General features: G+C 31.6%; 49 protein-coding genes and 2 riboswitches (1 of these 51 only partly in view). Of the genes, 4 read left to right on the plus strand and 45 right to left on the minus strand.

Translation table 11 applies throughout. The features are described 5' to 3' along the window. The 32 genes from cobJ to B3N22_RS21965 form a co-directional block, all read right to left on the minus strand. A protein-coding gene (gene cobJ, locus B3N22_RS21810) for a precorrin-3B C(17)-methyltransferase (RefSeq protein ID WP_286910532.1) crosses the window boundary here: on the minus strand, nucleotides 1–541 show its 5' portion. Its footprint begins 191 nt before the window's first position; the window shows 541 of its 732 coding nt (coding positions 1–541); it begins with the start codon at nucleotides 539–541; its stop codon lies off the left edge, out of view. Nucleotides 542–544: 3 nt separating this feature from the next. Beyond that, nucleotides 545–1,516 carry a cobalt-precorrin 5A hydrolase gene (cbiG, locus tag B3N22_RS21815; RefSeq protein WP_286910534.1) on the minus strand — a complete coding sequence of 324 codons (972 nt, stop codon included), beginning with the start codon at nucleotides 1,514–1,516 and terminating at the stop codon, nucleotides 545–547. After that, nucleotides 1,517–2,272: a precorrin-4 C(11)-methyltransferase gene (gene cobM / locus B3N22_RS21820; protein WP_286910536.1), complete on the minus strand. Its 756-nt coding sequence runs from the start codon at nucleotides 2,270–2,272 to the stop codon at nucleotides 1,517–1,519. An 11-nt stretch (nucleotides 2,273–2,283) separates the two neighbouring features. Further along, nucleotides 2,284–2,946: a cobalt-factor II C(20)-methyltransferase gene (locus B3N22_RS21825; protein ID WP_286910538.1), complete on the minus strand. Its 663-nt coding sequence runs from the start codon at nucleotides 2,944–2,946 to the stop codon at nucleotides 2,284–2,286. Beyond that, nucleotides 2,939–3,511 (minus strand): precorrin-6Y C5,15-methyltransferase (decarboxylating) subunit CbiT, encoded by a 573-nt coding sequence (cbiT, locus tag B3N22_RS21830; RefSeq protein ID WP_286910540.1) that lies wholly within the window; start codon nucleotides 3,509–3,511, stop codon nucleotides 2,939–2,941. Before cbiT ends, B3N22_RS21825 begins: the two co-directional genes overlap by 8 nt. Beyond that, nucleotides 3,508–4,110 carry a precorrin-6y C5,15-methyltransferase (decarboxylating) subunit CbiE gene (gene cbiE, locus B3N22_RS21835; RefSeq protein ID WP_286910542.1) on the minus strand — a complete coding sequence of 201 codons (603 nt, stop codon included), beginning with the start codon at nucleotides 4,108–4,110 and terminating at the stop codon, nucleotides 3,508–3,510. Before cbiE ends, cbiT begins: the two co-directional genes overlap by 4 nt. Then, the gene (gene cbiD, locus B3N22_RS21840; protein ID WP_238905386.1) at nucleotides 4,107–5,198 is read right to left on the minus strand and encodes a cobalt-precorrin-5B (C(1))-methyltransferase CbiD; all 1,092 of its coding nucleotides are present in this window, start codon (nucleotides 5,196–5,198) and stop codon (nucleotides 4,107–4,109) included. The genes cbiE and cbiD overlap by 4 nt, the downstream gene beginning before the upstream one ends. Continuing rightward, the gene (locus tag B3N22_RS21845) at nucleotides 5,198–5,803 is read right to left on the minus strand and encodes a precorrin-8X methylmutase (RefSeq protein WP_238905488.1); all 606 of its coding nucleotides are present in this window, start codon (nucleotides 5,801–5,803) and stop codon (nucleotides 5,198–5,200) included. The genes cbiD and B3N22_RS21845 overlap by 1 nt, the downstream gene beginning before the upstream one ends. Before the next feature lie 7 nt (nucleotides 5,804–5,810). Continuing rightward, nucleotides 5,811–7,142: a cobyrinic acid a,c-diamide synthase CobB gene (locus B3N22_RS21850; protein WP_286910544.1), complete on the minus strand. Its 1,332-nt coding sequence runs from the start codon at nucleotides 7,140–7,142 to the stop codon at nucleotides 5,811–5,813. A gap of 15 nt (nucleotides 7,143–7,157) precedes the next feature. Then, nucleotides 7,158–7,988: a sirohydrochlorin cobaltochelatase gene (locus B3N22_RS21855; RefSeq protein WP_286910546.1), complete on the minus strand. Its 831-nt coding sequence runs from the start codon at nucleotides 7,986–7,988 to the stop codon at nucleotides 7,158–7,160. Between the two features lie 117 nt (nucleotides 7,989–8,105). Then, nucleotides 8,106–8,290, minus strand: a riboswitch (cobalamin riboswitch). Between the two features lie 48 nt (nucleotides 8,291–8,338). Then, nucleotides 8,339–9,889, minus strand: coding sequence for a nitrite/sulfite reductase (locus B3N22_RS21860; protein WP_286910548.1), 1,551 nt, complete (start codon nucleotides 9,887–9,889; stop codon nucleotides 8,339–8,341). A 98-nt stretch (nucleotides 9,890–9,987) separates the two neighbouring features. Continuing rightward, entirely contained in the window at nucleotides 9,988–10,902 is a 915-nt protein-coding gene (locus B3N22_RS21865) for a Gfo/Idh/MocA family protein (RefSeq protein WP_286910550.1), read from the minus strand. 13 nt (nucleotides 10,903–10,915) lie between these two features. Next, on the minus strand, nucleotides 10,916–12,334 hold the full coding sequence (locus B3N22_RS21870; protein ID WP_286910551.1) for a glycosyltransferase family 39 protein: 1,419 nt from the start codon (nucleotides 12,332–12,334) through the stop codon (nucleotides 10,916–10,918). Between the two features lie 13 nt (nucleotides 12,335–12,347). Then, nucleotides 12,348–13,097: an alpha/beta hydrolase gene (locus B3N22_RS21875; RefSeq protein WP_286910553.1), complete on the minus strand. Its 750-nt coding sequence runs from the start codon at nucleotides 13,095–13,097 to the stop codon at nucleotides 12,348–12,350. A 133-nt stretch (nucleotides 13,098–13,230) separates the two neighbouring features. Then, the gene (locus B3N22_RS21880) at nucleotides 13,231–14,331 is read right to left on the minus strand and encodes a GerMN domain-containing protein (RefSeq protein ID WP_286910556.1); all 1,101 of its coding nucleotides are present in this window, start codon (nucleotides 14,329–14,331) and stop codon (nucleotides 13,231–13,233) included. 119 nt (nucleotides 14,332–14,450) lie between these two features. Further along, nucleotides 14,451–15,098: an HAD family hydrolase gene (locus tag B3N22_RS21885; protein ID WP_349676658.1), complete on the minus strand. Its 648-nt coding sequence runs from the start codon at nucleotides 15,096–15,098 to the stop codon at nucleotides 14,451–14,453. Between the two features lie 137 nt (nucleotides 15,099–15,235). Further along, complete coding sequence (locus B3N22_RS21890) at nucleotides 15,236–15,937, minus strand: response regulator (protein ID WP_286910558.1); 702 nt, start codon at nucleotides 15,935–15,937, stop codon at nucleotides 15,236–15,238. Nucleotides 15,938–15,946: 9 nt separating this feature from the next. After that, nucleotides 15,947–18,631, minus strand: coding sequence for a sensor histidine kinase (locus tag B3N22_RS21895; protein WP_286910559.1), 2,685 nt, complete (start codon nucleotides 18,629–18,631; stop codon nucleotides 15,947–15,949). Nucleotides 18,632–18,659: 28 nt separating this feature from the next. Then, a complete protein-coding gene (kdpC, locus tag B3N22_RS21900; RefSeq protein WP_414632254.1) occupies nucleotides 18,660–19,208 on the minus strand; it encodes a K(+)-transporting ATPase subunit C in 549 nt (182 codons plus the stop codon). Between the two features lie 22 nt (nucleotides 19,209–19,230). Further along, a complete protein-coding gene (gene kdpB / locus B3N22_RS21905; protein WP_286910561.1) occupies nucleotides 19,231–21,288 on the minus strand; it encodes a potassium-transporting ATPase subunit KdpB in 2,058 nt (685 codons plus the stop codon). Nucleotides 21,289–21,299: 11 nt separating this feature from the next. Continuing rightward, nucleotides 21,300–22,988: a potassium-transporting ATPase subunit KdpA gene (gene kdpA, locus B3N22_RS21910; protein WP_286910562.1), complete on the minus strand. Its 1,689-nt coding sequence runs from the start codon at nucleotides 22,986–22,988 to the stop codon at nucleotides 21,300–21,302. Next, entirely contained in the window at nucleotides 22,985–23,074 is a 90-nt protein-coding gene (kdpF, locus tag B3N22_RS21915) for a K(+)-transporting ATPase subunit F (RefSeq protein ID WP_286910564.1), read from the minus strand. Before kdpF ends, kdpA begins: the two co-directional genes overlap by 4 nt. A 190-nt stretch (nucleotides 23,075–23,264) precedes the next feature. Continuing rightward, a complete protein-coding gene (locus B3N22_RS21920) occupies nucleotides 23,265–25,709 on the minus strand; it encodes an ABC transporter permease (RefSeq protein ID WP_286910567.1) in 2,445 nt (814 codons plus the stop codon). Beyond that, the gene (locus tag B3N22_RS21925; protein WP_286910568.1) at nucleotides 25,703–26,407 is read right to left on the minus strand and encodes an ABC transporter ATP-binding protein; all 705 of its coding nucleotides are present in this window, start codon (nucleotides 26,405–26,407) and stop codon (nucleotides 25,703–25,705) included. The genes B3N22_RS21920 and B3N22_RS21925 overlap by 7 nt, the downstream gene beginning before the upstream one ends. A gap of 189 nt (nucleotides 26,408–26,596) precedes the next feature. Then, a complete protein-coding gene (ribH, locus tag B3N22_RS21930; protein WP_286910570.1) occupies nucleotides 26,597–27,061 on the minus strand; it encodes a 6,7-dimethyl-8-ribityllumazine synthase in 465 nt (154 codons plus the stop codon). Nucleotides 27,062–27,080: 19 nt separating this feature from the next. Further along, entirely contained in the window at nucleotides 27,081–28,280 is a 1,200-nt protein-coding gene (locus B3N22_RS21935; protein ID WP_286910572.1) for a bifunctional 3,4-dihydroxy-2-butanone-4-phosphate synthase/GTP cyclohydrolase II, read from the minus strand. Nucleotides 28,281–28,293: 13 nt separating this feature from the next. Next, entirely contained in the window at nucleotides 28,294–28,941 is a 648-nt protein-coding gene (ribE, locus tag B3N22_RS21940) for a riboflavin synthase (RefSeq protein ID WP_286910574.1), read from the minus strand. A gap of 4 nt (nucleotides 28,942–28,945) precedes the next feature. Next, nucleotides 28,946–30,034 carry a bifunctional diaminohydroxyphosphoribosylaminopyrimidine deaminase/5-amino-6-(5-phosphoribosylamino)uracil reductase RibD gene (gene ribD / locus B3N22_RS21945; RefSeq protein WP_286910576.1) on the minus strand — a complete coding sequence of 363 codons (1,089 nt, stop codon included), beginning with the start codon at nucleotides 30,032–30,034 and terminating at the stop codon, nucleotides 28,946–28,948. Nucleotides 30,035–30,227: 193 nt separating this feature from the next. Further along, nucleotides 30,228–30,345: riboswitch (FMN riboswitch) on the minus strand. A gap of 48 nt (nucleotides 30,346–30,393) precedes the next feature. Further along, nucleotides 30,394–31,149: a DUF438 domain-containing protein gene (locus tag B3N22_RS21950; protein ID WP_073020131.1), complete on the minus strand. Its 756-nt coding sequence runs from the start codon at nucleotides 31,147–31,149 to the stop codon at nucleotides 30,394–30,396. 16 nt (nucleotides 31,150–31,165) lie between these two features. Then, a complete protein-coding gene (gene ric / locus B3N22_RS21955; protein WP_181601814.1) occupies nucleotides 31,166–31,864 on the minus strand; it encodes an iron-sulfur cluster repair di-iron protein in 699 nt (232 codons plus the stop codon). Between the two features lie 359 nt (nucleotides 31,865–32,223). Next, nucleotides 32,224–32,640 carry a hypothetical protein gene (locus B3N22_RS21960; protein WP_286910580.1) on the minus strand — a complete coding sequence of 139 codons (417 nt, stop codon included), beginning with the start codon at nucleotides 32,638–32,640 and terminating at the stop codon, nucleotides 32,224–32,226. Nucleotides 32,641–32,658: 18 nt separating this feature from the next. Continuing rightward, nucleotides 32,659–33,369, minus strand: coding sequence for a Crp/Fnr family transcriptional regulator (locus B3N22_RS21965; RefSeq protein ID WP_286910582.1), 711 nt, complete (start codon nucleotides 33,367–33,369; stop codon nucleotides 32,659–32,661). 64 nt (nucleotides 33,370–33,433) lie between these two features. On the opposite strand from B3N22_RS21965, the gene B3N22_RS21970 reads away from it, so the two are divergent. Together B3N22_RS21970 and B3N22_RS21975 are read left to right on the plus strand one after the other, a co-directional pair. Then, nucleotides 33,434–34,495, plus strand: coding sequence for a lactonase family protein (locus B3N22_RS21970; RefSeq protein WP_286910584.1), 1,062 nt, complete (start codon nucleotides 33,434–33,436; stop codon nucleotides 34,493–34,495). Between the two features lie 12 nt (nucleotides 34,496–34,507). Further along, nucleotides 34,508–35,494: an oxidoreductase gene (locus tag B3N22_RS21975; RefSeq protein ID WP_286910586.1), complete on the plus strand. Its 987-nt coding sequence runs from the start codon at nucleotides 34,508–34,510 to the stop codon at nucleotides 35,492–35,494. Between the two features lie 102 nt (nucleotides 35,495–35,596). Here the strand turns inward: B3N22_RS21975 and B3N22_RS21980 are convergent, their stop codons facing one another. From B3N22_RS21980 to B3N22_RS21995, 4 genes are all read right to left on the minus strand, one after another. After that, nucleotides 35,597–36,178 (minus strand): hypothetical protein, encoded by a 582-nt coding sequence (locus tag B3N22_RS21980; protein ID WP_286910588.1) that lies wholly within the window; start codon nucleotides 36,176–36,178, stop codon nucleotides 35,597–35,599. After that, nucleotides 36,175–36,486: a PadR family transcriptional regulator gene (locus B3N22_RS21985; protein WP_238905335.1), complete on the minus strand. Its 312-nt coding sequence runs from the start codon at nucleotides 36,484–36,486 to the stop codon at nucleotides 36,175–36,177. The genes B3N22_RS21980 and B3N22_RS21985 overlap by 4 nt, the downstream gene beginning before the upstream one ends. Before the next feature lie 82 nt (nucleotides 36,487–36,568). Next, the gene (locus B3N22_RS21990) at nucleotides 36,569–38,005 is read right to left on the minus strand and encodes a PH domain-containing protein (RefSeq protein ID WP_286910590.1); all 1,437 of its coding nucleotides are present in this window, start codon (nucleotides 38,003–38,005) and stop codon (nucleotides 36,569–36,571) included. Beyond that, nucleotides 37,998–38,594 carry a PH domain-containing protein gene (locus B3N22_RS21995; RefSeq protein ID WP_286910592.1) on the minus strand — a complete coding sequence of 199 codons (597 nt, stop codon included), beginning with the start codon at nucleotides 38,592–38,594 and terminating at the stop codon, nucleotides 37,998–38,000. The genes B3N22_RS21990 and B3N22_RS21995 overlap by 8 nt, the downstream gene beginning before the upstream one ends. 157 nt (nucleotides 38,595–38,751) lie before the next feature. On the opposite strand from B3N22_RS21995, the gene B3N22_RS22000 reads away from it, so the two are divergent. Continuing rightward, entirely contained in the window at nucleotides 38,752–39,942 is a 1,191-nt protein-coding gene (locus tag B3N22_RS22000) for an L-lactate MFS transporter (RefSeq protein ID WP_286910594.1), read from the plus strand. A gap of 64 nt (nucleotides 39,943–40,006) precedes the next feature. Here the strand turns inward: B3N22_RS22000 and B3N22_RS22005 are convergent, their stop codons facing one another. Both B3N22_RS22005 and B3N22_RS22010 read right to left on the minus strand, forming a co-directional pair. Beyond that, complete coding sequence (locus B3N22_RS22005) at nucleotides 40,007–41,116, minus strand: amidase domain-containing protein (protein WP_286910596.1); 1,110 nt, start codon at nucleotides 41,114–41,116, stop codon at nucleotides 40,007–40,009. 25 nt (nucleotides 41,117–41,141) lie between these two features. Further along, nucleotides 41,142–42,050 (minus strand): M15 family metallopeptidase, encoded by a 909-nt coding sequence (locus B3N22_RS22010; protein WP_286910598.1) that lies wholly within the window; start codon nucleotides 42,048–42,050, stop codon nucleotides 41,142–41,144. A 143-nt stretch (nucleotides 42,051–42,193) separates the two neighbouring features. Between B3N22_RS22010 and B3N22_RS22015 the strand changes: the two genes are divergently transcribed. Continuing rightward, nucleotides 42,194–43,375, plus strand: a complete 1,182-nt coding sequence (locus B3N22_RS22015; RefSeq protein WP_286910600.1) for a M20 metallopeptidase family protein — start codon at nucleotides 42,194–42,196, stop codon at nucleotides 43,373–43,375. A 29-nt stretch (nucleotides 43,376–43,404) separates the two neighbouring features. Here B3N22_RS22015 and B3N22_RS22020 read toward each other — a convergent pair whose 3' ends face one another. From B3N22_RS22020 to hemA, 7 genes are read right to left on the minus strand one after another with little or no spacing between them, the layout of a single operon-like run. Continuing rightward, a complete protein-coding gene (locus B3N22_RS22020) occupies nucleotides 43,405–44,145 on the minus strand; it encodes a sirohydrochlorin cobaltochelatase (RefSeq protein WP_286910602.1) in 741 nt (246 codons plus the stop codon). 4 nt (nucleotides 44,146–44,149) lie between these two features. Beyond that, on the minus strand, nucleotides 44,150–45,424 hold the full coding sequence (gene hemL / locus B3N22_RS22025) for a glutamate-1-semialdehyde 2,1-aminomutase (RefSeq protein WP_286910604.1): 1,275 nt from the start codon (nucleotides 45,422–45,424) through the stop codon (nucleotides 44,150–44,152). A 24-nt stretch (nucleotides 45,425–45,448) separates the two neighbouring features. After that, on the minus strand, nucleotides 45,449–46,417 hold the full coding sequence (gene hemB / locus B3N22_RS22030; RefSeq protein WP_286910606.1) for a porphobilinogen synthase: 969 nt from the start codon (nucleotides 46,415–46,417) through the stop codon (nucleotides 45,449–45,451). Continuing rightward, entirely contained in the window at nucleotides 46,414–47,886 is a 1,473-nt protein-coding gene (gene cobA / locus B3N22_RS22035; RefSeq protein WP_286910608.1) for a uroporphyrinogen-III C-methyltransferase, read from the minus strand. Before cobA ends, hemB begins: the two co-directional genes overlap by 4 nt. 10 nt (nucleotides 47,887–47,896) lie before the next feature. Further along, nucleotides 47,897–48,769: a hydroxymethylbilane synthase gene (gene hemC / locus B3N22_RS22040; protein WP_286910609.1), complete on the minus strand. Its 873-nt coding sequence runs from the start codon at nucleotides 48,767–48,769 to the stop codon at nucleotides 47,897–47,899. Nucleotides 48,770–48,781: 12 nt separating this feature from the next. Next, nucleotides 48,782–49,438, minus strand: coding sequence for an NAD(P)-dependent oxidoreductase (locus tag B3N22_RS22045; RefSeq protein WP_286910611.1), 657 nt, complete (start codon nucleotides 49,436–49,438; stop codon nucleotides 48,782–48,784). Further along, a complete protein-coding gene (hemA, locus tag B3N22_RS22050; RefSeq protein ID WP_286910613.1) occupies nucleotides 49,402–50,598 on the minus strand; it encodes a glutamyl-tRNA reductase in 1,197 nt (398 codons plus the stop codon). Before hemA ends, B3N22_RS22045 begins: the two co-directional genes overlap by 37 nt. Nucleotides 50,599–50,734: the final 136 nt, after the last annotated feature.

A 50,734-nucleotide genomic window follows, 5' to 3' on the forward strand; every position in this document is an offset into this window, starting at 1 on the left:
CATCTCTAAATTCTTTTATTATTTCTATAGCTTCTTTTAAATAGTCTGGTCTTCCTTTAGATTTAGGATTATATAAAGAAATAATAAAATCACCTTCTGCAGCCAATTTTATTCTCTTTTTAATAAGTTCATAATCCGTCATAAGGTCAGAAAGTGAAATATTACAGTTATCATGCATAAGTGGTGCTCCAAGTACTGATCCCGCTGCTGAAGATGCTGTTATTCCCGGAATAATTTCAACGTTATGATTATTTTCTTTAAGTTCTAATATAAGCCCAGCCATTCCATAAATCCCTGAGTCTCCAGTACTTATAACTGCTACATCCTTATCCTCTGAAAGTTTCAAAGCCTTTATACATCTAGCTTCTTCACCCTTCATTCCATTTGAATATATTTCTTTATCCTTTATTAAGGGTTTTACCATATCTATGTATTTAACATATCCTACTATTACGTCAACCTTTTCCAAAACCTCTTTTGCTTTTATAGACATTTGATCTAATCCACCAGGTCCTATACCTATTACATATAATTTACCCATCTATTATCTCCCTTCTCCTATGCAAAGAGTCATTCCTTCTTTTGATATTCTCTCAACAACAATTTCTCCCCCGCTTAAATAAACACAGGGTTCTGCAACTGCTCCAACACCTATAGATTTTCTAACAAAATCGCTACACTTAAATAAATGCTCTATTTTCCTAACCTCATCCCTAGAATGAATCTCTAAAGGAAGGCTAAAAACTTGAGAAATATTTAAGATAGCCTCTTCCTTAGACTTTAAATCTATGGTGGATATTTTTAATATGGAATCTTCTCTATATCCGTACTCTTTTAAACTTTCTCTTATAAAATCTAACATTTTTTCTTTAGGTACATCTTTCCTACAACCGATTCCTAAGATGACATTTTTTCTTACTAAAACTAAAGCTTCTGAACCACTTATTTTATTAGTGACTTTAACTTTAGGTAAGTTCTCACTACTTTCAATACATTCAATATATCCTTTAGGAATATCTATAATTTTATCTTCATCTTCAAATACAACTTTTTTCCCTTCTATTAAAAAAGCTGATATATCCTTAGCTTTTTTAATATCCGATATTAATAAATTATTTTCCTTAGCTATCATATCAGGTGCTTTTACACCTAAAGAATCTGTAGCTGTGGTTATAATTGGCATAGCCTTTAGAATTTCACTAACTTTTATAGCAAGTTCATTTCCTCCACCTAAATGTCCACTTAAAAGAGATATAGCATATTCTCCTTTAGCATCTACAACAACAACTCCAGGATCTATTGTTTTTCCTTTTAAATAGGTTGCAATAGCCCTTACAGCTATTCCTGTAGATGAGATAAATATTATTCCTTTTGCTTTTTCCATAGCTTCTTTTGTTATTTCATTTAGACCAACTGCTTTAATCTTATCTTTAGAGAAATATACGCTGCTGAAATTCCTACTTAGCTTTTCTCCCAAAATATCGCCTAGGCTTGAAACACTAAGGATATAAATCATCTATTTTACTCCTTTTCTAAACTCATGAGTAAATGTCTTATCATATAGTAGAGATTTTTCATATTCACTGTCTATAAAATCTCCAACCAATATTTGAGCAAACTTCTTAATTCCAGCTTCTTTTACCTTTACTGCTATATCCTCTAGTGTGCCTATAATTATTCTCTCATCTTCCCAAGTAGCTCTCTCTATAACAGCTACAGGAACATCTTCTCTTCCATAACCTTTTTTAAGTTTTTCAACAACCTTATCAATCATTCCTACTGAAAGAAATAAAGCCATAGATGCCTTATGTGAAGCTAAACTTTCTAAAGATTCATTTTCTGGTACTGGTGTTCTACCTTCTACTCTTGTTAATATAACAGTTTGACTTACTGATGGAAGAGTAAACTCTCTTTTAATACTAGAAGCCGCTGCTGTAAATGAGCTCACTCCCGGAACAACTGTATATTCTATATTTAGCTTTTCAAGTTCATCCATCTGTTCTTTTATAGCCCCATAAATGGAAGGGTCACCTGTATGAAGTCTAACTATTATAGAATCTCCATGAGAATTTTCTTTCATAACTTCTATAACCTCTTCTAAGGTCATGCTAGCAGAATCATATATCTTACACCCTTCTTTGCAGAAGTCCAAGTGCTTAGGACTAACTAAAGATCCTGCATAAATAATTACATCACAAGTTTTTATAAGTTCTCTTCCCTTTACGGTTATTAAATCTACATCCCCAGGTCCTGCCCCTACAAAGTAAACCATTCTATTTCCTCCTATCTATTAGCTATTATTAAAGACATGTACTCACATTCTGATAATATTTCTTCTCTACTAGATGTAATTACTTGACCTTCTCTCCCTGCTTTTCTAACCATAACATAATTAAAGCCCTTTTCTTCAAGTACATCTAATACTTCTTTTTCTCTTTTATAAACCTTCATTACTACAACATACTTTTCATCTTTTATATCATTAATTCTTCTTGCTGGAAGTACTAAAAGAGGTTCATTCCCCATAACTACTGGCCTTCCAGTTAGTGCAGCAGATGCACAGAAAGAAGTTATTCCTGGGACAGTTTCAACCTTAAATCCGCTTTCTTGTATATATCTTAATAAATGAACATAAGTGGAATATACTAAAGGGTCCCCTATAGTTAAAAAACTTACTATTTTCCCTTCTTGAAGCCTATTTTTTATAATTTCATAAGCTTCTAGTACCTTTCCATCAGTATTTTTTTTACCCATTGGAAAATGAGCTATTATAACTTCAGTTCCTTCTTTTATAAATTCCTTTGTAGTTTCGTAGGCTATGCTGTCTCCCTCTTCCTCTGAAGATGGTGCTACTATTACTTGAGATTCTCCTATAGCTCTTACTGCTTTTAAAGTTAATAGTTCTGAATCTCCAGGGCCTACCCCTATTCCATATAGTTTACTCATGTATTTTTTCCTTTCTTCCACTTACAATATATATTCCATTATTGCTCATCATCATGTAACTATTATTTCTATTTTTACTTATATGAACCTCTGTTATGTCAACTTCATAATTAAGTCTTTTTAATGTTTCACAAGCTTTATAACAATTATCCAAAGTAATAAAATTTAAAACTACTCTTCCTTCTTGTTTTAATATTCTATGACCTTCTTCAATTATTTTCTCTAAATTGCCACCTGTTCCACCTATAAATATTCCATCAAAACTTTCTGAAGAAAGCTTTTGCAGTTCTTCTAAAGCTTCTCCTTTAATTATATCTAAGTTATTACAACTAAACTTAGCTTTATTTTGAAGAATTAGTTCGTACGCTTCCTCATCTCTTTCAATAGCAGTTACTTCTTTACAGAATTTACTCATTTGAATAGATATTGAGCCTGTTCCAGCTCCAACATCTAACAACTTATCATCTTTTTCTAACTCTAATTTAGCTATGGAAAGAATTCTTACTTCTTCTTTAGTCATAGGAACCTTTCCTCTTATAAACTCTTCATCTTTTATAAATTTCACGTTCTCTCCACCACCATTATGTTTAATTCACTAAACTCTTTTGCCTCTATTTCTTTTGGACTTCCTATAGTTATCTTCTCATCCTCATAAGAAAGATTTTCTCCTACATAAATGGTACATTCTATATTTTCATCATGTAGTTGTTTTGCAAGCTTAGTTGGGTTATTTATCTTATCCGTCAGCCATATAGATAAGTTGACCTCTCTAACTTCTTTTATAAAATCTCCCTCTCGTCCATGGAGAGACGATAGTTTTGCTTCTTGCCAAGGTTTCCCTAGTTTACTCATAAGATACTGAAAAGAGCTTATTCCAGGAATTACAGTAATTTCTTCACTAATATTTCTTTTAAGATAATTAAGTACACCATAAAAACAGGGATCTCCAGAAGCTACTATACTTATATTTTCAGAAGGATTATTTTCTATAAACTCTATTATACCTTTTAAATTATTCACCGCTACCTTAGGTGTAGATATAAAATCCAAACTTTCCACGGCTCTAGAAAACCCTATAACTATAGAGCTATTATTTAAAGTTTCCATAGCTTTAAGTAACATATATTCTTTACTTCCTGGTCCAAGTCCAACTAAAGTAATCAAGTTTCTTCCTCCTCACTATTAAATAGAAGTTTAGCTTCTTTTCCTCCCCAATATAAAACAACCTCTGAGGTTAACTCATTCATCACATACTGCTCCATTTTTTCTTTTGCTTTTAGAGCTATAGTTTTATATATCGACTTATATTCATCTGGAATTATTCTAACAGCACCTTCTGTAGTTTTTTCATTATAAACAGCTGTCACTAATTCTAGTGGCGCTCCTATTAAAGCTAATTCTAGTGCTATAACTTCAAGTCTCATATCACAAACTTTAGAATGAGTATTAAAGGCACCAGCTGCTACTTTTCCAAGTTTCCCTATATGTCCTATTATAGTAACTTTCTTAACAGAATAGTATCTCGCTGCTTCTAAAGCAAATCCAACATAATTAGATATAGTAACCATCTTGTTTCTATCATAACCCAGGGATTCTCCGAATTTTTCTCCCATATTTCCAAATATAAATATTAACTCATCATAATAGGCAGCTTTAGCTTTCATTTCTATTTCAATAGTTTCTTTTAAGGCTTCCTCTGACATAGGATATACTATTCCAGAGGTTCCAAGTATACTTATTCCACCTAATATATTAAGCCTAGGATTAAAGGTTCTTTTAGCTACTTCTTCCCCTTCTGGAACAAAAATAGTTATCTCTACCCCTTTATCTTCTGGAAGAACTTTAGTTACTTCTTTTTCTATCATAAGTCTTGGAACTGGATTTATTGCAGCTTCTCCCTTTTTTATATAAAGACCTTCTCCACAAACTACTCCTACACCTTTTCCACCTTTTAGAGAATATCTATCCTTCGATTTCTTAGCTGTTGCCCATATTTCTATTCCGTGGGTTACATCTGGGTCATCTCCCCCATCTTTTACTACACAACAAGAAACAAAGTTTTCTCCTCTTTCTATAGTTTTTATAGGAAGCTTAAGTGGTATTCCTGCTGGAGTATCAATATCTATAAACTCTAAATTAATGTCTTTGTATAGCATTAAGGTAGAAGCCTTTGCAGCTCCAGTTGCACAAGAACCAGTGGTATAACCACATCTTAGCTTTTTCCCTCCAGCATTTACATACATGTCTAACATTATTCTCTCTCCACCAGCATATACATAAGAGCATTAACTATAGCTGCAGCTATATTACTTCCACCTTTTCTTCCTCTTATAGTTATCATAGGAATATCAAGTTTTTCTACTTCTTCTTTAGACTCCCTAGCCCCTACAAATCCTACAGGCGCTCCAATTATAAACTTAGGATTAGCTTTTCCCTCTTCATATAAGCTCTTTAGATTAAACAAAGCTGTAGGTGCATTTCCAAATACGAAAAACTCTACACCTTCCTCTGACGCTTTGGCTACAGCTGCCATTGAACGAGTTATTTTTTCTTCCTTAGCTTTTTTAGCTACTTCTTCAAGAGATACATAAGTTATGACTTCACACCCTAACTGTTTTAGAGCTTTTTTATTTATACCAGCTGCAATCATGTTTGTATCTGTGTATATCTTTACTCCACTTTTAAGAAGCTTTTTAGCTTCCTCTATAGCACCGTCTCTTATATAAACTAAATCTTTATATTCAAAATCTGCTGATGTATGGATAACTCTTTTTACTATAGAAAGTTCTTCCTCAGTAAAGTTATGAGTTCCCATCTCACTCCCTATTATTTCAAAACTTCTTTGCTCTATTTCCATTGGATTCTTAATGTACTCCACGACTCTTCTCCTTACAACTGTTAATTATTTCTTTAAGAAACTCTATATTTGAGAAAAAATGAATATGAGCATAAGCTCCTAAAGTATTTTTCTTAATATATCCACATTTCCAACTTTTCAAGCTTCCATCATAAGCTCTTTTCTCTAAAGTATAAACCTTCTCTTCATCAGAATTTATAGTTGATTTATGAAACTCATGTGCTCTTACTTTTAATGCTCTTCTTATTAAGGAATTTTCTTTAACATCTATAAAGGTGTATCCAAAGTTATTTAGTTTATCAGTCATAACTGATTCTCCTTTAAATACGCCAACCATTTTCTCCCCTTCTATTTCTTCCATAAGGTACATGAGGCCTCCACACTCTGCATAACAAGGCAGTCCGTCTTCAAGCTTATCTTTAAGACTTTGTATGAAGCTTGTATTTTTAGATAACTCTTCTCTAAAAACCTCTGGGTAACCTCCACCTATATATATGAAGTCAAGTTTATCAGGTAGCTTTTCATCCTCTAAAGGCGAAAAATACTTAATCTCTCCTATTTCCTCTAAAAGCTCTATATTTTCCTTATAATAAAATGAAAAAGCCTTATCCCTAGCTATTCCTATTTTTAGACCCCTTTTCCTTAGGTGAAAATTATCACTAAATCTTTCTGTTTCTACTAAACAGTTAAGTAATCTATCAACATCAACATTATCCTCTATAAGTTCTGCTATTGTGGATATCTTTTCATCTAAATCATCTACTTCAGAACTTTGAACTAATCCTAGATGCCTTGATTTTAATGATATTCTTTCATCTTTAGGTACATATCCTAAAAGAGGTACATCTATCTTCTTATCGAATATAGTTTTTAATAATGAATAATGACTTTCAGTTATATTATTGAGTATTATTCCTGCAAAGTCTGTTCCTGAAAACTCTAATATTCCACTTACTTCAGAAACAAAGGTAACACTTGAAGCTCTTGGGGTAAGTACTAAAATCACAGGTATATCTAAAAGCTGAGACACATGTGCTGTAGAGGCTTCTGAGGTGCATCCCATACCATCATATACTCCCATTACACCTTCTATTATTCCAATTTCTCCTCTACCTCTTGAATAAACTGCTTTAAGTCCATCTTCTCCTTGCAAAAAATAATCAAGATTTCTAGAAGGATTTCCTGTTACCTTTTCATGAAAAGCTGGGTCTATATAGTCTGGTCCAATTTTGTAAGGTGCAATATCATATCCTTTATCTTTAAGTAATCTCATAAGACCTAAAGTAAATGTGGTTTTTCCTCCACCTGAGCAGTTAGATGCAATTATTATTGATTTCATAAGGACCTCCTTATTTTAATTCATAATTCCCTTTTTACTTTCACCCATTCCCTCATATTTACCATTTATAGCTTCTTCTAGATGCCTTAAATATATATTTCTAATTTCTTTATATTCTCCTAAACCTTTAAATATCTTTTTAACCTCTATGCCTTCCTCTTTGAGTCTTAGATACCAAGATTCTTCTTCCTCAGAAAATATATCATTTTTAGCATGGTCTCCTGCCACCAAAAGGAATGGTGTTAAATTTATTTCTTTAACATTATATTTTTTCAAGGTTTTAATTACTCCTTCTATAGATGGGTAACCTTCAACCGTTCCTACAAATGCATTATCATAATCTAGTTCTCTAAACCTATTTTGAAGACAACCATAACAAGAGCTTGCTGGATGATTGGTTCCATGTCCTACTAATAGAACATTTTCTCCCTTTGGCATAACTTTTTTAAGCTCATCAATTAAATCATCGTAATCTAAATTAACCTCTTCTGATTGGAAGTATAATAAAGGTCGTCCTATAATCAAATTCTTAAAGCTTTCTTTATAGCTATTTACAACTCTCTTTATATAGTCATATTCTTCTCCTGGAATTATATGAAGAGGTTGCACAACAACTTCATCATATCCACATAACTTAAGATTTTTTAAAGCTTCCTCTGGTGTCATTGCATTCATATCATACTTATCTTTTAAACTTTTTATTATCATATGTGAGGTAAACGCCCTAAAAACATCATATTCATTTTTATATTTTTCCTCTACTTCTTTTTCGATAACCACTATGGTTTTATCTAAGGTATCTAAGTGAGATGTTCCAAAACTTGTGATCAATATTGCTTTTTTCATTCCTTCAACTCCTATAAAAAAACCTCTATCCATTTGGATAGAGGTAAAAGTGCAAGACAAATATAATGGTAATATAATTCCACCTATTCTTATATCACTTTCCTTCCCTCCGAAGGATTAGCTATAAAAAATTAGGCAGGTCTCCTGACTTAGGGTTCATCCTCCTTCTTCCTTCCCAGTAAAACCAGTGGATCATTAGAATTCGTCACCCTTTACAGTAGCGGGGGCTGTAGAGGCCTTTAACCTCTTTCCCTTTTAAATTTATTTCCCAGGAAATAAATACCATAACTTCTCTTGTTATTCTGTTAATGAAATTATATCTCAAAAAGCAAACTTATACAAATACTTTCCTACACTAAAAACTTATTTAACACTTGCTTAAATTCATCTTCACTTTCTGTAATAAAGGCTTCAAATTCTGTCCCATTAATCTTAACAGCCTTAGCTAATTCTAATAAAAATTCCGGTACCTTATCTTGAAGTATATCTCCATAATAGTCACCTATTCTAGTTTTACCTTCACCTAGTTCACCTTTAATATGAAGTTCAAAAACATTTTTAGGTCCATCTCCAACTCTTTTCATCTTTCCGCAAAAACCTATATTCCCAACTTCATGAACTCCACAGGAATTAGGGCATCCTGAAATATGTACTCTTGGAAGCAAATCTTCCTTTATACCTTCAGCCCTAAACATATCTATCATCTCGTTTAGAGTTTTTTGTCCATTTAAAACTCCCATTTGACAGATAGGTGTACCAATGCAAGCAACAGATTGTTCTAACCTTGTTTCTCCACCTAACCCCTCTGTAAGACTGACTATTTTTTCAGCTTCTTCCCCATTTAAGTTTCTTATATATAAACCTTCCTCCATGGTAAGTCTTATTTCAATATCATCCATATTTTCTATTTCATCTATAAGAGTTTTTAACACAGATAATTTTAGTTGTCCTCCTACTGGATGGAAGTACACGCTATATAAGCCTTTTTGTTTTTGAGCTATAATTCTCTTATTATTTATTGTAATTTCCTTACCTTCTTTTTTTATCTCTTTTATCTCCAATTCTAAAGGTAAGTTCTCAGCTTTCTTAACTTCTTCTAAATGTTTTTTATAACACTTTATAAAATCATCTTTACCCATTCTGTCTAAAATATATCTGATACGAGCCTTTCCATGATTTTTATAATCTCCTTCAGCCATAAATAAATTAGTTATAGCCTCAACATGATATAAAATATCTTTTGGTTCTATTAGTTCTCCAAGTTCTACTCCAAGCTTTGGATTTCTTCCTAATCCTCCACCTATATACACTTTAAAATATTCTTTATCATCTACTTTAACTGCCAAAAAACCTTGATCTGTAACTGTTGCATGTGAAGCATCTTTATCACTGCTGGAAAAAGCAACCTTAAGCTTTCTAGGTAATTTATAGCTAGTAATTTTCTTCATAAAATGTCTATTAACAGCCATAGCATAAGGAGTTACATCAAAAGTTTCATCTACATCTACACCAGATAAAGGAGAAATCGCTACATTTCTTGGAAAACTCCCCCCTGCTCCTCTTGTATAAATTCCATTCTCTAAAGCCTCAACCATTACTTCACATATACCATCTATATCAAGTCCATGTAATTGTATAGCCTGCCTAGTTGTAAGGTGAATCCCTTCTAAATCATATTTATTTGCAAAATCATAAACTAACTTAAGCTGCTCTTTAGAAGCTATACCTGACATAATTCTAAGCCTAATCATAAATTCCTTTCCACTTCTATGGGCGTAAACCCCCATACCACCTGAAGCCTTTTTAAAATCTGCTTTATTCATTTCTCCATTTAAAAACTTATATCCTGCCTCTTTAAAATCCTTAATTTCTTCTAATAATTCACTATTTAATTTATCCATATAATCCACCTCTTAATACTGTTTACAATACAAACAAAGTATACTCTTTACCCTTTTATAAGTAAAATAGGTTTTATTAATGATGTGGATAAAAATTTCTAATGCTTATTTTCCTCTTCTATTTTCATCACAATCTTTTCACATATCTCATGAGTTATTAACGAATCTTGTATAGATGGACTCGGGATCTTATTATTTTTCACACAATCTATAAAATGATCTGCTATTTGATAAAATCCTCTTTTATATAACGTTGGTTCCCAATCTCCAAACTTAGATAGGCTTTTATTCTTATCATGTAAATGCCAAGTCTCCACGAAATTATCTACTATATATTTATTCCCAGCAGTCATGTATTCTACTATTTCTTCAGTAATTCCATTGTTTCTATTCATTATTCCTATAGCTGTACATCCTTCAACAATCAATTGAATTACTACATTGTGAAGCATTCCTTCTTTCTTTAAATATCTAACCTCTATTTCCTTAACCTCTCTATCTAATAAAAACCTTAAAGTATCCACAACGTGAACAAAATCCTCCACAATAAATATTCTAGTATTATCAGGAAGACAAAATCTATTTTTTTGAATTATTATTATATCTGCTTTGCCATGTTCCTTTAACTTACTAAACATAGGAGAAAATCTTCTATTAAAACCTACCATAGCTATAACCTTATTTTTCTCAGCTAACTTAGCTATCTCTTCTGTTTCTTTAAAATTTAATGAAATAGGTTTATCTATATACACATTTATTCCATTTTCAATAAGCTTTTTAGCTACTTCAAAATGAGCTTCCGTAGCAGTGCTAACAAAAACAGCTTGAACTTTTTTATTTATAAGTTCATCAACTGTCTGTACATACTCATTTATTCTATATTTAGTCGAAAGATTCTCTAAAGTAGTTTTATTTCTAGTACAAAGAACTAATTCTATATCCTCTTTTTCACTAAGTACTGGTAGATATGCTTTTTTAGCTATATCTCCTAATCCAACAATTCCAATCCTCATAAATTTTCTCTCCTTACAACACAGATTTAGTTTTCTTCATAAACCTAGATATAAATTCACCTGCCAAAATAGCTAATAATATATACATCTCGTATCTATATCTAGTTTGAGTTTCTATAAAAATATGCACTAATGTAAATCCAATAAATAAAAGACATATAATATCTATTTCTTTATTATTTCTTTTAAATTTACCTAATAGAGCTCCAAGTGAACCTATTATCAGAAATAAATATTGTAGATTACCTATTTCTGAAAGCCTAAAGGTATTATCAGTAATTTTTTCTTCAGAGAGAGAAAAAGAATACTGATTGTCCCTCTTTCCTAAGAAGTCATACATTTTAGTTTTAATGAATGGAAAAGTTTCTTTATAATTTGTTATAGAATTTTTTATTACCTTAAGACATTCCTTATTATAAGCATCATAATCAAAATTTAATCTCTCTAAATCAAAGTAAACTTGTGTTTTCCTAGCACTTTCTGTAGGAATTTTATATACGCCTTCATCTGTAAGACCTAATACAAATTTAAAATACTTTGCATTACTTTGACTTATAGCCTTTGGTGCTATCTCTGTCTTAACAAAAGCAAAATCAACTAATTTAACCACCATAGTAAAACAAAGTATATAGGTTACCAAAATACCTAGTATTTCTAAATACATAGTTTTACTAAATACTTTGCATACATAGGTAATAGCCACTCCAATGATAATAATTATAGCTATAGGCCTAAATATCTGCATTAATCCTAAAAATACTCCTCCAATTGCTGCTGACTTTTTATCATTTTTTAGAATAAAATATAAAGATGTTACCATTAATGCGCCACTTATATGCTGGTTGTTTATAACCGAAGACCCCATTATATTAGGAATATATAAAGAATATAATGTAGCCCCTATAGCTCCGATATCTTTTGTATACCTATCCTCGCAAATCTTATAAATCATTATGGAAGTTACTATTAGATATATCCATTCTAATATTTTAAAAAATATAAGTTTGTCTCCAAATATTTTGGTTATTAATGCAAGATAGGAAGTATATCCAATTTGAAAATTATAGAAATAAAAATAATTGGTTTTATCGAAACTTTCTTGTTTAAAAGTTCCATCTATAATCTTATTTGCACCCTCCAAAAGTATTTGGTAATCACTAATAGGAGTAGTCTTTGCATACAAGTTCCAAAGTGCATATATAATTAATGAAATTACTGACAAACCTATCAAAAAGTATTTTGTGTTTTTTCTATTTACTCTAACAGCTGTTATAACAGAAGCTAAAGTTATAAATAATATAATTACTGTTGTATTAATGCTTAACTTTTCTTTAGTTAATTCGTAATATGCATGTCCTGATATTAGGAGTATTATTATACCCAAAATCGCAAATAAAAAGTTTAATTTACTTACCATAGATTTTATCTTCATCTTAAATCTTCTCCTATAAAAAATTCAGAGTCCAAGGAGATACTTTTTCTATGTTTCTAACTAAATCCTTATGGTCTAATCCATCAAAAATTTTAAATTTAATATTATTCTCTTTAATAGCTTTTTCATTTTTCTCTAGGTTTTCTAAAACTCTTGGATTATCATTACTTCCTGAGTAAATAGCCAGAGGTGTTTTTCCCTCATTTGGATCAACCTTAGTCCAACTATTCCAAGCCTTAAGTTGAGCAAGTATTAAATTTATGTCAGTATTTTTAATCCATTCCCTATCATCTTCTGATAAATCTTCTAACTCATTATTCTCTTTTTTATGGGATAATTCTTTATATTCTATAATCCACTCAGGAACTACCTGTTTAAAAAACTCATCCCCAAATGTAGTCCCTCCACAAATAACCTTTCTTATATTACTATCATATTTCCAAAGTTGTAGTCCTATAGTTGCTCCATAAGAATGTCCAAAATAGTTATATTCACTAAATCCACACTGGCTAACTACAGATTTAATATCATTTAAAATATTTTGTAAGGAGTAAAACTCTGGTTCATATGATTTATCACTTTCTCCATTACCTCTTAGATCTATGCAAATAGTAGTAAACTTATCCTGTAAGACATCTACCCATCCATATTCCTTCCACATTTCTTTTTTAGCACCCATTCCATGAGCTAAAACAAGAGCTGGTCCATTTCCATAAATACTATATGCTATTTTAGCTCCATCATTTGAAGTAATATATTTCACTACCTAGTCCCCCTTATCCTAAATTATTGCTGTTATTATGTTAATTTGATATATACATTATATATTAATTTCAATTTAATTCCAATTTATAAAAGAACCATCTCAATTTATTTTTGAGATGGCTCTATATTAATTATTTTAATTTCTCTGAATTACCTAAGCTCACACTGAAAGTTTCACCATTTTTCATTAATATGTGACCTGAACTGTAAGGTTTATCTTCTATTGTTATATAAACTTTATCTACTCCATAATATGCGCCTAAAGTATTTGTTATCCCTTGAAGTATATTTAGTTCATAACTTGACCCTGCATTCATTTCTTTAACAAGATTTTCTGAAAAATCAACATAAACAACTCCATTATTTAAATATAAACTCTTTATATTGACATTTGGGCCTAGTAAACTGCCTACATTGTCTTTAGGTACTTCTTTAAACAGTTTCTCTAAAGTTAATCTTGTTATATCATTTGTTTTAAAGCTTAATTGTTTCTCCACATAATAAAGCTTCATTTCATCTCCACTAGGATAATATATTCTAACATTTTGAACTAATGGAGTATCCTTTTTAATCTCATCTAAAGTTGAAGTTACTTCTGAACCTTGTGAAGTATATACAGTTTTAACTAATCCATTTTTAGCTGCATAATAGTCTAACTTCTTATAGTTTTTACCTTCAGTTGTTACTTCCAATGTTTTAAATTTACCTACATTAGTTGTTATCTCAACTTCTGTATTAGATATATATCTTTTACTTCCATCGGGTGCTGTCCAAGAGGTCCCTTTAACTAAAGGTTCCTTTAAGAAAATCTCCTCTACTTTGCCTTGTTTTGTTGTAAAGTTTTCTCTAAAATAAGTTTCTTCTCGAGATAATACTGATCTAAGCTCTCCATCTTTATTTTCTAATACAGTTACAAGCTCTGTCCCTCCATTATTTTTTCTGATTTGAGCTCTATTATTGTCTATATAATCTACCCATACTGTATATTTAGCATATTCATTTCCGCTTCCTGCATACTCATATACTACATTATCATTAAAAGGATAGATATCCTTTATGCTATAAGCAGTACCCCCATTGTCCTTTGTTTCTTCATTATCGGGATTCTCAGTATCAGGTTTAACAGTGTCATTTTTGCTACTATTATCTTTATCAGCTGCACTTATGTTATTACATCCAAACATAAATAATACAGAAAGAGATAACATAATGGCACAAATAATCTTTTTCATCTTTCATCCCTCTTTTCTTTAATTTATAGTAAATTACTCTATACTATAATATTAATATATAGGGGGATTTTGGTCAAATTTCCTTAGTAATCATTTACACCAAAATAGGTCATAACTATCTAGTTATGACCTATCAATACTTCTTTTAAATTCTGCAATCTTTTTAAACTTTCTATTCTGTATTCAACTTTTTCTATATTTCCAAATCCATATTCGGCATAAATAAATGGGATTTTATTTTTTTCAGCAGCTTCATAATCTCCTAAGATATCTCCTACGTAAACTGGATTGTTTAAAGAGTTTCTTTGTATTACTAATTTTATATTTTCAGCTTTAGATTTACCTGTAGCTCCTGAACACTCAAAATCTAAAAATAAATCCTTTAAGTTATGATATTCAAGAAAAGCTTCTATATATCCAGCTTGGCAGTTGCTAACTATAAATAGCTTATATTCACTTTTTAGTTTATTTAAAGTTTCTTCTAAATCCTCATATAAAGCCCCACCTTGTTTTGCTATTAATTTTATCTCCTCTTTATAACATAACTCTATGACTTCTTCTCTCTGCTCTTTTGATAAATAAGGAAATAATTTTTCTCCTATCAAATCATGTTGCAATCCAAATACTCCTCTTAGATCCTCTGCTGTTATAGGTTCCTTAATATACCCAAAATCATTTAAAGCTTTTTCCCATGCCTTTAGGCAGGTTTCTAGTGAATCCCATAAAGTCCCGTCTAAATCGAAAATAATACTATCTATTTGTTGCAAGTTTTCTCCTCCTATCTACTACCTTCTCCTAGGTCTACTTGTCTTCCTTTATAATCCCAAAACTGTGACATTCTATTTAAATTATTGTTAGCAGGTTCATATAACTGATCAAAATAATATGAAACTCTATAAAAATATTATATATCTTCTACCATTCTATAACCAACTCCAACCTCTGTTAAAATATATTTAGGTTCAGCTGGATTTATCTCTAACTTTCTTCTTATATTAGCCATATTAACTCTAAGAGTCTGATTTTCATTTGTATATGGTCCCCATATTTCCCTTATTATAAAATCATGAGTGAGTACTTTCCCTGCATTTTTTGATAAAATAGTTACTATTTTATATTCTATAGGAGTTAAATGCACATCCTTATCAAATACAGTTACAAGTCTTTTAGCATAATTAATATGAAGATTTCCAACTTCAAAGCTTTCTTTTTCTATGGTGGAGGAATCTCTGCTGTGCTCTACATGTCTCATAGCGGTTCTTATTCTTGCTAAAAGTTCAGATGTTCCAAAAGGTTTTGTTATATAATCATCTGCTCCTAAATCAAGTGCCTCAACTTTTTCTCTTTCATGCCCTCTAGCAGATACCACTATTATAGGAAGCTTACTCCAACTTCTTATGTTTTTAAGAACGTCTATTCCATCAATATCTGGAAGCCCTAAATCTAAAATAATTAAATCTGGAACATGTGAAGTAACCATAGATATACCTTCTTTTCCCCTACTTGCTTTTATAACACTATAATTATGAGAATTTAATATAGCTGTCATAAAATTACTTATTCCCTCATCATCTTCAATAATTAAGATTAAAGCCTTATTATCCATCCTTTCACCTCACTCTAATGGCAGTGTAAATCTAAACACTGCTCCGTTTGTCTTTTTATTGGCAGCTTCTATCTTTCCACCATGAGCTTTAATTATGGACTTACATATAGAAAGTCCTATTCCCATACCCCTAGATGAATCCGAACTTTTTTTACCATTTGGAACGTAACTCTCAAATAAATAAGGGAAATCCTCTTGAGATATTCCTACTCCATTATCTATTACTTCAAATAAAGCCAGATTTCCTTTTTTCTTAACAATCACTTCTATTTTTTCGTTATTTATTGTATGTTTAATTGCATTATCTAAGAGATTAATAAGAACCTGTACTATCAATGTTCCGTCCATTGGAACTAACAGAAGCTCATCTGGCACTTTAACTTCTATATAGCTACCTACAAATCTTTGTCTGATACGAGCTATAGCTTCAGCAACTATTTCTTCTACAGCTTCTGGAGTCTTAGCTACATTCATTGTTCCTTCATTTATTCTTGTAACTGATAAAAGATTTTCTACCATTCTTATAAGCCACTGAGAATCCTCTTTTATGTTATACAATAATTTTTCTTTAGTATTTTCATCTATAACATCTCCACTTTCTAGTATTGCAGAACTAGAACCTAAAATCCCTGTAAGTGGAGTTCTTAAATCATGTGCTATAGCTCTAAGAAGATTACTCCTCATCTTTTCTTTTTCTGATTCTACTAGTATCTTTCGTTGCTCATCAGATAAATACTGCCTTTCTAAAGCCATAGCAACTTGAGATATTATCATACGTAGAAACTGCCTATTATCTTGACTTAACACACCTTCTCTACATGATATCCCAATTACGCCTAAAACTCTGTTTTGTGAAGCAACAGGCATATAAAATGCTCCTGCTCCCATAAGTGTATCAGTTCCTGCTCCAGCTCGCTTTCCATTTACAAATACCCAGTTTGCTACAGCCTTCTCGTCTTCTGATATCATAAAAGTATCTTCATCTATATTACTTACTTTAGTAAAACTATAATTAAACTTATTTTCTAAATCATTTGTGTAGAAAATAACTGATCTCGAAAATAGTTTCGTAATATACTCATTTGTTAACTCTATTATATTCTTAAGCCCTCTTGTCACTAAAAGTCTTTTATTTATTTCGTATAGTACTTCTGTACGTCTTTCTCTTGCAACTGCTTGACTTGCCTGGGTTTTAATTCTTACTGTTAATGCACTTGTTATAAGTGCTACTATAAGCATTATAATAAATGTTATTGGATATCCTGCTTGAATTGCATTAAAAGTATAAAATGGTACAGTGAAAAAGAAATTAAATGTTAATACGCTTATTAATGATGCCATCACACCATACATATACCCTCTTGTTATACGAGATATAATAAGAACAAATAATATATATACCATTATTATATTTTGGTCCCCAATATCTATTTTTCTAAGAGCTAATGAAATAAATGTAGCAATTATTATTAATCCTAAAGTTAATAATGAATCCTTCCATGAAAAGTATAATCTATTATCCCAATATTTCTTTCTACTTTTTTTGAATGGCTTTCCTGCTGTATTTCCTGGTATAATGTGCACTTCAGTATTGGGCAAAAATGAAATTAGTTTATCTTCAAAGTCCATATCAAATAAATTTCTTAAGGTCTTTTTATTTCTACTTTTACCGATTACTATGTTTGTTATGCCTGAAAGTTTGGCGTATTCTGTTATGACTGCAGCTATATCATATCCATTTAAATTAACCACTTCAGCTCCTAACTTCTCTGCCAATCTTACATTTGATATTAAGTCTTTCTTTTGGCTATCATTCAAATTATCTTCATCTGTATTTTCAACATAAACAGCTATCCATGGAGCATGAAATGCTTCAGCTGCTCTTGCTGTCCACCTAATGCATTTAGAAGATGAAGGTGATGGGCTTATACATACAAGAAATTTGGTATTTGAGACCTTTTCCAAAATACTTTTTTTCCCTTGATTTTCATTACTTATTCTGTCTGCTACTTTTCTCATAGATATTTCTCTTAGAAGCCTTAAGTTTTCTTTAGTAAAAAAATTATACATGGCTTTCTTAGCTCTATCAGCTTTGTATATTTTTCCGTCTTTAAATCTTGTAAGTAGTTCTTCTGGATCAATATCTATAAGATTAACTTTATGCGCCTGGTCAAAAAAATAATCCGGAACAGTTTCTTGGACAGTAACCTTAGTTATATCTCTCACTACATCATTTAGACTCTCTATATGCTGAACATTAACAGTTGTATAAACATCTATTCCTGCATTTAAAAGTTCTTCTATATCTTGATATCTTTTTTTATTTCTTACCCCAAAAGCATTAGAATGAGCTAGCTCATCAACTAGAATAAGTTCTGGTTTCCTTTTAAGAGCACCATCTAAGTCAAATTCTTTTAAACTTATATTCTTATAAGCTATGTTTTTACACGGCAATATAGGTAATCCTTCTAGTAATTCCATAGTTTCAGGTCTTGCATGAGGCTCTACATACCCTACAACCACATCTACTCCGCACTTTATTTGTTCTTGTGCATCATCAAGCATAGCGTAGGTTTTACCTACGCCTGCTGCATAACCAAAAAATATTTTAAGCTTACCTTTTTTATTATTTTCACTAGTTAAAATTTCTTCTAAAAGTATTTCAGGATCTGGGCGGTTATTTTCTTCCATCATTTACATCACCACCTTTAAAATATACCATTTATAGGAGATTATCAAGAGCTAAGTTAACCTTTAAAACATTTACTCCAGGCTGCCCCATAAAACCTAAAATCCTGTCTTTTGTATACTTACTTATAATCTCTTCAACTCTGCTTTCATCCATATTTCTAGCTTCAGCTATTCTTTTAACTTGAAACTCTGCTGCTTCCTTAGATATATATGGATCTACTCCACTACCTGATGAAGTAACTAAATCCATAGGAATATCTTCTTCATTTTTACTATCAAAATCTCTCCACCATTTTACTCTTTCTTCTACTAACTTTTGTTGCTCCTTACTTGTAGGTGAAAGATTTGTGTTACCCTTTGGTCTTCCTATTAGATATTTTTCACTTGTAAACTCTTGAGCTATTAACTCTGATCCATAATCCACCTTTGTTCCATCCTTGAGAGTAACTGTTATAATACTTCCATTTGCCTTATTAGAAAACAATAATTTTGCTACCCCTGTTACAGCTCCTGTATATATAACTCCGCATATTAATGTCATAGCAACAAAACACAAAAATGCAGGTTTTAAAGACTTAATAAAACTACTCATACTTCTCACCTCACGCAAGACCTAATACGGTCAATATAACATCAATAAATTTAATTGCAATAAAAGGTGCAATTATTCCTCCTAGTCCGTAAATCAATATATTTTTCTTTAATAGCTTTCCAGCTGGCAGCTCAACGTACTTTACCCCTTTTAAAGATAAGGGTATAAGCGCTACTATTATCAAAGCATTATATATTATGGCTGATAATATGGCACTTTTTGAACTTGTTAATCCCATCATATTAAGTGCTGTAAGCTGAGGATAAATACCAAAGAAAAGTACTGGAATTATTGCAAAATACTTTGCAACATCATTTGCAACACTAAATGTTGTAAGAGCACCTCTGGTCATTAATAACTGCTTTCCTATCCTAACTATATCAATAAGTTTAGTAGGGCTAGAGTCTAAATCCACCATATTACCAGCTTCTTTAGCTGCTTGAGTTCCTGTGTTCATTGCAACTGCTACATCTGCTTGTGCTAGAGCCGGCGCGTCGTTAGTTCCATCTCCAGTCATCGCAACTAAATGTCCACTTGCCTGATAATCACGAATAAGTTTAAGCTTAGCCTCTGGTGTAGCTTCTGCTAAAAAATCATCTACTCCAGCTTCAGCAGCAATTGCTGCCGCTGTCATAGGATTATCTCCAGTAATCATTATAGATTTTATTCCCATTTTTCTTAAATCTTCAAAACGTTCTTTAACTCCATTCTTTACTATATCTTTAAGATACACCACCCCTAAAACTTTTTTATTCTTTTCAACTACTAGCGGAGTGCCTCCAGCCTCAGCAACACGTTTAACGATTTGATCGCACTCTTCCGGATAATCTCCATCATTCTCCAATATATATTTCTTAACCGCATCTGCAGCTCCTTTACGAATATCATTCCCTTGAAAATCAATTCCACTCATTCTAGTTTTAGCTGTGAATTCTATAAAGGTCGCATTTATACTTGAAATATCTCTTCCTCTAATTCCAAATCTCACTTTAGCCAAAACTACTATGCTTCTTCCTTCTGCAGTTTCATCTGCCATAGAAGATAATTGAGCTGCATCTGCTAACTCCTCTTCTGTAACACCCTGTACTGGCAAGAACTCACTAGCCTGCCTGTTTCCTAATGTTATTGTTCCTGTCTTGTCTAATAAAAGCACATCCACATCTCCAGCCGCTTCTATAGCACGTCCGCTCATAGCTAAAACATTAGCTTGATTAAGTCTGCTCATACCTGCTATACCTATTGAAGAAAGTAACGCCCCTATAGTTGTTGGTGCTAAACACACAAGTAAAGCAATTATATTAGTAATAGAAATTGCCTCACCAGCTCCTGCTTGTTTACTGGAAAAACTTGAAAATGGTAATAAGGTTGCTGTAACTACTAGGAATATTATTGTTAAAGTTACAAGCAAGATCTGAAGAGCTATCTCATTAGGAGTCTTCTTCCTAGATGCTCCTTCAACCATAGCTATCATCTTATCCAAAAATCCTTGCCCTGGTTCTGCAGTAATTCTAATAACTAACCAGTCTGATACTAGGGTAGTCCCCCCTGTAACTGCACTTCTATCTCCACCTGATTCACGTATTACTGGTGCAGATTCTCCAGTGATTGCACTCTCATCTACTGATGCTGCTCCTTCTATGACCTCACCATCCATAGAAATCTGCTCTCCGACTTTTACTAAAACTATATCACCCTTTTTTAAAGTGTTTGATAGTACTTCAGTATAGTCTTGTAAGTTATTTTTAGATTTTAGTTTCTTTGCCTTTACGTCTTTTCTACTGCTACGTAAACTATCAGCTTGAGCTCTTCCTCTACCTTCAGCTATTGCTTCTGCAAAATTTGCAAATAATACAGTAATCCAAAGTATTAAAGATATAGTAAGAGTATATCCGCTACTTTCGTCTTTAACTCCAGTAAATGATAAAAAATATAAAACTGTTGTAAATATTGCTCCTATATAAACCACCAGCATGACAGGATTCTTAACCTGTATTTTAGGTGAAAGCTTTAGAAATGACTGTTTTAATGAATCATTAAATATATCTTTATTTGTACTCTTTTCCTTCATAATTCTCACCTCTATTTAAATGTTGTGAAATAGTCTGCTATTGGACCAAGTGCTAAAGCTGGTAAAAAACTTAGTGCAGCTATTATAAATATTACACCTATTAATAACCCTACAAACATGGTATTACTAGTTGAAAGAGTCCCCTCGCTTGTTGCAACGCTCTTTTTCTTTGCTAAGTTTTCAGCCAAGAAAATAGTAGCTACCATTGGTACGAATCTAACCAAGAACATAATCGCTCCACCAACCACATTTGTAAACACCGTATCTGCAGTAAATCCTCCAAATGCACTACCATTATTGTTTCCCATAGAGGAAAAAGCATAAAGTATCTCCGAGAAACCATGAGCCCCTGTGTTTGTGAGCCACTCTCCTGCATTAGGCATAGCCACAGCTGCAGCTGTACCAAGAAGAGTTAATAATGGTGGTGCTAAAACTATAAGACACACCATTTTCATATCAAAAGGCTCCACCTTTTTGCCTAGATATTCAGGAGTTCTTCCAACCATAAGTCCTGCTATAAATACAGTTAGAATTACAAAAGCCAACATTCCATATAATCCGCTTCCAACTCCACCAAATACTATTTCTCCTAGTTGCATTAAAAACATCAATATCATTCCACCAAGTGGTGTAAAGCTATCATGCATAGAATTTACTGACCCATTAGATGCTGCTGTAGTTGCAGTTCCCCAAAGTGCCGATTGCCCTACTCCATGGATAACTTCTTTACCCTCCATATTCCCACTACTTATAACTCCATTAAATGTTGGCGCTAAGAATTGTTCACTTAATGTAACCCCTACTAACGCAAGAACAAATAACACTCCCATAGCTATATAGATAGCCCTACCTTGTTTCATATCTTTAACCGCTTTTCCAAAAGATACACAAAGTGCTGCTGGAATCAATAGTATTAATATAGATTGAATAAAATTAGATATTACAGTAGGATTTTCTAGAGGAAATGCTGAATTTACTCCAAAGAATCCTCCTCCATTTGTTCCAAGCTGCTTAATTGCTATTTGGCTGGCTGCTGGTCCTAATGGTATTAATTGTGATATACCTCCCTGTAATGATGTTACTTCTTTGTATGGATTAAAGGTTTGTACAACTCCCTGTGATACCAATAAAACTGCAACAACAAAGGAAATAGGTATCAATACATATATAGTTATCCTTGTTAAGTCTACCCAAAAGTTACCTATAGTTTTTTGTTTTTTAATAATGAAACCTCTTATTAAAGCAAACACTACTGCTATACCAGTTGCTGCTGATACAAAGTTCTGAACAGTAAGTCCTAAAAACTGTGTTAAATAAGACAATGTTGACTCCCCAGAGTAAGCTTGCCAATTTGTATTAGTAACAAAACTAACTGCAGTATTAAAAGCAAGATGCCAACTTGTACCCTTAAGATTTTCAGTATTAAAAGGCAATACATTTTGCATTAATTGTAATATGAAAACAAAAAGTATTCCTACAATACTAAAGCTCATAACTGAAACTGCATATTTTTTTCCAGTCATATCCTCCTCTTTTTTCACACCTAAAAACCTATATATTAATGTTTCAATAGGTGCTAACAATCTTGATAGAAACACCTTTTGGCCACTCATAACCTTATAGATATATATACCTAAAGGAATAGAAAGAGTAACTAAAACAATTAAATAAAATAAATCTTGTAAAATTATATACTTCATAACTCTTCACCTCTAAACAATACATAAAATAGATAAATAAGCAAAATAACTGAACAAACTCCTGAAACTCCTAATATTACTTCCAACTTAATTCCCCCTTACAAAATTACATTATCTATCTTGTAATAAGATAATACTGCTCCTATCCATAAAGTTAGTGTTTAGAATATCTGTATGGGTATAAAGATTTCGTTAAGAAAAATATTTAAATAAAAAAGAGCCGTTAAAAACAGCTCTTTCATTTATCTTGTAAGTTTATTTATATCTATCTTAAGATTATTCTGCACTCTTTAAGGATTCCACCATGTCTATTTTCTTTAGCCTTCTGTACATTACTATGTTTACTAGTCCTGAAAATACTATTGTTAGTATGGCTGAGTAAACAAAATCTATAGCTTTAATTGTACGGACAAACATTACCATATCTATCTCTGCAGTTACTACAACATATCTATGTAGCCCTATCCCTAAAAATAATCCTAAGATGGTTCCTATTATAGATAAAACTACATTTTCTCTATAAACATAAGCAGCTACCTCACTATCATAAAATCCTAAAACCTTTATGGTTGCTAATTCTCTTATTCTTTCACTTATGTTTATATTAGTTAAATTATACATAACTACAAATGCTAATGCAGCAGCGGATACTATTAAAACTAACACTACTTTATCTATGCTTCCCATTGTTTGCTTAAAATGTTCACTGGTATTTGTTATGAAGCTAACAGAAGCTATATCAGTATTCTTCATAAGGTCTTTAGATAAAAAATCTTCTCCATCTTTACTCTTATCTGTAGTGGTTCCTACAAATCCATTATATTTAACTGGGACATCAAATAGCTCCTTATAATATTCCGGAGACATGTATATATAGTTCATGACATAGTGCTCCGTAATTCCATTTATCTTTACTTTAACTTTTTTATCATTTAACTTTATCTCAATATTATCCCCTTTAGACACCTCTAAAAGTTTAGAGAGCTTTTCAGTAATTACTACTCCATCTGAGGGAAGTTCAATGTCTTCATTATTATTAGCTAACTTAATGAAGTTCTTAATTTCACTCTTGTTTTCTGGTATAAATAAATAACTGTCTACTTCCCTATCATTCTCATTAGTTGTTTCAATATTCTTTTGGAAAATCATCAAAGTATTATCTAAGGTTTTATAATCCTTTAAGTCTTCTTTAAAATCAAGAAATTTACTTTCCTCAATCTCCGATTTTAGCTGAACAATCATGTCATATTTATATATCTCATTAAATTGTTTATCTGTTATTGACATAATTGAATTTTTAAGTCCAAAACCTGTGACTAATAATGCAGTACATCCTGATATGCCTATTATTGTCATAAAAAATCTCTTCTTATATCTAAGTATATTTCTCGCTGTAACCTTGCTAGTGAAAGACATCCTTCCCCATACAAAACCTACTCGCTCTAATAGTATTCTCTTCCCAGCCTTAGGAGTTCTAGGTCTCATAAGTACTGCTGGAACTGCTATTAGCTCCTTAGCACAGGCAAAAATAGCCGCAAGTGTAGTACATAAAACTGCAACTATTGTTGAAGTAACAGCTAACTCTACATTAAAAGGTGATATAATATCAGGAATCTCATACATAATTCTATAAGCATTAAAGATTACATTAGGGAAAAGTCTAAAGCCTACTAATACCCCTAAAACACTTCCTCCTATACTTGCTAGAAAAGAATATATGAAATAATGAAAGATTATAGATCCCTTTCCATAACCTAATGCCTTAAATGTTCCTATCTGGGTTCTTTGCTCCTCAACCATTCTAGTCATACTAGTTAAACAGACAAGGGTTGCAACTAAAAAGAAAATTAATGGGAATACATTACCTATTGCTCCTATTCTTTCTGAATCATCGCTAAACCCTCTTATTCCTATATTGGTATCTCGTCCAAGTACATACCAATCCTTATTTATATCCTTGATTTTTTCTTTTATAGGATTTACTATATCATTATATTTATCAGTAAAGTAATTTTCAGCCTTAGCATCTTTAACTATTACTGATAGTTCATTATATATTTTTTCTACTTCTAATCCAGGAATGTTAGGCATCTTAGGAATTGCTAATTCATAGGCTGCTTCTTCACCAATCTGAAAAAAAGCTTGAGTAGTTCCATTTCCTAAAGAATTATTTCCCCTTTGACTCTTATTCATATACAAAGATGAATTAACAGTCCCTACTATTTTAAATTTCTTAACTTCATTTTTTGTTTTAAGTTCTATTGAACTTCCTATTTTTAAACCTTCTTTTTCAAGAAATCTTTTCTCTGTTACTGCTTCCTCATTATTCTCTGGAAGTTTTCCATCTACTAATATAGGATTATTTACAGTTTCCTCTCCTATCTTTAAGGAATGTACTTTTATAGGTATTTCACTTTCCCCATTAACAGCTAAAGCATCAAAAGTATAACCTGCATAAACCTTCTCAACCCCATCTGTATTTTCTACTTTCTCTATGTCAGACTTCTTGAAACCAGTAGCCGAATAAATATCTAAATCTGATGCATTGCTATCATCTAAATACTTATCTGCAGTAATTTTCATGTCAGGGCTAGTTGCTCTAACCCCTGCAAAAAAGGACACCCCTATAGCTACAATAATGAATATAGACAAAAATCTTGATTTACTCGTAGTTATATCCTTTAATATATTTTTTCTATATGCTCTTTTCATTCTTACCATTCAATCCTTTCTACAGGTATTGGATTGTCATTTGTTGTTACGCTATGAACTTTCCCATTTCTCACCTTTATTACTTTATCAGCCATTGGTGCAATAGCTGAATTATGAGTAATAACAATAACAGTCATTCCATGGTGTCTGCAAGTATCTTGAAGAAGTTTCAATATAGATTTCCCAGTATTATAGTCTAACGCTCCTGTTGGCTCATCACACAACAAGAGTTTTGGGTTTTTAGCTAATGCTCTAGCTATAGCAACTCTTTGTTGCTCTCCACCTGATAATTGAGCAGGAAAATTAAATTTTCTCTCCTTAAGGCCCACTTGATCTAATACTTTTTCTGGATTTAATGGGTTTTTACATATTTGAGAAGCTAATTCAACATTTTCAATAGCTGTAAGGTTTTGAACTAAGTTATAAAATTGAAACACAAATCCTATATCATGTCTTCTATAGGTAGTTAACTGCCTAGAATTATATTTTTCTATTTCACTGCCATCTACAGTTATTTCTCCACTGGTTGGGAAATCCATTCCACCTAAAATATTAAGCACTGTTGTCTTCCCTGCCCCACTTGGCCCTACAACTATTACAAATTCACCTTTATCTATAGAAAAGTTAACACCGTCAACTGCTTTTATCTCTACTTCTCCCATTTTATAGCTTTTCTTAACGTCTTTTAGTTCTATATATTTTTCCACTTTTACTCCTCCCATAAGACAAATATTAATAAATACGTAATCACTTTATTCATATTATACTCTTAAGCAAATATATTAGCCGCTAATTTAATACAAATTTAATAAAATAAAGGGTCAGCTATTTAAAGCCAACCCTCATATTAAAACATATACTCTTAATTATTTATTACATCGGTTCTTATGATATTTCTAACATATTTCTTTTAATAAATTAGCCATCTCAATTGCTGAAACTGCTGAATCATATCCCTTGTTTCCAGCCTTAGTTCCTGCTCTCTCTATAGCTTGTTCTATACTATCTGTTGTAAGTACTCCAAATATTACAGGAATTCCTGAGTTTAATGAAACATTGGCTATTCCTTTAGAGGTTTCTGCACATACATAATCAAAATGTGGTGTAGCTCCTCTTATTACAGCTCCTAAACATATAACTCCATCATATTTATTTTTTTCAACCATCTTTTTAGCTACTAATGGTATTTCAAAAGCTCCTGGAACCCAAGCTATTTCAATATCTTCCTCTTTTACACCATGTCTTTTAAGTCCATCTATAGCTCCACCTAAAAGTTTAGATACTATAAACTCATTAAATCTTCCTACAACTATACTAAATTTTAATCCTTCTGCTACTAAATTGCCTTCATAATTTATCATTTTTATTCTCTCCTTATATTTAAATATTTAATAAGTGTCCCATTTTTTCTTTTTTTGTCTCTAAATAATGTTTATTTCTTTCGTTGTGATTCATCTGAATTGGTACTCTCTCAACTACCTCTAAATCATAGCCGTTAAGTGCTGATATTTTCCTTGGGTTGTTAGTCATTAATCTTAACTTTGTTGCTCCAAGTTCTTTAAGTATTTGAGCTCCTATGCCATAGTCCCTCATATCTTCAGGAAAGCCTAAAGCTAAGTTTGCCTCTACTGTATCTAATCCTTCATCTTGAAGCTTGTACGCTTTTAATTTATTGATAAGTCCTATCCCTCTTCCTTCTTGTCTCATGTAAAGAAGAATTCCCTTACCTTCCTCAGCTATTTTTTTCATTGCAGCATCGTATTGTTCTCCACAGTCACATCTTTTTGAACCTAAGGCATCTCCTGTTAAACATTCAGAATGAACCCTAACCAAAACAGGCTCTCCTTCTTTTACATCTCCCATAACTAGTGCTACATGGTGTTCTCCGTTTAACTTATTTATAAATCCTACTATCTTAAAATCTCCATACTTTGTAGGCATTGAGGTTTCCACTACTTTATCTATAAGTTGTTCTCTATGTCTTCTATACTCTACTAAATCAGCAATAGTTATTATTTTTAGATTATGCTTTGAGGAGAATTCCATTAAGTCTGGAATTCTTGCCATTGTTCCGTCATCCTTCATTATTTCACATATAACCCCAGCGCCTTTAAATCCTGCTAACTTTGCTAAATCCACCGCAGCCTCTGTATGCCCTATTCTTTTTAGAACTCCACCCTTTTTCGAAATCAATGGAAATATATGTCCGGGTCTTCTAAAATCCTCTGCCTTTGATTCTTTATTTAATAAATGTTTTATAGTATCTGCTCTTTCAAATACAGAAATACCAGTTGTTGTATCCTTATGGTCAATAGAAACAGTAAAAGCAGTTTCATGATTATCAGTATTTTTTTCAACCATCTCATTAATATCTAATTTTCTTAATAAAGCTTCTTCTGCTGGCACACATATAAGTCCTTTGCCGAAGGTTGCCATAAAATTAATATGCTCACCTTCAACTTTTTCAGCAGCCATAAGTAAATCCCCTTCATTTTCCCTATCTTCATCATCAACAACTATTATTATCTTGCCATCTTTAATATCCTGTATTGCTTCATCAATAGTATTAAATTTGTACATATCTAACCCTCCCTTAGAATCCGTTATTTATTAGAAAATCCATGGTTATAGACTTCTTTTCATCATTCTTTTTATTAAATCCAAGTAATTTTTCTACATACTTTCCTATAACATCACACTCAAGATTTACTTCTTCACCTATTTTCTTTTTAAGTAAAGTAGTTTCTTCACTTGTATGAGGTATTATAGATACCTTAAACTTCCTATCATCAACATAGGCTACCGTTAAACTTATTCCATCTATTGCTATTGATCCTTTCTCAACAACATATTTCAAGATTTCTCTATCAGTATCTATGGTGATCCAAACAGCATTTCCTTCTTTCTCATAGGATGTTATCTTTCCTTTTCCATCTATATGTCCACTTACTATGTGTCCTCCAAATCTGCTATTTGCAGCCATGGCTCTTTCAAGATTAACTTTATCTCCTTTTTTAAGAGTTCCTAAGTTACTTCTTCTAACAGTTTCCCCCATAACATCTGCATAAAAATAATTTTTCCCTATATCTGTAACAGTGAGGCAAACCCCATTAGTACTAATACTATCTCCTAAATAAGTTTCCTCAAGAACCTTAGAAGCTTGTACTTTTATTCTCAAAATATTCTGTGAGGCTTCAAAATCTACAACAGTTCCTATTTCTTCAACTATTCCTGTAAACATACCTTCACCCCCTTAAATATCCCTCAATCAATAAATCTTCTCCTAAAAACTTTGTTGATATATTCTTAATATTAAAAGCTTCACTTAAGACTCCAATTCCAACCCCTTCAACCGGTGTTTTAGCCTTATCTCCACCTATTATTTTAGGGGCTATATAAAACTCTACCTTGTCTACTAATCCTGCTTCTAGAAAAGAAAAGTTTAACGTTCCTCCTCCCTCCAACAAAACACCATCTATTTTTAATCTTCCAAGCTCTTCTATAAGTTTCCTTATATCAACTCGCTCATCTTTATCCTGTAATATTAATACCTCTATTCCTCTATCTTTTAATTGTTTTATCTTATCTTTTGAAGCTTTTTCTGTAGTTGCTATCAGACATCTGGATTCATTACTAATATCTAAAACCCTACTGTCTAGTGGAATTCTAAGCTTACTATCAACTATTATTCTCATTGGATTTCTACCATTAGGCACTCTACATGTTAGTGAAGGATTATCTTTAATAACTGTATTAACTCCAACCATAATGGCTGAATATTTATTTCTAAGTTTATGCACATTTTCTCTTGAGATTTCTCCAGTTATCCACATAGATTCCCCAGAAGTTGTGGCTATTTTTCCATCTAAACTCATAGCTGCTTTAAGTAGCACGTAAGGCTCATTACTTAAAATGTATTTATTAAACACCTCATTAAGTTTTATGCATTCCTCTTCTAAAACCCCAACCTTAACCTCTATTCCAGCTTTCTTTAACTTTTCTATACTTTTTCCTGCAACTAATGGATTAGGATCTATTTGTCCTATAACAACTTTAGAAAATCCATGTTTTATAATGGAATCAACACAAGGCGGTGTTTTACCATAGTGATGACAAGGCTCCAAGGTGACATAGATAGTAGCTCCTCCTAAGGATTCCTTAGAATTTTTTATAGCATTTATTTCTGCATGAGCTCCACCATAAAACTCATGGTATCCTTCTCCAATTATTTTGTTGTTCTTTACTATTAATGCCCCAACTAGTGGATTAGGATTTACCTTTCCTTCTCCTTCCTTAGCTAACTCTAGTGCTCTTTTCATAAACTTTTCATCCATAACATTCCTCCTAACAAAAATCTCAAGGCAAGTACGTTAAAATAAAAAATACCCCAAGCAAACGCTCAGGGCACAATAAACCAAAAGTAAATAAAACCTATTATAACAAATAAAAAAGCTCTGAAATCCTAAAATTTCAGAGCTTATAAATGCGAAATAGCCATATTATTAAGTAAGCTTAATAATACCTTTTACTCATCTTCTTCCATCCAGACTTTACTGTCGGCCTCGGAATTTCACCGAATCATGCTAAAAAATAGCTCGTGGGCTTTACCACCGGTAGGGAATTTCACCCTGCCCTGAAGACCTTATATAATTATGAGTAAATTATATAGTTAAAGTTTTATCATGTCAACCTTTTAAAAGTTAGGAGTAAATCCACAATATCCCACTTCGTCACACTTTTCCTTCATATTTGTCCATCTTGCTTCATCTTTTATTGCTTCTAAAGCTGATGGATATAATATATAGTTTTCTTTAAATATATGATCTCTTAAGTTAAATATAATGTATTTAGCTGTTTCATCTAAATCTGCTTTAAATGCCTCAAAATTAATATACTTTATATTTTCTCCTAAAGATTTTAACCTTCTCTTTTTTGCTCTTAAATCCTCATGTTCCATCTTCATAATTCTAGTAGGTCCAGTTATGCCTTCCTTCTCCATCTCTAAAAACAAAACATTTTCTTCTCTTTGATGGTGATTTTCTGCATCTAATATATTATCTGCTAAAGTTATAATTTTAGCGAATTCTTCCTTAGTAGAATCATAGTCCTTAAAACCTTGTATGGCTTTATTTAACTCTTCCAATTCTGTTAAAAAGCCTAATATAACATCATGTTCTTCCACCATAGTATTAACTACGTGTCCTGGATATATTTTTGTCTTTAACTTCTCAAGTTCATCCTTTAGCACTTCCATGTGTATTTCACATAGTCCTCTTAGGTCCTCAGGTTTCATGCCTTCCTCTATTAAATTTTGTTCTGCTACAGATAATTCCATAGGAGTGATTTCTTTTACTATCTTTAAAGCTTCCCCTCTAACTTCTTCTGTGGCACCCTCTGTATTTAATCGCTTTAATATATGCGATAAATTTTCTACCCTCTCTGTATTCATCTCAAAACCCTCCTAGTTAAATCATTTCAAATAAGACACTGTTTTCTTTGTAGATATGCATAAATAAGTTTTTTTCTAATTCATGTAACTTATGATATGCAAGTTTAAAAGTTGTGCAAGCACCTGCTGGTGGAGTAAAGTCTCTTGTAAGCTCTTCCATTTCCTTAAGAATGTCCCCAGCTCCATCATGTTCTGATTCTGTTTCTTCAATATACTTAATTAATTCTGCTTTTTTAACTTCATCTTTACTATAAAAATACTCTTCCATAAGTGGGAATAAGTTTTCTTCCTCTTTAATTAAATGTTCCTCTAGCTCAGTTTTTAAACTTCCAAATAGCTTATGAAGTTTTAGAAGTTCTTCTCCATTATGGTTAAAGTGTACTTTTAAAATTTTCAATAATAGTCCATCAATCTCTTTTATTTCTCTATAAGTATATTGATGATGCGTGTCTACTATATGCTTTATTAGGTCTAATGGTTTTTCTTTTCTCCAATCCTTATACTCTTTATTGCTTTCTAAAAATTTCTCATATTCATCATTTAACTTGTCAACAAACAAATCAACATTTAATCCTTTATCTTTAAGTGCAGCACCTAAACTATCATGTCCTCCACAGCAATAATCTATCTTTACTTCGTTAAATATCTTACTAGAATCAGGAAATATTGAAACAACCTCTCCAAGTTTTTGATTCGCATTTATAACTCTACTCATTTTTAACACCCTCCAAAAATTCTTGTTTTCTATGAACTAATAATAACTTGTATTAAAATATTAAAATATGATTCAAGTCACACTTTTAAAAAAGCTACAAAATTTAAATTCTTTTGCTCTTTTGCGCAATTGCGCAATTGATGTTTTACGCAATTGCGCAATTATACACTTCTGCCCTGTAGGAGCTCCTCTCAGCTCCATTAAATTCCTTTTAGCTTCTCTCAAAAAAAATGATTAGACTGACGCTGAGAAGAGCGTCTACCGAATAGATGTGTAGAAACTCTTCTTCTCAAGAGTTTCATTAGAATCATAAAAAATAACCAGCAAATTTTGCTGGTTACTTAAATTTAAAATTTATTCTATTCAATTACCTTATATACTCCCTTTGTTTCTTCGATGGTTATTTTACTTTCAGCTATAACTTTATCATTTTTCTTTGCTTTTAAAGTAACTTCAATTAAACTTGATTTTTCTTTTTTTGTATCTAAAGTTGGACTCCATAATACAGCTTCACCTGTATTAGTTATTTCCTTTTGAGATTCATTTTTTATTGTATTTATAAACCCACCTTCTGTGGTGCTCCAAGTGTATTCTATATCTTTAGTTTGTTCTTTTATCTCTAGCTCTGGAGTCATTGTAACTCCCTGTACTGAAGATAATTCTAACACGTAGGTTTTTATGTCCGTTCTTATAGATAATTTAGGTTCTTCTGATTTACATGAAGTCAAAATTAAAGGTATTATTAAAACCATTAATAAATAAGACCTTCTCTTCACTGTTCTCCTCCTTAATAATTATTCTACGTAATCCCTAAGTCCTTCTTCATCTTTTATAAAGATTATTTTGTTTCCAATCATCTTAATTACCTCTATTTCCTCAAGCTTAGATAACTTTCTACTTATAGTTTCTCTTGTGAGTCCTGTATAGTTTGCCATCTCTTCCCTATTTATCGGAAGTTTTATTTCTATACCGTCTTCTTTTTTTACTCCGTAGTCTTTAGAAAATTCCAAAAGCATGTGTGCTATTCTTATTTCAGCATCATTTGTAGCTAAGGTTTGTGCTAGATTTTCTGTCTGGGCTAGTTTTTTTGTAACCTCAGTAAGGATTTTTAAAGAAATCTCAGGATTCTTCAGTATAATTTGGTGCATATCTTCTTTAGTTAAGGTACATATTTTCACCTTACTTATAGCAAATGCAGAGAAGTTATGGGTTTCTCCTTCATTAAAAAGGCTTAATTCACCAAAGAAGTCTCCACTAGATAAAATATGTATTATCTGCTCTTTACCATCTTTAGTTATTTTAGAAAGTTTGACTTTTCCGTCATTTATTATAAATAAAGTTTCTGATTTTTCCCCTTCATGACAAAGAGCTTCACCATTTTTATATTCTCTATGTCCTGTCAAATTTTTTATGGCAAGTAGCTCCTCATCTGAAAGAAATGAAAATATAGGAACCTTCCTTACGCATAATTCATTTTTACAATTTCCACAATTACATTCTCTCATTGTAGTCACCTCAAATTTTTACTATGATATAATTAGATTATATATTTTATGGGAGGTATTTTCTATGGAAATAAACACGGAAATTTTAAAAGGATTTATAGGAACATATACTAAAGGTGATAGCAAGGGTATTTATAATTTTTCTTTTAATGCAAATTTAGGAGAAGTAAATAATATAAATGTAGCTGGAGAGCTTGGCAATCCAACTTATATAGCTATATCATCAAACAAAAAATATTTATATTCAGTAATGAAAGATGGAGATATGGGTGGAGTTGCTGCTTATTTAATAAATAAAGATGATTTAAGCCTATCTCTTCTAAACTATAAACTTTTCCCTGGGTCTTCACCTTGTCATCTAATTACTAATAAAGATGATTCTTATTTATTTTCTGCAAATTATCACACTGGTGAGATAAACTGTTATCCATTAAATGAGGATGGTTCTTTATGTGATCCTTCATCTAGAGTTTTTCATGAAGGAACTGGTCCAAACAAGGATAGACAAGAGAAAGCTCATGCTCATTTTGTAGGTCTTACTCCTAATGAAGAAAAACTTCTTGCCATAGATTTAGGTATTGATAAAATGGTAGTTTATGATTATAAAGATGGGAATCTTGTTGAGGATTCTTCTCTTACTGTAAAGTTTGAAGGTGGATCTGGTCCAAGACACATGACCTTCCATCCTAATAAAAACTTTGCTTTTTTACTTAGCGAGCTAACTTCTGAAGTATTTGTACTAAAATATAATCCTTCTAATAATGTTTTTGAAATTGTTCAAAAGATATCTGCCTTACCTGAAAACCTTAATGGCAAAAGCAAAGCATCTGCTATACATATTTCATCTGACGGAAGATTTTTATATACTTCCAATCGTGGATATGATTCTATAGCTGTGTTTGCTGTAGATTCTGAAACTTCTCTTTTATCTTTAGTAGAAATAACAGAAACTAAAGGTAAATACCCTAGAGACTTCGTCATAGATCCTACAGGGAATTATATTATTGTTCCCCATGAAGGCAGCGATAATATGACTATGTTCTCTAGAGACAAAAATACTGGAAAGATGACTAAACTTGATCAAGAATACACTGTTCCAAGTGGTGTTTGCATAAAATTTCTTTAATGGAGGTATCATATGTCAAAATTATTTAACTCAATACAAATAGGTTCTTTAAATTTAAACAGCAGATTAGTTATGCCACCTATGGCAACTGGAAAAGCTCCGGACGGAAATGTTACTGAAGATATATTAAAATACTATGATGATAAATCTCAAGGAGGTTATATAGGACTAATTGTAATAGAACATAGCTATATTAACCCTGAAGGAAAAGCTCACAAAAATCAACTTTCGGTAAGTGAAGGCGTTGATATAGATAAACTAAAAGCCTTAGCTGATATCATCCATAAAAATGGTTCAAAGGCTGTTATGCAGATTAACCATGCAGGAATTCAAACCTCAGAGGAAGTTACTGGCTTCCCTTCAGTAGGGCCTTCTTCTGTTGCTAACTCTAAAGGTGTTGTAGCTAAAGAGCTTTCTGTAGATGAAATAAAAGGTATAGTTAAAGCTTTTGGAGAAGCTGCTTCTAGAGTAAAAGCGGCTGGATTCGATGGGGTAGAAATTCATGCAGCTCATGGATATTTACTACATCAATTCTTTACACCATTAACTAATAAAAGAACTGATTCTTATGGTGGAGATGTAAAAAATAGAATAAGAATTCATCTTGAAGTTATTGAGGCTGTTAGAAAAGCTGTGGGGGAAAACTTCCCTATATTATTAAGATTAGGTGCTTCGGACTATACAGAAGGTGGAGTTACTATTGAAGACAGCTTAGTAGCTGGAGTTGAGTTTGAAAAGGCAGGAATAAACATTCTAGATGTTTCAGGTGGAGTTAGAGGATTTGTTGTTCCTGGAGCTAATGAAGAAGGTTATTTCTGGCCACTTACTGAAGCTCTTAAAGAAGCATTATCTATTCCAGTAGTTCTTACAGGTGGTATAGTTACCCCTGAAGCAGCAGAGAAGCTTTTACAAGAAGAGAAAGCTGATCTTATTGGTGTGGGAAGAGCTATATATAAAGACTCTGAATGGTCTAAAAAGGCATTTGAAAGATTAAAATAGTTAAAAGTGAATAGAGAAGAGTTAATGGTTTAGGTTAAAATTCAGCCTTGCTGAATTTCTTCATTAACTCTTCATTCTTAACTATTAACTGTTAACTAATACTTAAATTAGATAACTTATGACTACAATTAATATTCCTCCAAGTGGAATAGTTAGTCCATTAAAGGTAGTACTAATAATACCCTGCTTAGTAAAGTTCTCATAAAATTTAGTTGTACTTCGTTCTTTTTCTGTAGCTCTTAAGTTCATATAGGATGAGTATTGAGATCCTTGAAATCCTAAGGATGTCATGTCTAATCCTGAGGAGTTACCTCCCATAACTAAGAAAAAGCCTATTACAGTTACTATTAATCCTTCTATTAAAAGAACATCTTGTATCCTATAAGGATATCTTGATGAAATACCCATTGCAACTAATATTCCTACGGTCATTAATATAAAACCTAACCCAAAGGATGCTATTAACTTTCTTATATTAAGTTTTAAATCATGATGTCTGCCTTGAGGATTAATCCTTTTATAAGATTCAGGATGAAGATGAGTACTTATAGCATTTTTTAATATATCAAATATTAGAGCTATATTTATATTTCCTGACTCTTTAATTACGTCCTTAATCTCCTCTCCATACCTCTCTCTCCATTCCTTAGGATAAAGAAGAATTAAGAGGTCTATAAGCCTCATGTTAACCTCAATCTACTTTTTCCAGTAGATATTATCTTATTTATATGCTCTAGCTGAAAACTTAAAAGTCTCTTTCCTTCTTCTGTTATTGTATAAGGAATTTTCCTATCCTCGGTTATCACAGGCTTTATAAGATTATTTTTTTCTAATCTTGATATAGCTCCATATAATGTCCCTGCCCCTAGCTCGATAGAGAAATTATTTTTTAGATCTTCCATAATGGCATAACCATGCTTATCCTCTTCTGCTAGGCTAATTAGTATTAATAAAGAAATATCCTTGAACTTACCCATTTCCTCTAAATTCATAAACTCACCGCCTTATTACGTTATACTTTATATCGTATAACGTAATAGTATCAGTTTATTATTTCTATGTCAATATTATCCACTAAAATTCTATATTTTCCTCTATTTCTTTGAAGTGATAGCGGTGCATATTTTTTATGGGTAATATGTCTATTAGTTTACTAGAATAAAAATCTATTCTGTAGTTGCATATATCCTTTTTTCTTTGGAAATAATTTGTTGTTTCTGTTATTGATTGAACACTATTCATCTTAATTATTATGGAGGTTTTGCTAAAGGCTCCAAAGCTTCCATAAAATATCCTTTTATCATATCCCATTGTGTTGTTTTTATATTCTACATAACAGCTAAATATTATTATTGGCATAAACATAAATATAAAAACTGCTTTGTGGAAAATGAAACTTATCACTAAAAAAATCACAATACTAAAAATCACTGGGAAGATAAAGAATCTTTTTCTTGCATTTTTAGGCGGATATTTTAATTCAATATTTTCAAAATTAAAATTTGGAATTAAAGTATCTATTAATATGTTTAACTTCCCTTTATTAGTTAAGGGATAAAAAATTGCTTCTTCCTTTTCTTCATCTCCATAACCTGCTGTAACAACTTCAACCTTATATTGCTTAAACCACTGATTTATAAGCGTTTGCTTTAATTTTATAGCTTGTATATTTTTAATAGGTAATATGTATTTTTTTAAGCTTATTAAACCATATTGGATGTTTAGTTTATTATCTTGTTCATATATTATAAAGTTGTAGTATCTAATAAATGTTACTATAACAGATACTATAAATGAAAGGATATAAATTACTGTAAATAATTGAATTGAAAATACAATTATTTCTCCCATAGATTTTTTAATTACATCTTCTATGTTAAAGTACTTATCTACATATTTGCTTATATCTAGTTTTAGTGTATCTAATAAATCATCCAAAAATGTAAAGGAAGATACAATAAGTGTTACTATTAAGCCAAGTTTATTTTTTGTTAATGCCAATATAAATAGTTCTCTATTAGTGCATTTAAATTCCTTTGATCTCTCTTTATCTGGTACAGTGTTAGCTTTCTGAATTTTTGAATCTGTAGTTGTTTCTATTACACTTTTTATATAATCTATTCGCTCTTTATTTAATACTATATCTACTTCGGCTTTTCCTAAAGTAGTACTTCCACTATCAACCTTAAGCCTGTAAATACCTATGATTCTCTGAAGAAAACTTTGTCCTATATCTATAGTTGCAATATTATCTTTTGATAAAGTTAATACTGTTTTACTGATTATTCCGGTTTGATAATATAGCATATTATCTTTTAAATAAAACTTTTTAGTATACCAAACTAATATACTGTATATTGCCATTAACATACATATGCCTGCACCAATAGCAATACTAACTAAAATTTCATTATTTAAAACCATGGGTATAAAGATAAAAAAGTTACCTTTTATGTATTTAAAGGTCTGAGATATTATGGTTGATGGGTGATTTCTTTGAGGTTTATCCATTATTATCTACCCCCGTTTCCTGGGGTTCTAATAGTATCTCTTCCTCTAGTACTTGCTCTTGCTCATTTGCTCTATCCTTGAGTTTTTTAATTACCCTATTATTTATGTAATCACAAATTTCATCTGCTGTTTCTTTTGGAAGTCCTACTAATCCAAATACTCCTCCAGCTGTTGATATACTTACAGTAGCTATTTTATATAGCTTATTTATAGGACCTTGATTAACGGTTATGTGTTGGATTCTAAGCATTGGTATAATAGTGTGCTGTACAAAAAATATTCCATGATAAAACTCAATTTTATCTTCTGTAATACTATATTTCCACTGCCTGTACTCTATTTTAGGATATAAAAAAGCATTTAGAGCAAGCAAGAGTAGTATAACCCCTTGAATTATAGTAGCTACTAAAACAAAAGTCTCATCCCAGTTTTTTATAAATATTCTTATCCCTATAAATATTGCTAAAAATATTAGGAATGTTATAACTCTTGCTGTCCTCCAGGACTTTACTGCTTTTTTATCTACATTTTTAAATTCATTAACTTCTCCATCCTTTTCAATATACTCGTATGTCTCTCTTTCTTCCATCTTCATCCCCCTAAGAATTATATTTATTTCCTTATATTTCATTATTATAACTTAAAATAGACAATAATTATCCTTAAATAATTATTAAAAAATATATTACAATCCATAATTTTATGATAATATATTAACTAATCTTATCAATAATAAGGAGTTTTATATGAAACAATTAAAAACAAAAGGCTTTTTAGTAGTACTTGGAGCTGTTTTGCTTCAATTGTGTATTGGCTCTATTTATTCATGGAGTCTTTTTAATGAACCTATTGCTACCTATCTTGATATTTCAAAAAGCAAGGTTGTCCTTACTTTTTCTATAACGGTATTTGTATTTGCTTTTGTGACTATATTTTCTGGAAAACTTCAAGACAAAATTGGTCCTAAACCTGTAGCAATGATTGGTGGAGCTTTTTATTCTATTGGTTTGTTTTTATGTTCAAAATCCACATCTCTTTTAGATTTCTATATATACTACGGCTTTGTTGCTGGTATAGGTATTGGCTTCGTTTATGTATGTCCTTTATCAACTTGCATAAAATGGTTCCCAAATCATAAAGGATTAGTTACTGGAATTTCTGTTGGAGCTTTTGGCCTTGGAAGTTTAGTTTTCAACCCATTAATTCAAGCTTTATTAGCTTCTCTGGGAATCTCTAAGACGTTTTTGTTTTTATCTATAATAAATTTAGTTTTGATTTTTATAGGCTCTAACTTATTATCTTTACCTGATGAGTCATTAACTATTAAAAACAAGGTTGTAGCCATTAATAAAAACTATACACCTATGGAAATGGTGAAAACTAAAAATTTTCCTCTTCTATGGATAGCTTATTTATTTGGAACTATGAGTGGACTTTTAGTAATTGGCTTAGCTAGGGACATAGGAATTGAATTAGCTGGTCTTTCTCCTAAAGCAGCCGCTACTGCTGTATCTGCTGTTGCTATATTTAATGCTACTGGAAGACTTTTTTGGGGAACTCTCTCAGATAAAATAGGAAGAATAAAGGTAATAAGCATATTATTTGGAATCACTACAGTATGTATGATACTTAAGAGTGTTTTAACCCTTAATATAATAAGTTACTTTTTAACTTTGGGAGGAGTAACCTTCTGCTTTGGAGGTTTTTTATCTGTGTATCCTACTATAACCGGGGACTTTTTTGGGCTTAAAAATCTAGGTTCAAACTACGGCTTGATGTATCAAGCTTATGGTATAGCAGCTTTAGTTGGTCCACTTATATCAGCCGCAGCCGGAAACTTAAAATTAACCTTTATTATCTCAGCTATTTTATCTTTAATAGGTCTAATTATATCTCTTTTTATAAAATCTCCTTTTAGAAAAGCGGACTCTATTTAAAAGTTAAATAGAAAAAGGCTAAACATTAAATCATATTTAGCCTTTTTCATATTACAAATTAATTTTAATAATGTACTCTTACTAACCAAAATTTTATTTTTTTATCACTCCATCCAAGATCCCATGGTATATTGTTTCTATCTGTATTATGACATGTAACTAAGGAATATCCTTTCGAATCTGCTCCAGTTACTGTTGAAATATGAGTTATATCACCCTTCTTCTCATAAGCCACAAAATCTCCTGGCAGTAATTTATAAGAAGCTTTATAAACCTTCTCATAACTACCTTTAGCTATAATTGAAGCTCTACCGCTATTTATCATATAAGATGTAAATTTATCTGCATTTACCCAAGGACCAGTAGCACTTCCTTTATCATAATTCCAAGTACCATTCTTTTTAAATTTTCCACCTTCACTTAATATCTGAGAAGCAAAATTTGCGCAATCTCCACCCTCAGGATTAAAGTCTCTGTATTTCTTATTATACTTAAATCCATATTCAGGAGCTGTAGCTGCACCACAGTATTGCATAGCATAAGCTACGGCATTTTTTCTTCTCTCGTTTATTTCTGACATGTCTCTCCCTGGCTGAGCTGCTATATACTCTTTAATATCTTGAGCTTTTATATTTTCTAAACTTAATGAATCAGCAAAGGGGTCTGTATACCACTCTTTTGTTATTATCCATTGACCATCCCTATTGGTTAATGTCATTGAATGATATGTTCCTATCCTAGAACTATTCACTTCATCGGGTTTATCTTCATACACATATTTATATTCTGTATTACAAAGTATATTAAAATAACATTTTTCAGTTCCATTTTTTTTAGAACTTCTAACAACTATTTTAGGTATTATATCTACAAATTTTATTCCTTGTTTTTCTGCCCAGTTATTTATATACTTAACCTTTCTCTCCTCATACTCATATGCCCATTGACCGTATTTTGTATCAGTTGCATATAAGGTATCTATAAGCTCTAAATCTTTTTCTAAAACAGCCTTATTTTTACTTACAAATATGGTTTCCACAAAGTCTAAAACTTCTTGGTCTACACTTTCTGCATTTGCCACTTGTGGAATATTTAATTTAATTAGAGAAAGAAATAATGTGAAAACTATAAACTTATTTACTGCTTTCCTGTATCGTTTTATAGGCAAGCTCATAGATACTTCTCCTTTCTTAACCTGTTTATTTTAAATTATCATTGATAATTTCTATAAATTCCTTAGTGGCTTCATCTTCTGGAGCTCCCTTATACCAACTTCCCTCTTCACCACTCCAACCACCAAAATATTTAGCTTTTAATATAATTTCAGGTCTATATTCAAAATGTAAAATATCAAAATGTCCCCATTTTCCTCCCCAGACAAAATTATTTTTTTCAAAAGCTTCAACTAACTCTTTAGGATATTGTAGAAGTCTAGAGTTACCATCCTTTTCTGAACTCCATTTCCAATAATCTCTTTTATCGCTTTTTAAATCTATTGCTATTCCATAAGAATGAGGACTTAATCTTCCTGTACCTGATATAACTCTATAGTTAAAGGTTCCACTTGCAGGATATAGTATACCTCCTATATCTCCTCTGCTTTTTGCTAAGGGCATAACTTCTTTTAGCGCGGTTTCTAAAGAAGTTTTTGCACCATTTTTACTATTAAATTGATAATTGGTATACCCATATTGAAGCGCTATTAGATTAGTTTCTATAGCCTTTTTAGAATCTCCATATACTTCATTAAAAATCTCATAAGACCTTGCTCTTCCTGGATCAAAATCCTTTTTCATTATTTCTTTAGGCATTTCTAAAGGATATATTTGTTCCATCATATCTTGTAAATCTGGATCTTGAAGTTTGTCATCATGGGTTTTATTTCTTTTATCATCATATAAGACCTTTTTTCCTGATTTCATAATTAAATAAACTTTATCACCATTTTTTTCTACCGACTTTACATGTTCAGGATATGCAAGTTTTAAGGTAAGTAAATCTTGTTTCATTGTTATTAAATAATCTCGCTCTTCCGTAGCTGATGTAATTTTAGGAATATTTATAACTATTAAAATTAAAAATAATAACCTATATAAGTTTTTTTTCATTTTTTCACCTCTTAAATCCATATAAATATATCCTGTCCTGAGTTTTAGCATAGTATGTGTTATAGATTTTTTTAAATTTACAAATTAATTTATCTTATAGTATAATTTACCGAAATAGCGAAATATTTAAGGGGCTGATATTTATGAACGTAATTGATATATGTATGGGTATTCAAGCTGATATAGTTAAATGGAGAAGAGATCTTCATGAAATACCTGAACTAGGAATGGAGTTAGAAAAAACACACAAATATGTAACTGACGAACTTAGCAAAATGAACATTTCCTACAAAACCATAAGTAAAACTGGAATTGTAGCTATAATAGAAGGAATTTCAGATGGACCAACTATAGGAATAAGAGCTGATATGGATGGACTTCCTATTAAAGAAAAAACTAAATTACCTTTTTCATCTAAAAATAATTGTATGCATGCCTGTGGTCATGATGCTCATACTTCTATGCTTTTAGCAACAGCAAAAATTTTATCTGAAAATAAAAATTTATTAAAAGGAAATGTAAAACTTATATTTCAACCAGCTGAAGAAATTTCTTCTGGAGCAGAAGCTATGATAAAGGAAGGAGTATTAGAAAATCCTAAGGTTGATTTTATATTAGGTCTTCATATAGGCGCCTTATTCCCTGAGGTTAAACTTGGTATGATTGGGGTTAAATCTGGTTATATAACTTCAGCTGTAGATAAAATATCTGTAATTGTAAAAGGAAAAGGTGGACATGGAGCTATGCCACATCTCTCTGTAGACCCTATCTTAATTGCTTCTGAAATAATATCTTCATTACAAAAAATAGTAAGTAGAGAGACAAATCCACATCATCCAGTTGTTGTGACTATAGGATCAATAAATGGTGGTTCTAGCTGGAACATCATACCTGAAAAAGTTACTTTTGAAGGTACTATAAGAAGCATATATCCTGAAGATAGAGATATGTTAGAAAAAAGAGTAGTTGAGATTTGTGAAGGAGTTGGTAAAGCAAATGGTGCAGAAGTAAAAGCCCTATACGAAAGAATCTGTCCATCTGTAAATAATAATCCTAATACTACTAATCTCCTAATTAAGTCCGCTGAAAAAATAGTAGGCAACGAAAAACTTCTTATTTTAGAAAATCCTACTATGGTTTCAGAAGATATGGCTTATTATTTAGAAGAAGTTCCAGGAACTTTCTTTTTCTTAGGCTCAAATAATCCACATAAGAAAATAATTTATCCACATCATCACCCGAAATTTACTGTGGATGAAGATGTTTTGTGGATAGGTCCAGCTGTATTTATACAAAGTGTTTTTGATTTTTTTGATTTGATTTAAGATATTTGTTTTAATAAAAACAGCCCCTATTAATTATAGAGGCTGTTTAACTTATTTATATATAGTTTTCTTACTTCTTCTATTTCCCCTAATGATTTATCAATTTTTTCAACTTCAAAACCATTATTAATAAGGAGTTCTTCCCAAGCATCTAAATCCTTAGTTCCATGTTTACCTCTCATTAAAAGCAGTGGCTGTAGGACTATTTTATTTATATTCCTAGACTTAATCATATGTATAATATCTTCTAAGGTAGGCGTACCTTCTAAAGTTCCTATAAGAACTTTTCCATAACCTTTATTAATAAACTCCTGTTGAAGTTTTAAATAGCTGTTATTCCCCTCATGATTAGTTCCATGAGCCATATAGACATAATTAAGTTCTTTTGATGGATCAAGTGAGTTTATTAGATTCATGTAGTCCTCATCCTCACTTAATAAAGGTGTAGCTACTACTGCTGTAATTCTATTTCTATAGCTTTCTACAACATCTAATAAATCAAGATACTCTTTTCCTGGTATAAGATGGAGTGGAAGTATAAAGACTTCTGTGCATCCTAGTTCAATTAAAGCTTCAAGCTCTTCCTCAAGATTATTTACCTTTATCCCTGATTGTTTAAAAAGTTTATTAATAATAAATTTAGAAGTAAATGCAAGTCTAACTTCATCCCCTGAAAACTCTTTTTTAATCTCTTTAATCAATGGCTTTAACGATGAATTTACTCCCTCTAGATTAGCTGTTCCATGAGTTACTACTAATATAGCTTTCATGGTTTTATCCTCTAAAAGATTTAAAGACTTCAATAAATTTATCTATATGAGCTTCTTCATGTTTTACAGATAAGAATAAAGCTTCAAACTGTGACGGTGGAAGATAGATACCATGCTCAAGCATATGTTTAAAGTATCTTACAAATCTTTCTTTATCACATTTTTTAACATCTTCATAGGTTTCAACTTTTTCTCCTTCTGTGAAAAACAAGGTAAGCATTCCTCCAGCTCTATTTATAACTACTGGAACTCCATTTTCCTTTGAAGCTTCTTTAATTCCTTTTTCTAATCTCTCACCCAAGGCATTTATACGATTATAGTATTCTGGATTATTATGAAGCTTCTTTAAAGTTGCTAAACCAGCTGCCATAACTATAGGATTTCCAGACATTGTTCCTGCCTGATATACTGGTCCCATTGGGGAAAGCATCTCCATTATCTCTTTTCTTCCTGTGTAAGCACCACAAGGAAGTCCTCCACCCATTATCTTTGCGTAAGTTACAAGGTCAGGTTTTACCTTAAATAGGCTTTGTGCACCTTTATAAGCTACCCTAAATCCACTCATTACTTCATCAAATATTAATAGAGTTCCGTATTCATCACAAAGACTTCTAAGTTCAACCATAAACTCATCATTAGCCTTTATAACTCCCATATTTCCTGCTACAGGTTCTATAATAACAGCACCAATATCTTTTCCTTTTTCATTAAATACAGTTCTAATACTATCTATATTGTTATATTCAGCTACCAAGGTATTTTCTATGTTTTCTCTTGGAATACCTGCACTTCCTGCAATACCAGTAGTAAGTACCCCAGAACCTGCCTCCACTAAAAATCCTTCAAAATGTCCATGATAACAACCAGAGAATTTAAGTATCTTATCTCTTTTTGTGTATCCTCTAGCAAGCTTAACAGCGCTCATGGTTGCCTCTGTACCTGAGTTAACCATTCTCACCATTTCTACATTATCTAGGGTTTCACACATAAACTTAGCTAAATCTAATTCAAGCTTTGTAGGTGAGCCAAAAGCTATAGCACTTTTTGAAGTGTTATTAATAGCTTCAACTACATCTTCATCGCAATGTCCTAAAAACATAGGCCCCCAAGCTAAAACAAAATCCACATACTCTTTTCCATCTTCATCATATATGTAAACTCCCTTGCCCTCTTTTATTATAGGAGGATTCATCCCTACATTATTAAAAGCTCTAACTGGACTGTTAACTCCACCAGGCATAAATTCTTTTGAGGTTTCAAATATTTCTTTGTTACTCACAATACCACTCCTTTATTAGCAAGATTATATTTCTTTAAGCCATTTAGCTGCTTCTAGAGAATAATAGGTTATTATTATATCTGCTCCTGCCCTTTTCATTGATAAAAGCATCTCTAAAGCTATCTTCTTTTCATCTATCCATCCCATTTTAGCTCCAGCTTTAACCATGGCATATTCGCCACTTACATTATAGGCAGCTATAGGATAGTCAAAATTATCTCTAGCCTTTCTTATAACATCTAAATAAGACAAAGCAGGTTTAACCATTATTATGTCTGCTCCCTCTTCAATATCTTGCTCCATTTCTCTTATAGCTTCTCTTAAGTTTGCTGGGTCCATTTGATAGGTTTTTCTGTCTCCAAATTGAGGCGCTGAATTTGCAGCTTCTCTAAATGGTCCATAAAAAGCTGAACAATATTTAGCCGAATAAGCCATTATAGGTATATGTTTATAATTGTTTTTGTCTAATACCGCTCTTATCTTACCTATTCTTCCATCCATCATATCAGAAGGAGCCACCATATCAGCACCAGCTTCAACATGGGATAAGGCTATTTTCCCTAAATACTCTATAGTCTCATCATTATCAACATCAGTTCCATGTATTATCCCACAATGCCCGTGATCTGTATACTCACACATACAAACATCTGTTATAACTAATATATCTTTATCTAATTCTTTTATTTTTCTTATAGCTTTTTGAACAATTCCTTCCTCATTATAAGCTTCTGAACCACAAGCATCTTTATGCTCTGGTATACCAAAAAGCATTAATCCTCTTACTTTAGCTTCTTTAATTTCTTTAACTACCTCTTCTAATCTATCTATCGAGTAATGATAATTCCCAGGAAGAGAGCTTATTTCATTTTTTATATTTTCTCCTTCTACTACAAATATAGGATATATAAAATCATCTGAGCTTAAGCTGTTTTCTCTAACTAGTGCTCTAGTAGCTTCATTTACTCTTAATCTTCTTCCTCTCTTTATCACTTTAACTTCCTCCATATTTCTTTTATCTCTTCTATAAGTCCGTCATCACTATGTTCCTTGCATACTACAGCATCTATTTTATTTTCAATAAGTGTTTTTAAAGTTATTGGTCCTATAGCTACAACCTTTTTATCTTTTAAAGCTTCTATTCCTACCATTTCTATCATGCTGTTTACTGTACTAGGGCTTGTAAATAGTACCATATCAACTTCTTCAAAGGCTCTTGGATTTTTGATTTCTCCTTTTATTGTTTCATACATAGAAACTTTATCTACTTCTAATCCAAGCTTTCTTATTTCTTCTGATAAGTAATCCCTAGCTTGAAGAGAACATGGTATTAATACCTTCTCCCCTTTATTTAATTTAGGCTCTAAAACCTTAAATAAGCCTTCCCCTAAAAACTCTCTCGCCATAAGGTCTGGAATTATTCCTCTATCTGTTAACGCCTTTGAAGTTGCTTTTCCTACAACACTAAAGCTAGCTTTTAGTTTTCTAACATCAAATTTTATATTTCTTAAATAATCAAAAAAGAAGTTTACACCATTTACAGAAGTAAAAACTATATGATTGTAATCTTCTAATTTATCCATATACGGATTTAAATTATCTGAAGTATCCTTAAATCTTATGGAGTTTATTTCAGTAACCTCTGCACCTAAATCCTTTAGAGTTTCTCTAAGCTTAGAAGCTTGATTTCTAGAACGTGTAACACAAATATTAGCTCCAAATAAAGGTTTATTTCCATACCAGTCTAAACTTTCATTAAGGTCTACAACATCCCCTACTACAATTATACATGGTGACTTTAGTCCAGCTTTTACACTTTTAGAGTGTATATCTTCTAAGGTTCCAACTACCTTTTTTTGTTTAGAAGATGTTCCTCTCATAATTATAGCTGCCTTAGATTCCTTACTCTTTCCGTTAGCTAATAATCTTTCAACTATATCCTCAAGATTTTCTAACCCCATTAAAAATACTAAGGTTCCGTTTTCCTTAGCTAAAGCTTCCCAATTAACTTTTAGTGAACTTGCTGACATTCCAGTAACTACATGAAAACTTTGGGACATTGCTCTTTGAGTTATAGGTATTCCACCATAATTAAGTACAGAAATAGCAGAGGTAACACCAGGAATTACTTCAAAGTCTATGTTTTCTTTAACTAACTCTAAAGCTTCCTCTCCACCTCTTCCAAAAACATAAGGGTCTCCCCCCTTAACTCTTCCAACTATATGTCCCTCTTTAGCTAATTTAACTAAAGTTTGATTTATTTCATCTTGAGTTTTATAATGTGAACCTGGCTCTTTGCCACAATAGTAAACTTCACAATCATCATTTATATAATTTAAAACATTATTTCCTACTAATCTATCATAAAGAACAGCTGTACATTCTTTTAACTTTCTTACAGCTTTCACAGTTATAAGTTCCTCATCTCCAGGACCTGCCCCAATTAAATAAACTTTACTCATGTTCTCCTCCTTAAGCTTTTAATATAAGATTAGCCAATCTTTTTCCTAAATCTATATTATCTTCTTTATTTCCTAATATATCTTTTTTAATTATCTGTCCATCAATATCGTAGGTTCCAATCATATAAAGGTCATCCCCTTTAACTTCGCTGTATACACCTATTAATGTGTGGCAATCCCCATTTAATGTCCTCATAAAGCTTCTTTCAGCCTCTAAAACACATCTAACTTCTTTATTGTCTAAAGCTTCAAACAAGGCTCTCTTATCACTATTTTTAAGAACCTCTATTCCTAATGCCCCTTGCCCTACTGCTGGTAACATCTCCTTAGGGTCAAAATAAGTAGTTATAATATCCTCTAAACCTAATCTCTTTAATCCTGCTGCTGCTAATATTATTCCATCTAAGTTTTGAGTTTTCATCTTCTCTAATCTTGTTTGAACATTCCCTCTAATAGGAACTATATCTAAATCATTACGTAAGTTTTTTAGCTGACCTGCTCTTCTTATACTGCTGGTTCCTATTTTAGCTCCTGTTTTAAGTTCTTTAAAATCTATTCCTTCTCTTGATATAAAAACATCTCTTACATCTTCTCTTTCTGGAACAGCTGCAATCATAAAGGCATCATCTAAAGCATAAGGAACATCCTTCATACTATGAACAGCTCCATGAGCTCTCTCCTCTAATAAGGCCAGTTCTATATCCTTAACAAAAACCCCTTTTCCTCCAATCTTATCTAAAGTTACATCAAGTCTTCTATCTCCTTCTGTAACTATAAGAAGCTTTTCACTATTAATTCCATGAGTTTTATTCAATAATTCCATAACTAACTCCGTCTGGGCTTGAGCTAGCTTACTTTTTCTAGTAGCAATAATTAAACTCATAATCTCCTCCACTTAATTAAATAATCTATGTACTAACTCTTCTTTAAAAAATAAAAGTAAACATTCTTTTTCTTTTCTTTTTTCCCACATAAACTTATAATCTTCTGTAGCAATAAAGCTTATTATTTCCTGTTTATATTCATTAAATTCTTTAGCCTTACTCCTAAGTTTATTTATAAATCCAATAAATTCATCATATTCTTTAAGGTTATTTTTTATTTCCTCTTTTATCATAAGAGAAGCTTTAGGATTTCCACCTTTAGTATTTAAAGCAAAGTTAATATTTCCCAGGGAATCTTGAATAGACATGGCAGCATTTCCATGTCTGTAATTGCCTGCATTTATAAATATTTTAGTCTGCTCTTCGCATTGGGAAATTATTTCCTTAACAACCTTCTCATCATCTATAGCTATTACTATTATATGTTTATCTTTAATAAAATCAGATTGATATGAACCTACTATAAGCTCAACTTCATTAAAATCTTCAAAACTATCAACAAAATCTTTTGCTAAAACCTCAACATTACATCCACGTTCTAAAAAACTAGCTGTCTTTATAGCCGCAGCTCTTCCTCCCCCTATAATCCCTACTTTAATTTTTTTAGGAATCAGGGAAAGAAACATAAACTCTAATTCATGAATATCTTCTCTATTATCCTTAGACATTCCTCATCACTTCCCTTTAAACGCTCTTCTTTAAGAACTTCAATAGCTCTATTTACATAGTAATGTGAAGTACTTTTTATAAGATTATCTGCTAACCTTTTAGGATCTTTAGATGAAAGCTTATTATTAAAGGTCTCTATTCTCTCTTCAGCTATCTTATTAGCATTTTCCTTCATCTTTTTTATGTAAGGAGTTATTTCCCTAATGTCTTTCCAAGTTTCAAAACTTTCTATATACTTATCTATTATGAATCTATTTTTATTCATCTTTTCTTTTCTAAGTTTTTTATTTTCTTCATCTATAAGAGCTATACTGTCTATGTCATAAACCTCAGCATCATTTCTTAAAGCTATACTCTCTTCAATGTCTCTAGGCATGGCGAGGTCAAATATTAAATAATTTTTCCCCTTAGGCAATTCCCTATTTTTTAATACTGTATGGGGAGCAGATGTGCACCCTATTATACACTTAACATCCTTTAATATTTCATTCTTCTCCTCAAAAGTTATAACTTTGACTCTACTATCATCTATGTTTTTTACTGAACTTTTATTTCTGACTACAATATATAAACTATCTATATTGTGAGTTAATATATATTTCACAGCTAGGCTTCCCATGTCTCCATATCCTATTACCATGAAGTCCTTAATTCCCTCTTTAAGTGCTTTGTTTACAGCTATAGATGGATAAGATACTGGTATTTCATATAACTTAGCCTCATTTCTAAATTCCTTACCACAAGTTATTGCCTCTTGAAATAAACGCTGAAGATTTCCATGAAGCCCTTTTACATTTAGAGAATTATCATAGGCTTCTTTAATCTGAGAAAGAATCTGATCTTCCCCTAAAATTTTAGAGTGAAGGCCACATGCAAGCTCCATTATATGCTTAACAACCTTTTCCTCTTTAATATGAAATATATATTCTCTTAATTCTTTATCCCATTCTAAAGTTTCAAATATCTTATATAAAATCTCATGACTTGAATCCTCAGAGTCAAAGTATATTTCTGTTCTATTACATGTATTTATTATCAATACTTCATTACAGAATTCCTTAATATTAATAACTTTATCTAATATATATTTATCTCTAATAACAAACTTTTCTCTTATATCTACACTTGTTCCTTTTAATATTCCGATTAGCTGAATCATTCTTTTCTCTCCTTTTAAGGAAACTCACTATACTCATTTTATACCAACCTCTTCTATATTTAAAGGTTTGTTTTCATAGTTTAAGTATCCCTCTAGGAAAGATGGGATTAAAAAGTTCTTCAATTCTTCAATTCTT

The organism is Clostridium sp. UBA1652, from assembly GCF_002320975.1.
Classification (GTDB): Bacteria; Bacillota; Clostridia; order Clostridiales; family Clostridiaceae; genus Clostridium_T; species Clostridium_T intestinale.

Coding starts and splice junctions, on each gene's coding strand:
- cbiG (WP_286910534.1), bottom strand. CDS start 1,516: ATGATTTATATCCTTAGTGTTTCAAGCCTAGGCGATATTTTGGGAGAA.
- cobM (WP_286910536.1), bottom strand. CDS start 2,272: ATGGTTTACTTTGTAGGGGCAGGACCTGGGGATGTAGATTTAATAACC.
- B3N22_RS21825 (WP_286910538.1), bottom strand. CDS start 2,946: ATGAGTAAACTATATGGAATAGGGGTAGGCCCTGGAGATTCAGAACTA.
- cbiD (WP_238905386.1), bottom strand. CDS start 5,198: ATGTTAGACATGTATGTAAATGCTGGAGGGAAAAAGCTAAGATGTGGT.
- B3N22_RS21845 (WP_238905488.1), bottom strand. CDS start 5,803: ATGGAAATAGAGCAAAGAAGTTTTGAAATAATAGGGAGTGAGATGGGA.
- B3N22_RS21850 (WP_286910544.1), bottom strand. CDS start 7,142: ATGAAATCAATAATAATTGCATCTAACTGCTCAGGTGGAGGAAAAACC.
- B3N22_RS21855 (WP_286910546.1), bottom strand. CDS start 7,988: ATGAAAAAAGCAATATTGATCACAAGTTTTGGAACATCTCACTTAGAT.
- B3N22_RS21860 (WP_286910548.1), bottom strand. CDS start 9,889: ATGGATAAATTAAATAGTGAATTATTAGAAGAAATTAAGGATTTTAAA.
- B3N22_RS21865 (WP_286910550.1), bottom strand. CDS start 10,902: ATGAGGATTGGAATTGTTGGATTAGGAGATATAGCTAAAAAAGCATAT.
- B3N22_RS21870 (WP_286910551.1), bottom strand. CDS start 12,334: ATGAAGATAAAATCTATGGTAAGTAAATTAAACTTTTTATTTGCGATT.
- B3N22_RS21880 (WP_286910556.1), bottom strand. CDS start 14,331: ATGAAAAAGATTATTTGTGCCATTATGTTATCTCTTTCTGTATTATTT.
- B3N22_RS21890 (WP_286910558.1), bottom strand. CDS start 15,937: ATGGATAATAAGGCTTTAATCTTAATTATTGAAGATGATGAGGGAATA.
- B3N22_RS21895 (WP_286910559.1), bottom strand. CDS start 18,631: ATGATGGAAGAAAATAACCGCCCAGATCCTGAAATACTTTTAGAAGAA.
- kdpB (WP_286910561.1), bottom strand. CDS start 21,288: ATGAAGGAAAAGAGTACAAATAAAGATATATTTAATGATTCATTAAAA.
- kdpA (WP_286910562.1), bottom strand. CDS start 22,988: ATGAAGTATATAATTTTACAAGATTTATTTTATTTAATTGTTTTAGTT.
- B3N22_RS21920 (WP_286910567.1), bottom strand. CDS start 25,709: ATGGTAAGAATGAAAAGAGCATATAGAAAAAATATATTAAAGGATATA.
- ribH (WP_286910570.1), bottom strand. CDS start 27,061: ATGATAAATTATGAAGGCAATTTAGTAGCAGAAGGATTAAAATTTAGT.
- B3N22_RS21935 (WP_286910572.1), bottom strand. CDS start 28,280: ATGTACAAATTTAATACTATTGATGAAGCAATACAGGATATTAAAGAT.
- ribE (WP_286910574.1), bottom strand. CDS start 28,941: ATGTTTACAGGAATAGTTGAAGAAATAGGAACTGTTGTAGATTTTGAA.
- ribD (WP_286910576.1), bottom strand. CDS start 30,034: ATGGATGAAAAGTTTATGAAAAGAGCACTAGAGTTAGCTAAGGAAGGA.
- B3N22_RS21950 (WP_073020131.1), bottom strand. CDS start 31,149: ATGAATACAGAGAGGGTAGAAAATTTATCGCATATATTAAAGCGATTA.
- ric (WP_181601814.1), bottom strand. CDS start 31,864: ATGAGTAGAGTTATAAATGCGAATCAAAAACTTGGAGAGGTTGTTTCA.
- B3N22_RS21965 (WP_286910582.1), bottom strand. CDS start 33,369: ATGAGAGAATGTAATTGTGGAAATTGTAAAAATGAATTATGCGTAAGG.
- B3N22_RS21970 (WP_286910584.1), top strand. CDS start 33,434: ATGGAAATAAACACGGAAATTTTAAAAGGATTTATAGGAACATATACT.
- B3N22_RS21975 (WP_286910586.1), top strand. CDS start 34,508: ATGTCAAAATTATTTAACTCAATACAAATAGGTTCTTTAAATTTAAAC.
- B3N22_RS21980 (WP_286910588.1), bottom strand. CDS start 36,178: ATGAGGCTTATAGACCTCTTAATTCTTCTTTATCCTAAGGAATGGAGA.
- B3N22_RS21985 (WP_238905335.1), bottom strand. CDS start 36,486: ATGAATTTAGAGGAAATGGGTAAGTTCAAGGATATTTCTTTATTAATA.
- B3N22_RS21990 (WP_286910590.1), bottom strand. CDS start 38,005: ATGGATAAACCTCAAAGAAATCACCCATCAACCATAATATCTCAGACC.
- B3N22_RS21995 (WP_286910592.1), bottom strand. CDS start 38,594: ATGGAAGAAAGAGAGACATACGAGTATATTGAAAAGGATGGAGAAGTT.
- B3N22_RS22000 (WP_286910594.1), top strand. CDS start 38,752: ATGAAACAATTAAAAACAAAAGGCTTTTTAGTAGTACTTGGAGCTGTT.
- B3N22_RS22005 (WP_286910596.1), bottom strand. CDS start 41,116: ATGAGCTTGCCTATAAAACGATACAGGAAAGCAGTAAATAAGTTTATA.
- B3N22_RS22010 (WP_286910598.1), bottom strand. CDS start 42,050: ATGAAAAAAAACTTATATAGGTTATTATTTTTAATTTTAATAGTTATA.
- B3N22_RS22015 (WP_286910600.1), top strand. CDS start 42,194: ATGAACGTAATTGATATATGTATGGGTATTCAAGCTGATATAGTTAAA.
- B3N22_RS22020 (WP_286910602.1), bottom strand. CDS start 44,145: ATGAAAGCTATATTAGTAGTAACTCATGGAACAGCTAATCTAGAGGGA.
- cobA (WP_286910608.1), bottom strand. CDS start 47,886: ATGAGTAAAGTTTATTTAATTGGGGCAGGTCCTGGAGATGAGGAACTT.
- hemC (WP_286910609.1), bottom strand. CDS start 48,769: ATGAGTTTAATTATTGCTACTAGAAAAAGTAAGCTAGCTCAAGCCCAG.
- B3N22_RS22045 (WP_286910611.1), bottom strand. CDS start 49,438: ATGTCTAAGGATAATAGAGAAGATATTCATGAATTAGAGTTTATGTTT.
- hemA (WP_286910613.1), bottom strand. CDS start 50,598: ATGATTCAGCTAATCGGAATATTAAAAGGAACAAGTGTAGATATAAGA.